This is a genomic window from Mycobacterium montefiorense (assembly GCF_003112775.1).
Lineage (GTDB): Bacteria > Actinomycetota > Actinomycetes > Mycobacteriales > Mycobacteriaceae > Mycobacterium > Mycobacterium montefiorense.
Map to the genome: position 1 here is coordinate 340,517 of NZ_BFCH01000018.1, position 57,671 is coordinate 398,187.

34 protein-coding genes, 3 pseudogenes and 1 riboswitch (2 of these 38 running past the window's edge) are annotated in these 57,671 nt (G+C 65.5%); of the genes and pseudogenes, 21 read left to right on the forward strand and 16 right to left on the reverse strand.

What is annotated here, in order from left to right:
- Together DB708_RS14275 and DB708_RS14280 are read right to left on the reverse strand one after the other, a co-directional pair.
- Window positions 1-1,490, reverse strand: a pseudogene (locus DB708_RS14275) (MMPL/RND family transporter); its annotated part reaches 1,276 nt to the left of the window's first position; the annotation flags it as partial.
- Window positions 1,487-1,906, reverse strand: coding sequence for an MmpS family transport accessory protein (locus DB708_RS14280; RefSeq protein ID WP_108924229.1), 420 nt, complete (start codon window positions 1,904-1,906; stop codon window positions 1,487-1,489). The pseudogene DB708_RS14275 and the gene DB708_RS14280, both read right to left, overlap by 4 nt.
- A 1,032-nt stretch (window positions 1,907-2,938) precedes the next feature.
- Here DB708_RS14280 and DB708_RS14285 point away from each other — a divergent pair.
- From DB708_RS14285 to ileS, 7 genes and pseudogenes are all read left to right on the forward strand, one after another.
- Window positions 2,939-3,160: pseudogene (locus DB708_RS14285) on the forward strand (MbtH family protein); the annotation flags it as partial.
- 44 nt (window positions 3,161-3,204) lie between these two features.
- On the forward strand, window positions 3,205-13,470 hold the full coding sequence (locus tag DB708_RS14290; RefSeq protein WP_108924231.1) for a non-ribosomal peptide synthetase: 10,266 nt from the start codon (window positions 3,205-3,207) through the stop codon (window positions 13,468-13,470).
- On the forward strand, window positions 13,470-21,140 hold the full coding sequence (locus DB708_RS14295; protein WP_108922815.1) for a non-ribosomal peptide synthetase: 7,671 nt from the start codon (window positions 13,470-13,472) through the stop codon (window positions 21,138-21,140). The genes DB708_RS14290 and DB708_RS14295 overlap by 1 nt, the downstream gene beginning before the upstream one ends.
- Window positions 21,141-21,244: 104 nt before the next feature.
- Entirely contained in the window at window positions 21,245-21,814 is a 570-nt protein-coding gene (locus tag DB708_RS14300) for a carboxymuconolactone decarboxylase family protein (protein ID WP_108924233.1), read from the forward strand.
- A gap of 35 nt (window positions 21,815-21,849) precedes the next feature.
- Entirely contained in the window at window positions 21,850-22,974 is a 1,125-nt protein-coding gene (locus tag DB708_RS14305; protein WP_108922817.1) for an NAD(P)H-dependent flavin oxidoreductase, read from the forward strand.
- A 209-nt stretch (window positions 22,975-23,183) separates the two neighbouring features.
- Window positions 23,184-23,353: riboswitch (M-box (ykoK) riboswitch) on the forward strand.
- 290 nt (window positions 23,354-23,643) lie between these two features.
- Window positions 23,644-23,886 carry an Rv1535 family protein gene (locus DB708_RS14310; protein ID WP_108922819.1) on the forward strand — a complete coding sequence of 81 codons (243 nt, stop codon included), beginning with the start codon at window positions 23,644-23,646 and terminating at the stop codon, window positions 23,884-23,886.
- A gap of 323 nt (window positions 23,887-24,209) precedes the next feature.
- Window positions 24,210-27,347 carry an isoleucine--tRNA ligase gene (gene ileS / locus DB708_RS14315; protein WP_108922821.1) on the forward strand — a complete coding sequence of 1,046 codons (3,138 nt, stop codon included), beginning with the start codon at window positions 24,210-24,212 and terminating at the stop codon, window positions 27,345-27,347.
- Here ileS and DB708_RS14320 read toward each other — a convergent pair.
- Together DB708_RS14320 and DB708_RS14325 are read right to left on the reverse strand one after the other, a co-directional pair.
- Window positions 27,344-28,069: a class I SAM-dependent methyltransferase gene (locus DB708_RS14320; RefSeq protein ID WP_235616766.1), complete on the reverse strand. Its 726-nt coding sequence runs from the start codon at window positions 28,067-28,069 to the stop codon at window positions 27,344-27,346. The two genes, ileS and DB708_RS14320, sit on opposite strands and share 4 nt — an antisense overlap.
- Window positions 28,070-28,384: 315 nt before the next feature.
- On the reverse strand, window positions 28,385-28,951 hold the full coding sequence (locus DB708_RS14325) for a class I SAM-dependent methyltransferase (protein WP_108922825.1): 567 nt from the start codon (window positions 28,949-28,951) through the stop codon (window positions 28,385-28,387).
- 32 nt (window positions 28,952-28,983) lie between these two features.
- Between DB708_RS14325 and DB708_RS14330 the strand changes: the two genes are divergently transcribed.
- Window positions 28,984-30,408 (forward strand): DNA polymerase IV, encoded by a 1,425-nt coding sequence (locus DB708_RS14330; protein WP_108922826.1) that lies wholly within the window; start codon window positions 28,984-28,986, stop codon window positions 30,406-30,408.
- Here DB708_RS14330 and DB708_RS14335 read toward each other — a convergent pair.
- Entirely contained in the window at window positions 30,373-31,299 is a 927-nt protein-coding gene (locus tag DB708_RS14335) for an asparaginase (RefSeq protein ID WP_108922828.1), read from the reverse strand. The two genes, DB708_RS14330 and DB708_RS14335, sit on opposite strands and share 36 nt — an antisense overlap.
- A 75-nt stretch (window positions 31,300-31,374) precedes the next feature.
- Here DB708_RS14335 and lspA point away from each other — a divergent pair, with 75 nt between their 5' ends.
- A complete protein-coding gene (gene lspA, locus DB708_RS14340; RefSeq protein ID WP_108922831.1) occupies window positions 31,375-32,007 on the forward strand; it encodes a signal peptidase II in 633 nt (210 codons plus the stop codon).
- A complete protein-coding gene (locus DB708_RS14345) occupies window positions 32,004-32,930 on the forward strand; it encodes an RluA family pseudouridine synthase (protein ID WP_108922833.1) in 927 nt (308 codons plus the stop codon). The genes lspA and DB708_RS14345 overlap by 4 nt, the downstream gene beginning before the upstream one ends.
- Here DB708_RS14345 and DB708_RS14350 read toward each other — a convergent pair whose 3' ends face one another.
- The 3 genes from DB708_RS14350 to DB708_RS14360 form a co-directional block, all read right to left on the reverse strand.
- Window positions 32,931-33,689, reverse strand: a complete 759-nt coding sequence (locus tag DB708_RS14350) for a class I SAM-dependent methyltransferase (RefSeq protein WP_108922835.1) — start codon at window positions 33,687-33,689, stop codon at window positions 32,931-32,933.
- An 18-nt stretch (window positions 33,690-33,707) separates the two neighbouring features.
- Window positions 33,708-34,334, reverse strand: coding sequence for a lysozyme inhibitor LprI family protein (locus tag DB708_RS14355; protein WP_108922837.1), 627 nt, complete (start codon window positions 34,332-34,334; stop codon window positions 33,708-33,710).
- Between the two features lie 77 nt (window positions 34,335-34,411).
- Entirely contained in the window at window positions 34,412-34,822 is a 411-nt protein-coding gene (locus tag DB708_RS14360; protein WP_108922839.1) for a group I truncated hemoglobin, read from the reverse strand.
- A gap of 222 nt (window positions 34,823-35,044) precedes the next feature.
- On the opposite strand from DB708_RS14360, the gene DB708_RS14365 reads away from it, so the two are divergent.
- The 4 genes from DB708_RS14365 (at window position 35,045) to dnaE (ending at window position 41,017) form a co-directional block, all read left to right on the forward strand.
- Complete coding sequence (locus DB708_RS14365) at window positions 35,045-36,061, forward strand: SDR family NAD(P)-dependent oxidoreductase (RefSeq protein WP_108924235.1); 1,017 nt, start codon at window positions 35,045-35,047, stop codon at window positions 36,059-36,061.
- Between the two features lie 4 nt (window positions 36,062-36,065).
- Window positions 36,066-36,869, forward strand: a complete 804-nt coding sequence (locus DB708_RS14370; RefSeq protein WP_108922841.1) for an SDR family NAD(P)-dependent oxidoreductase — start codon at window positions 36,066-36,068, stop codon at window positions 36,867-36,869.
- 115 nt (window positions 36,870-36,984) lie between these two features.
- A complete protein-coding gene (locus DB708_RS14375; protein ID WP_108922843.1) occupies window positions 36,985-37,416 on the forward strand; it encodes a type II toxin-antitoxin system Rv0910 family toxin in 432 nt (143 codons plus the stop codon).
- Between the two features lie 67 nt (window positions 37,417-37,483).
- On the forward strand, window positions 37,484-41,017 hold the full coding sequence (dnaE, locus tag DB708_RS14380; RefSeq protein WP_108922845.1) for a DNA polymerase III subunit alpha: 3,534 nt from the start codon (window positions 37,484-37,486) through the stop codon (window positions 41,015-41,017).
- Between the two features lie 5 nt (window positions 41,018-41,022).
- Here dnaE and DB708_RS14385 read toward each other — a convergent pair whose 3' ends face one another.
- Window positions 41,023-41,463 (reverse strand): PPOX class F420-dependent oxidoreductase, encoded by a 441-nt coding sequence (locus tag DB708_RS14385; protein WP_108922847.1) that lies wholly within the window; start codon window positions 41,461-41,463, stop codon window positions 41,023-41,025.
- 60 nt (window positions 41,464-41,523) lie between these two features.
- Here DB708_RS14385 and DB708_RS14390 point away from each other — a divergent pair, with 60 nt between their 5' ends.
- Window positions 41,524-41,898 (forward strand): MerR family transcriptional regulator, encoded by a 375-nt coding sequence (locus DB708_RS14390; protein ID WP_108922849.1) that lies wholly within the window; start codon window positions 41,524-41,526, stop codon window positions 41,896-41,898.
- On the opposite strand, the gene DB708_RS14395 is transcribed toward DB708_RS14390, so the two are convergent.
- Window positions 41,895-42,740, reverse strand: a complete 846-nt coding sequence (locus DB708_RS14395) for a class I SAM-dependent methyltransferase (RefSeq protein WP_108922851.1) — start codon at window positions 42,738-42,740, stop codon at window positions 41,895-41,897. The two genes, DB708_RS14390 and DB708_RS14395, sit on opposite strands and share 4 nt — an antisense overlap.
- 168 nt (window positions 42,741-42,908) lie before the next feature.
- Here DB708_RS14395 and DB708_RS14400 point away from each other — a divergent pair.
- The 4 genes and pseudogenes from DB708_RS14400 (at window position 42,909) to DB708_RS14415 (ending at window position 47,730) form a co-directional block, all read left to right on the forward strand.
- Window positions 42,909-44,784, forward strand: a pseudogene (locus tag DB708_RS14400) (lysophospholipid acyltransferase).
- A 75-nt stretch (window positions 44,785-44,859) separates the two neighbouring features.
- The gene (locus DB708_RS14405; RefSeq protein WP_108922853.1) at window positions 44,860-45,297 is read left to right on the forward strand and encodes a nitroreductase family deazaflavin-dependent oxidoreductase; all 438 of its coding nucleotides are present in this window, start codon (window positions 44,860-44,862) and stop codon (window positions 45,295-45,297) included.
- A 43-nt stretch (window positions 45,298-45,340) separates the two neighbouring features.
- A complete protein-coding gene (gene ilvA, locus DB708_RS14410) occupies window positions 45,341-46,636 on the forward strand; it encodes a threonine ammonia-lyase (protein ID WP_108922855.1) in 1,296 nt (431 codons plus the stop codon).
- Window positions 46,637-46,791: 155 nt separating this feature from the next.
- Complete coding sequence (locus DB708_RS14415) at window positions 46,792-47,730, forward strand: carbohydrate kinase family protein (RefSeq protein WP_108922857.1); 939 nt, start codon at window positions 46,792-46,794, stop codon at window positions 47,728-47,730.
- On the opposite strand, the gene DB708_RS14420 is transcribed toward DB708_RS14415, so the two are convergent.
- A complete protein-coding gene (locus DB708_RS14420) occupies window positions 47,727-49,199 on the reverse strand; it encodes a mannitol dehydrogenase family protein (protein ID WP_108922859.1) in 1,473 nt (490 codons plus the stop codon). The two genes, DB708_RS14415 and DB708_RS14420, sit on opposite strands and share 4 nt — an antisense overlap.
- Window positions 49,200-49,352: 153 nt before the next feature.
- On the opposite strand from DB708_RS14420, the gene DB708_RS14425 reads away from it, so the two are divergent.
- Window positions 49,353-50,951 carry a sugar porter family MFS transporter gene (locus DB708_RS14425; RefSeq protein ID WP_108922861.1) on the forward strand — a complete coding sequence of 533 codons (1,599 nt, stop codon included), beginning with the start codon at window positions 49,353-49,355 and terminating at the stop codon, window positions 50,949-50,951.
- A gap of 4 nt (window positions 50,952-50,955) precedes the next feature.
- Here the strand turns inward: DB708_RS14425 and DB708_RS14430 are convergent, their stop codons facing one another.
- Window positions 50,956-51,609, reverse strand: coding sequence for a pyridoxamine 5'-phosphate oxidase family protein (locus tag DB708_RS14430; RefSeq protein ID WP_108924237.1), 654 nt, complete (start codon window positions 51,607-51,609; stop codon window positions 50,956-50,958).
- Window positions 51,610-51,649: 40 nt separating this feature from the next.
- Here DB708_RS14430 and DB708_RS14435 point away from each other — a divergent pair, with 40 nt between their 5' ends.
- The gene (locus tag DB708_RS14435) at window positions 51,650-52,975 is read left to right on the forward strand and encodes an aminotransferase class I/II-fold pyridoxal phosphate-dependent enzyme (RefSeq protein WP_108922863.1); all 1,326 of its coding nucleotides are present in this window, start codon (window positions 51,650-51,652) and stop codon (window positions 52,973-52,975) included.
- A 2-nt stretch (window positions 52,976-52,977) separates the two neighbouring features.
- On the opposite strand, the gene DB708_RS14440 is transcribed toward DB708_RS14435, so the two are convergent.
- The 4 genes in view from DB708_RS14440 to treY are tightly spaced (at most 39 nt apart) and all read right to left on the reverse strand, a layout consistent with a single transcriptional unit that may run on beyond the window.
- Window positions 52,978-54,207: a serine hydrolase domain-containing protein gene (locus DB708_RS14440; protein ID WP_108922865.1), complete on the reverse strand. Its 1,230-nt coding sequence runs from the start codon at window positions 54,205-54,207 to the stop codon at window positions 52,978-52,980.
- 39 nt (window positions 54,208-54,246) lie between these two features.
- Window positions 54,247-54,903: a class I SAM-dependent methyltransferase gene (locus tag DB708_RS14445; RefSeq protein ID WP_108922867.1), complete on the reverse strand. Its 657-nt coding sequence runs from the start codon at window positions 54,901-54,903 to the stop codon at window positions 54,247-54,249.
- A 15-nt stretch (window positions 54,904-54,918) separates the two neighbouring features.
- A complete protein-coding gene (gene treZ, locus DB708_RS14450) occupies window positions 54,919-56,640 on the reverse strand; it encodes a malto-oligosyltrehalose trehalohydrolase (protein WP_108922869.1) in 1,722 nt (573 codons plus the stop codon).
- Window positions 56,633-57,671: the final stretch of a malto-oligosyltrehalose synthase gene (treY, locus tag DB708_RS14455; protein ID WP_108922871.1), read on the reverse strand. Its footprint extends 1,268 nt past the window's final position; the window shows 1,039 of its 2,307 coding nt (coding positions 1,269-2,307); its start codon lies beyond the right edge, outside the window — the gene reads right to left on this strand; it ends in the stop codon at window positions 56,633-56,635. Before treY ends, treZ begins: the two co-directional genes overlap by 8 nt.

Here is a 57,671-nt window from a genome sequence, read left to right on the forward strand (position 1 = left end):
TGCGACATGCTCATGATGTACGGAATGCTGGTGTGCGCGAGCGCTGTTCCCTCGGGCCGGGTAACGCTCTGAACCGTAGAAATTCCTGGCACTGCAAGAATGCCCTTAGCTAATTGATTCAATACCAGCATATCGGTAGAATTGCGTAGGTCATGATCGGCTTCTACTAAAAGAATTTCCGGCATCATCATTCGCGACTCAGGAAAGTGTCGCGCCGCTGCCGCATTTCCTACGCTGGCGGGGATATTCTCGGGGATAAACTTCTGATCGTCGTAGCTGGGATTGTATCCGGGTAGCGTCAGCAGGCCGATGAGGGCAACCGCTACCGTGGAGATGAGAATGGGTGTCGGCCAGCGAACTATCGCCGTACCAATTCGTCGCCAGCCGCGAACCTGGAGCTTCCGTTTCGGTTCGAAAAGGCCGAAACGGCCTCCAACAGCCAGAAGTGCGGGCGCGAGCGTGAGCGCCACCAGGACCGCGACTGCGATGCCCACGGCATTGGGAAGCCCGAGCGGTTGGAAATAAGGGAGCCGGGTAAAGCTCAGGCAAAGTACCGCCCCGGCAATCGTCAAACCGGACGCCAGGACAACCTTGGCAACGCTACTGAACGTGGTATAGAAAGCGGTTTCGCGATCTTCGCCAGCCTGTCGGGCTTCCTGATACCGCCCAACAAAAAATATTCCATAGTCAGTACCGGTGGCGATGACGGCGGCCACGAGCAGGTTAACGGCAAACGTGGTGAGCCCGAGGAGGCCGTGATAGCCCAGCAAGGCGACCATTCCGCGCGAGACTGTCAATTGCAGCCCGACCATCACCAACAAAAGAATGACGGTGAAAAGCGAGCGATAGACGAGCAGCAGCATAATGAAGATCACTGAAAGGCTGGCCAAGGTGACCGTTGTGACAGTCTCCTGACCTGCCTTATTCATGTCCGCGACGGTTGCTGCCGGGCCGGTCACGTAAACGTGAAGTCCGTTCGGCGCAGCCAATTCCGCGACGACGTTCCGGATGACCTGTACCGATTCGTCCCCCGCGGCCGCGCCCTGGCCGCCGTTGATGTTCAACTGCACATACGCGGCTTTGCCGTCAATGCTTTGCGCGGCGGCAGCCGTGACCGGGTCACCCCAAAAATTCTGGACGTGTTGAACGTGTTTGGTATCGGCTTCCAGCCGACGGACCAACTCGTCGTAATACTGGTGGTCCTGTTGGCCGAGGGGCCTGTCTGCCTCCAAGACGATCATCGCCAAAGCGCCCGAATTGGATTCCTTGAAATCCTGGCCGAGGCGCAGCATTGCTTTGAAAGATGGCGCGTCAATGGGGGTCAGCGATACAGAATGTTGTTGCTCGACGACCTCCAGCGGAGGGACACCTATCGTCACGAAGACGGCGAAACCCAGCCATCCCAGGATGATGAGTATCGAAAACCGGTGGATCGTCCGCGCCACGAAGGGCCGCGCGGGCCGCTCCGTGCCGATGTTTTCGTCGCTCATGCCGCCGTTAGCACGCAGTACGTGAAGGCGTTCACTTCGTGGGACACCTTCTCGGACTTGACGGTGCCATCGACGATGATGCGGCAGCCGATCGTATCGGTATCACCTTGCGCCACTACGTTTCCCACGATTGACGGAAGCGTCGTCGATAGATCCATCGACCACGGCAGAGTGACGGCGTTGATGTGCTGCGGGTCGGCATTGACATCGAAATAGCTGATATCGGCCACGGTCCCGGGCGCGCCGAAAACCTCGTACTTCAGATGCTTGGGGTTAAACGGCTTGCTGTCTTTGACCCTGGTGTCGGCGTACGACTGTCGCTTCTCAGAGCCGAATATCCCGTGCAGCCGGGAGACCGTGAATCCGCCGGCAGTCAGCACCGCAACGATGAGCAGTGGAATCCAGATTCGCCCCAGCAGCCTGAATGCTCCAGTTCCCGCGTTGCGGCCGCCTTTTCGCGGGCCGTCGGGCGGTTGAGAACCCGGCGACGACTGGCGACCAAACCGCCCGAAGCGACCGGAGGGCTGACCAACGTCATGGTTACCCCCGGCGGCGGCGTCGGACCGGGCTCGAACGTCGTGTTCGACCACCGCACCCCCTTCAACCCGTTCCTGGACTCGCTGTTTCAAGCGCTTAAACATGTACCCACACTTCGATCGCACCACGCCAGACCTGCGGCGGTCGTCTCATACGAGTGGCGTTCGGCGAGTGCGATCAGATCTTGATGAGTAAACCATGCCATTGGCTCCGACATCAGATCTTTCGTAACCCGGTATGTGATCGTTACTGGAACCGCCAGCGTAGTGGCACGCTACCAAATCTGCCGAATCCCCCGAACGGCAGGGGTTGTATGCGTCATTGTCCCGAGCAATGGTGATTGATATTACATTCCCGTGCGATCCCGTGTAGTAAGCGATCATCCGCTGAAGGCTAGGGCATGGCCAGCTAACGAAGTGTTGGTGGTGCGTAAGCGTGTGATTTGTGGTCTTAAGAACGATTCTGGCGATCCCATCTTGCCGCTAAGGCGAGGCTCGCCTAGGCGCTCGATGGAATGGGCGTGCGGGGGCCGATAGCTACCTTGCGGTCCTCGTGTCTACCCGGCACGGCATTCGGTCTGATCTGCGGAGCCCCGCGGTGGTCGGGTGTGGCGGGTTTGGCTCCCCGCAACTAACGAGCAGGGAGACCGTCGCTCGGTCGTCTGTTCGGCGCCGGTACCGTACTCTGGGCAGTCGACAGAAAGCCAATGCCGTCACTGCAGGTCACTGCACTCGAAGGCGTCAACGCCCGCGCGTTGCGTCGGCGCACCCAATTGCCAAGAGGTGTCACGAGTGCTTAACAGATCACATCGGGAACTTTGTCCAAACGCCCGACCGAGCCTGTTGGCCTCCAGTATGGTTTGGAACGACCCCACCTATATCGAGAGAACCCCTGGAGAACTGTGAGCACCAAGTCCGTTCGACGACGATAATGGCAGTTTTTTCGTCTTGGTCAATGACGAAGAGCAACACAGCCTGTGGCCTACCTTCGCCGATGTTCCCACGGGGTGGAGGGTGGTATACGGCGAAGCCGACCGTGCGGCGTGCCTTGACTACATCGAGCAGAACTGGCCCGATATCCGGCCGAAGAGTCTGCGCGAGCGGCTGGCAGCGGGTCGGAGTTTTGATAAGTAAACCGCCTGGGTATGGGGACTCGGGTGGAGCTCTGGGGGTCTCACATGGAACGTGGTGAGCAGACACACCCGCTGACGCGTGGGCAGCTGGACATTTGGCTGTCGCAGGAAACCGGCTTTGCCGGCACCGAGTGGCAGCTCGGCCTTTTGGTGCGCATCGAGGGTGACGTCGATCGCGATGTGCTGCAGCAGGCGATCCGCCAAGTGGTCGCCGAAGCCGAATCCGGCCGGGTCGCGTTCTTCGAAGCGGATGGCCACGTTTTGCAAAAGGCTGTCGATTATCCGGATACCGAGCTGGGTTTCTATGATTTAAGAGGCGCGGAGGATCCTGTTCGAAAAGCCCGCGAAACGGCATCGTCAATTCAACGTACGCCAATGCCATTCTCTGGTCCGCTTTTCATATTTGCGTTATTCCAAACACAAGACAGTGAATTCTATTTGTTTGCTTGCTGTCACCACATCGCGGTGGACGGCATGGGCATGGCCCTGGTGAGTCGCCGGGTTGCCACCATCTACTCAGCGCTGGTCGCCGGTGAGCCGGCGCCCGACGCGTATTTCAGCTCCTTGCAGGACTTGATCGACTGCGAGTCCGGCTACGAGGCGTCCCCCGACTATCAGGACGACCAGGCCTATTGGCAGGAACACCTGCCCTCGGAAAGCGGATTCCATCACCGGCTACCTCAGGCCACGGCCGAGCGCGACCCCTATCTGACTTCCGCGTCGGTTCAGGTGGACCCGGCGGTCGTGGGCCGAATGCAGCAATTGACGAAACAGCTTCGGGTACGCCGGTATTCGGCTATTACCGCCGCGTGTGCGCTGCTGGTACGCGGATGGTCTGGGAACGCTTCCGAGGTGGTGCTCGATTTCCCGGTCAGCCGCCGGGTGACCGAAGCATCGAGGAAACTGCCCGCGATGCTTGCCGGAGTTGTTCCGTTGGTCTTGACGACATCACCGGAGTCGACGGTTGCCGACTTCGTTGCCCATGTCGACACGCGAATTCGGGAGTTGTTGCAGCATCAGCGTTTCCCGGTGCACGCCCTCGAAGGTGAGGGTGGCGCCAGACAGGACGCGAATCGTGTGGGCGTCAACTTCATCCCGTCGCGCCTGACCCTGAACCTTGCCGGTGCTCCGGCGCATGCGTCGTACACCAACCACGGCCCGGTTGGCCACTTCGGATTTTTCTTCCTCGGTGCCGGCGATCAGCTCCACCTGAGCACGGCCGGTCCGGGGCAGCCGTTCGCGAATTTCGCCGTCCCCGATCTTGCCGCGCGGTTGCAGCGCGTCCTGTTGGCGATGGTCGAGAACCCCGACGCGCCGCTGTCGTCGATCGAGGCTCTGGACGCCGGTGACTCGGCCCGCCTTGACGAGATCGGTAACCGCGCGGTGCTGACCGAATCGGCCACGGCGAAGCTGTCGATTCCGGCGGTGTTCAGCGGACACGTCGAGCGCACCCCCGAGGCAGTGGCGGTCACTTTCGAGGGCCGATCCACCACCTATCGGGAACTCGACGAGGCGGCTAATCGATTGGCGCACTTGCTGGCCAGCGAAGGCGTGGGCCCCGGCCACTGTGTGGCCCTTCAGTTTTCCCGTTCGGCCGACGCGATCATCGCGATCCTGGCGGTGTTGAAGACCGGTGCTGCGTATCTGCCGATCGACCCGGCACTGCCTTCGGCGCGAACGGAGTTCATGGTCGCCGACGCCGCGCCGACCGCGGTGGTTACTACCGCCGATCTCCTGTCGCGGTTGAACGGCCGGGATCTGGTGGTCATCGACGTCGCTGATCCGCGTGTCGCGACGCAGCCCAGCACCGCATTGCCGCCGCCGGACCCGGACAATATCGCCCATATTATCTACACGTCCGGCACCACCGGCACTCCCAAAGGTGTTGCCGTCACGCATCACAACGTCACGCAGCTGTTCGCCAGCTTCGATGCCGGCCTGCCGCGGACCGGGGTGTGGTCGCAGTGCCACTCGCTGTCCTTCGACTTCTCGGTGTGGGAGATCTGGGCTGCCCTGCTCGGGGGCAGGCGCCTGGTTGTGGTGCCCGAGTCGGTGACTCGCTCACCGGAAGACTTCCACGCCTTGCTGGTTGGCGAACACGTCAGCGTGCTCACCCAGACACCCTCTGCGGTCGGGATGCTCTCGCCCGAGGGTTTGGAGACGGCGGCGTTGGTGGTCGCGGGCGAGGCCTGCCCACCCGAGGTCATGGACCAATGGGCACCCGGACGGGTGATGATCAATGGCTACGGCCCCACCGAGACCACGGTCTGTGTGGCGATCAGCGCTCCACTGGTGCCCGGATCCGGCGTGGTGCCGATCGGTTCGCCGGTCCCCGGTGCGGCGTTATTCGTGCTGGACCGATGGCTGAAGCCGGTGCCGCCGGGCGTCGTCGGTGAGTTGTATGTGGCGGGAGCCGGGGTGGCGTGTGGATACGTGCGCCGGGCCGGGCTGACCTCGTCGCGCTTCGTGGCGTGCCCGTTCGGGCAGCCGGGGGATCGGATGTATCGCACTGGAGACCTGGTCTCGTGGGGCGACGATGGACAGCTGCTCTACCTCGGTCGCGCAGACGAACAGGTCAAGATCCGCGGGTACCGCATCGAGTTGGGTGAGGTGCAAGCCGCGCTCGCCGCGCTGGACGACGTCAAGCAGGCGGCCGTCATCGCCCGCGAGGACCGTCCCGGCGACAAGCGCCTGGTCGGCTATGTCACCGGCACCATCGACCCCGCCGCGGCGCGGACGAGGCTGGCTGAGGGGCTGCCGGCCTATATGGTCCCGGCCGCGGTGGTCGTCCTGGACTCGTTGCCGCTGACCCCCAACGGCAAGCTCGACACTCGCGCCCTGCCGGCGCCCGAGTACCACAACGTCGGTGGCGCTTACCGTGCTCCGACAACCGCGGTCGAAGAGGTCCTGGCCGCCATCTACTCCGAAATTCTGGGTCTCGAGCGAGTCGGGATCGATGACTCATTCTTCGACCTGGGCGGCGACAGCATTCTGTCCATGCAGGTGGTGGCCCGGGCCCGGGCGGCGGGTGTGCTGCTGCGTCCGCGGGACGTTTATGTCGAGCAGAGCGTGGCCCGGCTGGCCCAGGTTGCCAGCGTCGCCACCGGTGAGATCGGTGCGACCGACGAGGGTCTCGGCGAGGTGGTGGCCACACCGATCATCCGTTGGCTACAGGACACCGACGGCCCGGTCGAACAGTTCAACCAGTCGATGGTGGTGCAGGCGCCCACAGGAGTGAGCGAAGCCGACGTTGCGGTGGTGTTGCAGGCGTTGGTCGATCGTCATGCCACGCTGCGGATGCGCGCCGATGATGACGGTGTCGGCGGCTGGTCGCTGTGGGTGCCCGACGTCGGGTCGGTGAACGCTTCCGGTCTGGTGCAGTCGGTCGAGGTGCTGTCCGACGAGGCGCTCGTCGAAGCGCGGTCGCGGCTGAACCCGTCCACCGGGACGATGCTCAGCGCGCTGTGGGTCACCTCGACGTCGCAGTTGGCCTTGATCATTCATCACCTGGCCGTCGATGGGGTGTCGTGGCGAATCCTGTTGGAGGACCTCAACATTGCGTGGGCCCAACATCACAGCGGGCAGGACGTGGAGCTGCCGGCACCGGGCACGTCCTTCGCCCGCTGGTCGGCACTGCTCGAAGAGCACGCCCGCTCCGAGGCCGTCGTGCGGCAAGCGGACGCCTGGCGGCAGGTGGCGTCGATCCCGGCCGTGTTGCCGGCGGTGCAGCCCGCGGTGGACACGCACGCCAGCGCCGGGCGGTTGTCAGTAGACCTGGATGTCGACACGACGCGTCAGATCCTGGGCGAGGTTCCGGCCGCGTTTCACGCTGGGGTGCAAGACATTCTGTTGATCGCGTTCGGGTTGGCCTGGGCGGAATTCCTGGGCTCCCCGGGCAAGCCGCTGGGTATCGACGTCGAAGGCCACGGGCGCAACGAAGAGCTGACTCCCTACGTCGACCTGTCGCGCACGCTCGGGTGGTTCACCACCAAGTACCCGGTGTCGTTGACCGTCGGCGGGCTGGACTGGGCCCGGGTCACCGCCGGCGACCCGGCACTCGGTGCCGTCATCAAGGAAGCCAAGGAACAGCTGCGCGCTCTGCCCGATGGGCTGACCTACGGTCTGCTGCGCTACCTGAACCCCGAGGTAGACCTGGCCGGATCCGACCCGGCGATCGGGTTCAACTACTTGGGCCGCATGGGCGCCTCGGCGGCCGAGCTCTCTGAAGATCTTTGGCGGGTCAGCCAGGAAAGCCTCGACCTGGCCGCCGCGGCCGCGGCGATACCCATGCCGCTGGCACACACCGTGGAGCTCAATGCCGGCACGATCGACAGCGACGCCGGGCCGCATTTGCACGCCAACTGGACCTGGGCCCCTTCAGCTCTCGACGAGACCCAGATCAACAGGCTCAGCCAACTCTGGTTCGACGCGCTTGTCGGCATCTGCGCGCATGTCCGTAGCGGTGGCGGCGGGCTGACACCGTCCGACGTTGCCCCGGCCCGTCTGAGCCAGCAGCAAATCGACGACCTGTCCCGGCAGATCCGCATCGCCGATGTGCTCCCGCTGACCCCCGTGCAGCAGGGACTGTTGTTCCACGCCGCGATCGCGGAAGGCTCCGGCGACGACCTGTATGCGGTGCAACTGGGTATCACCGTCACCGGCCCGCTCGACCAGAAGCGGCTGCGCGAGGCCGTGCAGTCGGTGGTCAATCGCCACCCCAACCTGGCGGCGCGGTTCAGCCAACAGTTCGACGAGCCGATCCAGATCATTCCGGCCGAGCCCGTCATGGCGTGGCAGTACGCCGAAATGAGCGGTGCCGACCCCGAAGTCGATCGGCGGGTCCAGCAGCTGTGCGCCGACGAACGCGCCGCCGTCTGCGACATCGCCGACGCGCCGGCGTTCCGGGTGGCGCTGATCCGTACCGGAGACAACCGGCACCGGTTTGTGCTGACCATTCACCACATCGTGATTGATGGCTGGTCGCTGCCGATCCTGCTGCAGGAGATCTTCACGCTTTACTACGGGCAGCGGTTGCCCGCGGCCCCGTCGTATCGAAGCTTTGTCACCTGGCTGGCCGAGCAGGATCGCGATGCGGCCCAAGCGGCGTGGGGCGAGCTGCTGGCCGGCTTCGACACGCCCACGTTGGTGAGCCCGCCGGGGCAGGCGGCTGAGCGCGGCGTCGAATCGTATCGGGTTGGTGCCGATACCACCGGAGCCCTGACCGAGCTGGCCCGCTCGCATCAGACCACCGTGAGTAACGTGCTGCAGGCGGCGTGGGCGCAGGTGCTGATGTGGCTGACGGGCCATCAGGATGTCGCCTTTGGCACTGCTGTTTCCGGCCGGCCGACCGAGTTGCCCGGCGCGGAAGCGCTGGTGGGTCTGTTGATCAACACGATTCCGGTGCGCGCCAACGCTTCAGCGACGACGACCGTTGCCGACCTGATGGGCCAGCTGCAGCGGGCGCGCAACGACACCCTCGAGTACGACCACCTGGCGTTGCGGGACATTCACCGCGTCACCGGTCACGACCAGCTGTTCGACACGCTTTTCCTCTACGAGAACTACCCTGTCGACGCCGGCGCTCTGTTGGGCGTCCACGAATTGGCCATCACCGACTTCAGCAGTCGCGAATTCAACCACTACCCGCTGTCGGTCGTGGTGACACCGGGCCACGAACTGAGCCTGCGCGTCGAGTTCGACACCCAGGTCTTCGATGTGGCCACCGTCGACGCACTGATCGAGCGGTTGCGGCGGGTGTTGGTCACCATGACCACCGATCCCACGCGACGCTTGTCGGCGATCGATCTTCTTGACAGCGAAGAGCATTCGCGACTTGAGGAGTGGGGCAACCGCGCGGTGCTGACGCAGCCCGCGAGTGCTCCGGTGTCGATTCCCGAGCTGTTCGCCGCACAGGTCGCCCGCGCCCCTGAGGCCGTCGCGGTCAACTGCGGGGATCGCTCCTGGACCTACCGCGAGCTCGACGAGGCCGTAAATCGGTTGGCGCACTTGCTATCCGACCGCGGCGCAGGCCCCGGCGAACGAGTGGCGGTGCTGCACAATCGATCCGCCGAGGCGATTGTGTCGCTGCTGGCGGTGTTGAAGACCGGGGCGGCTTATCTGCCGATGGACCCCGCGCACCCGACGGCGCGGATGGAGTTCATGCTTTCCGACGCCGCGCCGATCGCTGCCGTCACCACGGCGGACCTGCGGCCGCGGCTGGACGCGGCCGACGTGGCGGTCATCGATATCGACGACCCAGCCGTCAGCGCGGCGCCCGACACCGCATTGCCGACCCCTGCAGCCGACCACGTTGCCTACATCATCTACACCTCGGGAACCACTGGTAAGCCCAAGGGTGTGGCTGTCACGCATCGCAACGTGACGCAGTTGCTGGAGTCCCTCGACGCCGAGATGGAGCTGGGACAGGTTTGGACACAGTGCCATTCGCTGGCCTTCGACTACTCGGTGTGGGAGATCTGGGGTGCCTTGCTGCACGGCGGCCGGGTGGTCGTGGTGCCCGACTCGATCGTCCGCTCGCCGGAAGACCTGCACGCCTTGCTGGTCAGCGAACAGGTCAGCGTCTTGAGTCAGACACCGTCGGCGTTCTATGCGCTGCAAGCCGCCGATGCGCTGCAGCCGGAGCTCGGCCAGCAACTGAAACTTCAAACTGTGGTCTTCGGTGGCGAAGCGCTTGAGCCACAACGGCTTCAGACGTGGTTGCACAATCACCCGGGGCTGCCGCGCATGATCAACATGTACGGCATCACCGAGACCACCGTGCACGCGTCGTTCCGGGAGATCGTCGACGCCGACGTCGAGAGCAACAACAGCCCGATCGGGGTGCCGCTGGCGCATCTGGCCTTCTTCGTGCTGGACGGCTGGCTGCGGCCCGTCGCGCCCGGGGTGGTCGGCGAGTTGTATGTGGCCGGCGCCGGTGTGGCGGGCGGATATCTCGGCCGGCCGGACTTGACGACGACGCGGTTCGTCGCCTGCCCGTTCGGCAGACCCGGATCGCGGATGTATCGGACCGGAGACCTGGTGTCCTGGGGTACCGACGGGCAGCTGCGCTACCTGGGTCGCGCCGACAAGCAGGTCAAGATTCGCGGCTACCGCATCGAACTGGGCGAGATCCAGGCAGCGCTGGCCGGTTTGGACGGGGTAGGACAGGCGGCGGTGATCGCTCGCGAGGACCGCCCCGGCGACAAGCGCCTAGTCGGCTATATCACGGGAACCGCGGACCCGAACGAGATCCGCAGCCAGTTGGCCGAGCGGCTCCCGACGTACATGGTGCCGGTCGCGGTGGTGGTGCTGGACTCGCTGCCGCTGACGGTCAACGGAAAACTCGACACCCGCGCCCTGCCCGCGCCGGAATACCAAGGTGTCGACAGTTATCGCGCCCCGGCCGACGCGGTCGAAGAGATCTTGGCCGGGATTTACGCCCAGGTGCTCGGAGTTGAGCGGGTCGGAGTGGACGACTCCTTCTTCGATCTTGGCGGCGACAGCATCTTGTCGATGCAGGTGGTAGCCCGGGCCCGTGCGGCCGGTGTGGTGTGCCGTCCCCGTGACGTTTTCGTCGAGCAGACCGTGGCCCGGCTGGCCCGGGTGGCCAGCCGGGCCGGCGAAGGCGGCGGCGCGGCCGACGAGGGTCTGGGCGAGGTGGTGGCCACCCCGATCATTCGCTGGCTGCGTGACACCGATGGCCCGGTCGAGCAGTTCAACCAGACGATGGTGGTGCAGGCTCCCGACGGAGTGACCGAGGCCGACGTGGCCTTGGTGCTGCAGGCGTTGGTGGATCGCCACGCCATGTTGCGGCTGCGCGTCGACGACGACGGCGCCGGTGGTTGGTCGTTGTGGGTCCCCGAGGTGGGCTCGGTGGATGCAGGGTCACTGCTGCAGTCGGTCGACGTGTTGTTCGACGAGGCGCTTGTCCAAGCGCGGTCGCGGTTGAACCTGTCCGCCGGTGTGATGCTCAGTGCGGTGTGGGCCAACTCCACGTCGCAATTGGTGCTGATCGTTCATCACCTGGCCGTTGATGGTGTGTCATGGCGAATCTTGTTGGAAGACCTCAACATTGGCTGGGCTCAGCATCACAGCGGGCAAGAGGTGGCGTTGCCGGTACCGGGCACGTCGTTCGCCCGCTGGTCGTCGCTGATTGCCGAGCATGCGCGCGTTCCCGAGGTGGTAGCCCAGGCAGAGGCGTGGCGGCAGGTGGCTGCCGTGCCCGCCGCGCTGCCGGCAGTACAGCCGGCGGACACGTTTGACACGGCCGGACAACTGTCGGTCGGGCTGGACGTCGAGACGACCCGGCTGCTGTTGGGTGAGGTGCCGGCGGCGTTTCACGCTGGGGTGCAAGACATTCTGTTGATTGGGTTCGCGTTGGCCTGGACGGAGCTCCTGGGCAACGGCGGGGTGCCGATCGGTATCGATGTCGAGAGTCACGGCCGGCACGAGGAGTTGGCTGCTGATGTGGACCTGTCGCGCACGGTCGGGTGGTTCACTACCAAGTACCCGGTGTCGCTGGCCGTCGGCGGTCTGGACTGGGCGCAGGTGGTGGCCGGTGAGGCCGCGCTGGGTCCGGTGATCAAGGACGCCAAGGAGCAGCTGCGCGGCTTGCCCGATGCACTGACCTACGGTCTGCTGCGCTACTTGAACCCCGATGTCGACTTGGACGGAGCCGACCCGGCGATCGGCTTCAACTACCTGGGCCGGCTGGGCGCGGGCGCGGCCGACCTCTCCGGTGACCTGTGGGGCATCTCCCAGGACGACTTGGCGGCGGTGGCGGCGGCGACAGCTGTCGCCATGCCGCTGGCGCACACCGTCGAGCTCAACGCCGGCACCATGGACACCGAGAGTGGCCCGCAGTTGCAGGCCAACTGGACATGGGCATCGTCGGCGCTTGATGAGGCGCAGGTTAATCAATTGAGCCAGTTGTGGTTTGACGCGCTATCGGGCATCTGCGAGCACGTGCGTGGTGGTGGCGGCGGCCTGACGCCGTCCGACCTTGCGCCCGCCCGGATGAGCCAGCAGCAGATCGACGAACTGCAACAGCTCGACCAGATCGCCGACGTGCTGCCGTTGACCCCGCTGCAGCAGGGCCTGTTCTTCCACGCCAGTACCGCGGAGGACCTCGGCGTCAGCGGCGACGATCTGTATGCGGTGCAACTGGACATCAACATCAGCGGTGCCGTCGATTCCGACCGGCTGCGCGATGCGGTGCATGCCGTCGTCACCCGGCACCCGCACCTGGTGGCTCGCTTCAGCGGCGAGTTCGACGAGCCACTGCAGATTCTGCCGGCCGAGCCCGAGTTGACTTGGCAGTACCTCGAATTGGACGGTGACGTCGACGAGCAGGTTGAGCAGGTGGCCGCGGCCGAGCGTGCCGCCGTCTGCGATCTCGTCGATAAGCCGGCCTTCCGGGCGGCGTTGCTGCGCACCGCGGAAGACCAGTATCGGTTTGTGCTGACCAATCACCACATCGTGCTGGATGGCTGGTCGAAACCGCTTCTGCTGCAAGAGATTTTCGCCAGTTACTACGGCCATCGGCTGCCCGCGGCCGTGTCGTACCGCAGGTTTGTCACCTGGCTCGCTGATCAGGATCGCAGTGCGGCCCGTGCGGCGTGGCGCGAGGTGTTCAATGGCTTTGACACCCCGGCCCTGGTCGGGCCGCCGCAACGGATGGGACTTGGGCCGCGAGGCGTCGAGGAGTTCCAGTTGTCCGCGGACACCACCCGCGCCCTGAGCGAGCTGGCCCGTTCCTGCCGCACCACCGTAAGCACGGTGCTGCAGGCGGCGTGGGCGCAGCTACTGATGCGGATGACCGGGCAGCCGGACGTCGCGTTCGGCACCGCGGTTTCGGGACGCCCGACTGATCTGCCGGGCGCGGAATCCATTGTCGGCCTGATGATCAACACGGTGCCGATCCGCGCCAACCTCAACTCGGCGACTACTATCGGCGACTTGCTCGACCAACTGCAGAACTCCTACACCGACACACTCGAACACCAGTATTTGGGGTTGAACGAAATTCACCGAATCACCGGGCACGACCAGCTGTTTGACACCATGTTCGTCTACGAGAACTACCCGATCGACGCCGCTGCGTTGTCGGGTGTCCAGGATCTGACGATCACCAGGTTCACGAACCGCGAATACAACCACTACCCGCTTTCAGTGCAAGCCGTACCGGGCCACGAACTGGGCCTGCGCGTCGAGTACGACACCGACGTCTTCGACAAGGCCAGCATCGAGACGCTGCTCGAGCGGTTGCGGCGGGTGCTGGTGGCCATGACCGATGACGCAGGGGACGAGTAATGGCCGACGGAAAACGGCGGCTCTTATCGATTGACCTCCTGGACGGTGGTGAGGCCGCGCAGTTAGATGATTGGGGCAACCGCGCGGTGCTGACCCGGCCGGTGACGGCCGTGACGATTCCGGAGCTATTCGCCGCGCAGGTCGCAGCGGCTCCTGAGGCAGTGGCGCTGGTGTGCGGTGACCGGTCGTGGACCTACCGCGAGGTCGATGAAATCGCGGAGCGATTGGCACGGGTGCTAACCGGTCACGGCGCAAGCCCGGGTCAGACTGTGGCACTGCTATTTTCGCGGTCGGCCGAGGCGATCGTGTCGATGGTCGCGGTGCACAAGGCCGGAGCTGCCTACTTGCCGATCGACCCGGCATTGCCGGACGCGCGAGTGGAGTTCATGCTCGGCGATGCCGCACCGGTGGCCGCGGTCACGACGGCGGCACTGCGGTCGCGCTTGGATGGAGCCGATCTGGTCGTCGTCGACTTCGACGAACCGGGCGCCGACCCCGACACGAAGTTGTCGGCGCCGGCACCGGAGGATCTGGCGTACATGATTTACACCTCGGGTACGACCGGGGTGCCCAAGGGCGTGGCGATCACCCAACAGAACGCGACGTCGTTACTGGAAAAGCTGCACGCGGGTGTGTCGTCGGGCTCGGGACAGGTGTGGTCGCAATGGCATTCCTATAGCTTCGACGTCTCGGTGTGGGAGATTTTCGGCTGCCTGCTGCACGGCGGGCGGCTGGTGATCGTCCCCGAGACCGTGGCGAGTTCACCGGAGGACCTGCACTCCCTGCTGGTCGCCGAAAAGGTCAGCGTTCTATGCCAAACCCCTTCTGCGGCAGCGATGTTGTCGTCGGAGGGCTTGGAGTCCGCGGCGGTGTTCGTGGCTGGCGAGGCGCTGCCGTCCGAGGTGGTGGACCGATGGGCGCCGGGGCGGGTGCTTATCAACGCCTATGGCCCGACCGAGGGCACCATCTATGCGGCGATGAGCACATCGTTGACGCCCGATTCGGGCGCGCCGATCGGTTCGCCGGTGCCGGGTGCGGCGTTGTTCGTGTTGGACAAGTGGTTACGGCCGACACTTGAGGGCGTCACGGGTGAGTTGTACATCGCCGGTCGTGGTGTGGCGGTCGGCTACTTGCGTCGGTCTCCATTGACGGCGTCGCGGTTTGTGGCGTGTCCGTTCGGTGGGCCTGGGGCTCGGATGTATCGCACCGGTGACTTGGTGCGCTGGGGCTCCGATGGGCAGTTGCAGTACCTGGGCCGTGCCGACGAGCAGGTCAAGATCCGCGGCTACCGCATCGAATTGGGTGAGGTACAAGCAGCTTTGGCCGCCATCGATGGGGTGCAGGCCGCCGCGGTGATCGCTCGCGAGGACCGTCCGGGCGACAAGCGGCTGGTCGGCTACGTGACCGTCACCTCGGCGGCCGAGCCGGCCCAGATGCGCGCCGCACTGGCCGATCGGTTGCCGGCCTACATGGTCCCCACGGCCGTCGTGGTGCTCGACACGCTGCCGCTGACGGTCAACGGCAAACTCGACAAACGCGTCCTGCCTGCACCTGAATACGCTGGCGGCGGCGAATACCGCGCTCCATCCGACGCGGTCGAGGAGATCCTCGCCGAGATTTACGCCCAGGTGCTCGGAGTCGAGAAGGTCGGAGTCGACGACTCCTTCTTCGACCTGGGTGGCGACAGCATCCTGTCGATGCAGGTAGCGGCCCGGGCTCGGGCCGCCGGCGTGTTGTGCCGTCCCCGTGACATTTTCGTCGAGCAGACCGTGGCGCGAGTGGCCCGGGTGGCCACGATGACCGATGGCGCCGACGGCGTGGTCGATGAGGGGATCGGGGAGGTGGTGGCCACCCCGATCATCCGCTGGCTGCAAGGCGTGGTGGGCCCCGTCGAACAGTTCAACCAGACGATGGTGGTGCAGGCGCCGACCGGGGTGACCGAAGCCGACGTGGCACCGGTACTGCAGGCGTTGGTGGATCGGCATGCCACCTTGCGGTTGCGTGTCGAGGATGACGACGCGGGCGAGTGGTCGCTTGCGGTACCCGAAGTCGGGACTGAGGACGCCGCCGGTCTGGTGGCGTCGGTCGATGTGCTGTCCGACGAGGCTCTCGTCGAGGCGCGGTCGCGGTTGAACCCGGCCGCCGGAGTGATGTTGAGCGCGTTGTGGGTTGGCTCCACGTCCCAGTTGGTGTTGATCATTCATCACCTGGCCGTCGATGGCGTGTCATGGCGAATCTTGTTGGAAGACCTCAATATTGCGTGGGCTCAGCACCACAGCGGACAGCCGATGGCATTACCCCCGGGCGGGACGTCGTTTGCCCGGTGGTCGTCGCTGCTCGAAGATCACGCGCAGCTTCCCGCCGTCGTGGAGCAGGCCGAGGCGTGGCGGCGAGTGGCATCGGTCCCGGCCGCGTTGCCGGCGGTGCGCCCCGAGGTGGACACCTACGTCACCGCTGAACAGATGTCGGCGGAGCTCGATGTCGAGACGACCCGGCTGCTGCTGGGTGAGGTGCCGGCGGCGTTTCACGCTGGGGTGCAAGACATTCTGTTGATTGCGTTCGGGTTGGCCTGGACGGAGTTCCTGGACAACGGCGGGGCGCCGATCGGCATCGGGGTCGAGGGACACGGGCGCCACGAGGAACTGGCGCCCAACGTCGACCTGTCGCGCACGGTCGGCTGGTTCACCACCAAGTACCCGGTCTCGCTGGCCGTCGGTGGCCTGGACTGGGCGCAGGTGATGGCCGGTGACACGGCGCTGGGCCCGTTGATCAAGGACGCCAAGGAGCAGCTGCGCGGCCTGCCCGATCCGCTGACCTACGGTCTGCTGCGCTACGCGAACAAGGACGTGGACCTGCAGGGGAATGACCCGGCGATCGGGTTCAACTACCTGGGCCGGCTGGGCGCGGGTACCGCGGCCGAACTCACCGGCGATTTGTGGCGGATCTCCGAAGAAGGCTTGTCGGTCGCCGGCGCGGCGACCGCGGTACCGCTGCCACTCATGCACACCGTTGACCTCAACGCCGGGACCATGGATACCGAAGCGGGCCCGCATCTGCACGCCAGCTGGACATGGGCGCCCTCGGCGCTGGACGGCGAACAGATCAGCCGCCTGAGCCAGCTGTGGTTTGAGGCGCTGACCGGTATCTGCGCGCACGTGCGCAATGGCGGGGGAGGCTTGACCCCGTCCGACCTTGCGCCCGCACGCCTGAGCCAGCAGCAGCTCAACGAACTCGAGCAGCAGTACAGTCTCGCCGACGTATTGCCGCTGACCCCCGTGCAGCAGGGGCTGCTGTTCCACGCCAGTATCGCCCAGGGCGGTGACAACGGCGACGACGTATATGCGGTGCAGTTGGGCATCACTGTGGCCGGCGCCATCGACCCACACCGGCTGCGCGACGCGGTCCAGACCGTGGTCAACCGGCACCCCAACCTGGCCGCGCGATTCTGCGCTCAATTCGACGAGCCGTTGCAGGTCATTCCCGCCGAACCGGTCATGGCCTGGCGGTACATCCAGCTGGACAGCGACGAAATCGGCCATGACGAGCAGGTCGACCGGCTGTGCGCCGCGGAACGGGACGCCGTCAGCGACCTGGCCGCCCGGCCGGCCTTCCGCGCCGCGTTGATCCGGATCGCTGACAACAAGCATCGATTTGTGCTCACCAACCATCACATCGTGATGGACGGGTGGTCGCTGCCGATCCTGCTGCGCGAAATCTTCGCCAGCTACTACGGTGAACGCTTGCCGGCGCCCGCGTCGTACCGCAGCATTCTCACCTGGCTCGCGGCCCAGGACCGCGGTGCGGCCCAGGCAGCGTGGCGTCAGATGCTCGACGGCTTCGACAACCCGACCCTGGTAGGCCCCGCAACCCGGCTGGGACTCGGCCGCCGGCGCGTCGATTCGTATCGGGTGTCCGTCGAGACCACCAGGGAGTTGAGCACGCTGGCCCGCTCCTGCCACACCACCGTCAACACGGTGCTGCAGGCCGCGTGGGCACAGCTGCTGATGTGGCTGACCGGCCAGCGTGACGTCGCATTCGGCACCGCGGTTTCGGGCCGGCCTCCCGAAGTGGTGGGCTCGGAATCGATTGTGGGCCTTCTGATTAACACGGTTCCGGTGCGGGCGAACACCACCGTGGCCACCACCATCGCCGACTTGCTGAAGCAGCTGCAGGACGCTCACAACAACAGGCTTGAGCACGAGCACCTGGGGCTTACCGACATTCACCGCGCGACCGGTCACGACCAGTTGTTCGACACCTTGTTCCTGTACGAGAACTACCCGATCGACACGAACGTGCCGGTGGGTGTCCACGAGCTGGCCATCACCGATGTCACCAACCGCGAGTACAACCACTACCCGCTGTCCGTAATGGCTTTGCCGGGCCACGAATTGGGCATTCGCGTCGAATACGACACCGATGTGTTCGACCCGGCCAGCATCGAGACGCTGGTCGAGCGGTTCCAGCGGGTCCTGGCCGCCATGACCGCCGACCCGACCCAGCGGTTGTCGTCGATGGATGTGCTGGATGCCGGTGAGCATGCCCGCCTGGACGAGTGGGGCAACCGTGCGGTGTTGACCCAGCCGGTGGTCGGGGCCACGACGATTCCGGAAATGTTTGCCGCGCAGATCTCGCGCACCCCGGACGGGGTAGCGCTGGTCGACGGTGAGCGGTCATGGACCTACCGCGAGCTCGACGAGGCGGCCGAGCGATTGGCGCGGGTGCTGGTCGACCGCGGTGCACGCCCGGGTGAGTGTGTGGCACTGCTGTTTTCGCGCTCGGCCGAGGCGATCATGGCGATGATCGCGGTGCTCAAGTCCGGAGCCGCCTACCTACCGATCGATCCGGTCATGCCCGATGCGCGACTGGAGTTCATGCTCGGCGATGCCACTCCCGTCGCGGCGGTCACCAACGCGGCCATGCGGTCCCGATTCGAGGGAGCCGACCTGCCGGTCATCGACGTCGACGACCCGGACCTGGCCGTCCCTTCGGACGTGACCTTGCCGGTGGCGGCGCCGGAGGATCTGGCCTACACGATCTACACCTCCGGTACGACCGGGGTGCCCAAGGGCGTCGCGATCACGCACGCGAATGCGACGTCGCTGCTGGAATCGCCCGACCCTAATGCGCCCACCGGGCCGGATCAGGTGTGGTCCCAGTGGCACTCCTACAGCTTCGACGTCTCGGTGTGGGAGATCTTCAATGCCCTGCTCCACGGCGCGCGGCTGGTCGTGGTGCCCGAGTCGGCAGTGGCTTCTGCCCACGAACTGCGCGACCTGCTGATCGCCGAACAGGTCACCGTGGTGGGCCAAACCCCGTCGGCGCTGGCGATGATGCCGGGCGAGGGGCTGGAGTCCGCGACGCTGGTGATGGCGGGGGAGGCCACCCCGAACGAAGTAGTGGATCGTTGGGCGTCGGGGCGGGTGATGATCAACGCCTACGGTCCGACCGAGGCCACGATCTATGCCGCGATCAGTGCGCCGTTCGCGGTCGGCGGGGGCGCGCCGATCGGTGTGCCGATCCCGGGTGCGGCGTTGTTTGTGCTGGACAAATGGCTGCGGCCGGCGCCCGAGGGTGTGGTCGGTGAGTTGTACATCGCGGGTCGCGGTGTAGCCGTCGGCTATCTGCGCCGGCCCGGCTTGACCTCGTCGCGGTTTGTGGCGTGTCCGTTCGGTGGGCCTGGGGCTCGGATGTATCGCACGGGTGACTTGGTGCGCTGGGGCTCCGATGGGCAGTTGCAGTACCTCGGTCGTGCCGACGAGCAGGTCAAGATCCGTGGCTACCGCATCGAATTGGGTGAGGTACAAGCAGCTTTGGCCGCCCTCGATGGGGTGCAGGCCGCCGCGGTGATCGCTCGCGAGGATCGTCCGGGCGACAAGCGGCTGGTCGGGTATGTGACCGTCACCGGGGACGTCGACCCGGCGCAGATGCGCGCCGCGCTGGCTGAGCGGTTGCCGCCTTACATGGTCCCCACGGCCGTCGTGGTGCTCGACACGTTGCCGCGAACGGTCAACGGAAAACTCGACAAACGCGCGCTTCCCGCACCCGAATACCAGAATGTTCTCCGTTACACGCCGCCCGCTACGCCCACCGAGGAGATCGTGGCCGGGATCTACGGCCAGGTGCTGGGCCTGGAGCGGGTTGGCGTCGAGAACTCCTTCTTCGACCTGGGCGGCGATTCGCTGTCGGCTATGCGCGTCGTCGCCGCGATCAACACGGCGTTCGATGCCAACCTGTCGGTGCGCACTCTGTTCGAGGGGCCGTCGGTCCGAAGCGTGAGTGGGCGTTTGGACAGCAACGTCGACTCGGACGAGGAATCCGACCGGCACGGACCGAGTTATGTTGCCGTGCATGGCCGCGACACCGAGGGGCTTCGCGCCAGCGACCTGATGCTGGACAAGTTCATCGACGACACGACGCTCAACGATGCACCGACACTGCCCGGCCCGAGTGCCGAGGCGCGCACGGTGTTGTTGACCGGGTCGACCGGTTTCTTGGGCCGCTATCTGGCCCTGGAGTGGCTCAAGCAACTGAAACGCGTTGACGGCAAGCTGATCTGCCTGGTGCGAGCCAGCTCTGATCAAGAGGCGTGGAATCGGCTGGAGAAGACCTTTGACAGCGGGGACCCGCAGCTGGTGGAGCACTTCCATCAGCTGGCCGCCGACCATCTCGAGGTCGTCGCCGGCGACAAGGGCGAGGCCAACCTCGGCCTGGACGAGCAGACCTGGCAGCGGCTGGCCGACACCGTCGATCTGATCGTCGACTCGGCCGCTGTGGTCAACGGTGTGTTGCCCTATCGGGAGTTGTTCGGGCCCAACGTTGTCGGCACCGCCGAGCTGCTCAAGTTCGCGCTGACCACGCGGATGAAGCCCTACGCGTACGTGTCGACGTCGGACCTGGGTCGCCAGGTTGAGCCGGCGCTGTTCACCGAGGATGCCGACATCCGGGTCGTAAGTCCTACCCGCGTCCTCGACGGCAGTTACGCCAACGGCTACGGCAACAGCAAGTGGGCGGGTGAGGTACTGCTGCGAGAGGCCAATGAGCAGTTCGGGCTTCCGGTTTCGGTATTCCGCAGCGACATGATCCTGTCCGACGTCAGCTATGCGGGCCAGTTCAACGTGACCGATATCGTCACCCGAATGATTCTGAGCCTGGTGTCCACCGGCGTCGCTCCCGGCTCGTTCTACCAGCTCGACGAGAACGGCAACCGGCAACGGGCCCACTTCGACGGGCTGCCGGTCGAGTTCGTCGCCGAGGCGATCGCAACCCTGGGTGCCCAGGTGGTCGACGGGTTCGAGACCTATCACGTGATGAATCCGCACGACGACGGCATCGGAATCGACACGTACGTCGACTGGCTGATCGATGCCGGCTATCCGATCCAGCGCATCGACGATTTCGGGGAGTGGGTGCGTCAGTTCGAGGCCGGCTTGCGTGCTCTGCCGGATCGGCAGCGTCAGCACTCGGTGCTGCAGATGCTGCAGTTGATGCTGCACAATCCCGACCAGATACAGGCGCTCGAGCCGACCCGTGGGTCGTTTGCGCCGACCGACCGTTTCCGTGCCGCGGTGCAGGAAGCGAAAATCGGCCCGGACAATGACACCCCGCACATCTCGGCACCGGTCATCATCAAGTACGTCACCGACCTACAGCTGGTGGGATTGCTGTAGTCGAACCCGGCACGCACCGCGCCCGCAAGGCGCCTGGCGTGCAGCTGGCTACCATTGCCGGTGAACGCGAAGATGTTGCGCCAGTAGACCGGAGTGTTCACACGATGAAATCAGCCCGCGTGCCCGGATTGCCGATCGGTGAGGCCAAGGCCGCCGCCGACGAGGCGGCCGTTCCCGATTACATGGCCGAACTCAGCATCTTCCAGGTGTTACTCAACCATCCGCAGCTCGCGCGTGCGGTCAACGACCTGCTCGCCACCATGCTGTGGCACGGTTCCCTCGACGCGCGGTTGCGGGAACTGATAATCATGCGGATCGGGTGGCTCACCGCATGCGAATACGAATGGACCCAGCACTGGCGCGTCGCGACCCGGTTGGGCGTGACGGCCGAAGACCTGGTCGGCGTGCGCGACTGGCAACAGCACGACGCATTCGGCCCCACCGAGCGTGCGGTGCTGGCGGCCACCGACGACGTGGTGCGCCACGGCGTGGTTAGCGCCGAAAGCTGGGCGGCTTGCGAACGTGAATTGCACAGCGATAAAACGATTCTCGTGGAGCTCGTCACCGCGATCAGCGCGTGGCGAATGGTCTCGTCGATTCTGCAGAGCCTCGAAGTCCCGTTGGAGGACGGGGTGTCGGGCTGGCCGCCCGACGGGTGTGCACCCGCGAGTTGATTGCCATGTCAGGCAATAACTCATAGCGTCGTGACATGCGGACCAGAGTCGCCGAGCTGCTCGGTGTGGAGTTCCCGATATGCGCCTTCAGCCACTGTCGCGATGTCGTCGCCGCGGTCACCAACGCGGGCGGATTCGGCGTCCTCGGGGCGGTCGCGCACAGCCCGCAGCGGCTGCGCAGCGAGCTGGCCTGGATCGAGGAGCAGACCGGCGGCAAGCCCTACGGGGTCGACCTGCTGCTGCCGCCCAAATACGTCGGCGCCGAGCAAGGCGGCATCGACGCGAAACAGGTCAGGGACCTGCTTCCGGAGGAGCACCGCGCGTTCGTCGAAGACTTGCTCGCCCGGTACGGCATCAGCGCGCCGGCCGAACCGCCGCGTGCATCCGCCGGCGGCCTCAACATCTCGCCCAAGGGGTATGAGCCGCTGCTCGAAGTCGCCTTTGCCCATGACATCCGGTTGATCGCCAGCGCGCTCGGGCCGCCGCCTGCCGACCTCGTCGAACGCGCGCACGGCCACGACGTGTTGGTGGCGGCGCTGGCCGGCACCACCGCGCACGCGCGACGACACGCCGCGGCCGGAGTCGATCTGATCGTTGCGCAGGGCACCGAGGCGGGCGGTCATACCGGCGAGGTGGCGACCATGGTCCTGGTTCCCGAAGTCGTCGACGCGGTCGCACCGGTCCCGGTGCTGGCCGCGGGCGGGATCGCCCGCGGCCGCCAGATCGCCGCGGCGCTGGCGCTGGGTGCCGAGGGCGTGTGGTGCGGCTCGGTCTGGCTGACCACCGAGGAGGCCGAGACGGATCCGGTGGTCAAGGAGAAGTTCCTGGCCGCCAGTTCGTCGGACACGGTGCGATCGCGGTCGATGACCGGCAAACCGGCGCGGATGCTGCGAACGGCCTGGACCGAGGAATGGGAGCGGCCCGAAAACCCGGCGCCTCTTGGTATGCCGCTGCAGACCACCCTCGTGACCGAACCTCAGGTGCGTATCAACCAGGCGGCCGCTCATCCCGGCGCCAAGGCTCGTGAGCTGGCAACCTATTTCGTCGGCCAGGTGGTCGGTTCGCTCGACCGGGTCCGGCCGACCCGAAAGGTCATGCTCGACATGATCGAGGAGTTCGCCGAAACCATCGGACGGCTGGAAAACTTGGCCGACGATTGACCAGGCGACCGGGTGTTCCGGAATGGATGTAGCTTCGCGTGCGGCGACCAAGCGTGCCGCGGGTGTGAACCATGCCACAGCCGCTCAGGTCATAGCATTTGCGCAGTTCAGCACCGGAAGAGCTGATGGAAACCTGTGAAGACGCCCAGAACTTGCCCGACACGCGCCGGAACGGATTGACCCGATTGGGCCCCTCGTGGAGGATGGCAGCAGCACCTCGTTAGGTGAGGCGGCTACACGAACACAGGCCACTGACCCCGAACGTCGAAAGACGCCCCGGGTCAGGACAGCTCCTCCCGGCTTAAGGGTTGAGCCAAAGTGGCTTCCGAAGTTCCGGACACGTCGTGTGGTGCCAAAGCTCTGACGAGAGGGGTGCGGATTTCTGGCGGTCGCCGGATTCTGAACTCCTTTTGGTGCGCGCACTAGACGTGGGTAAACCGCACGCGTCGCGGCCGTAGAGGAGGTGAGGGACTCGTGAGTTCCAGTGGCAGTCCGGAGCGAAATCCGGGCTCCGTTCCGTCCCGATCCGGCCTCCGGCTCGACGCCCTCGGCTGAGTCACCGCATAACGTTAATCGGCTTGCCGCTCAAGCGTTCTCGGATCGGAACTACTACGGGACGGACACCTCAGTCCAGTCAGTACCCGTCTGCGATTCCGTCAGGAGACGATCATGACCGCAGCACTGTTCGACGAAGTAGTAGCCGCAGCACCCGCCCGCAACCTGCACGTGGTGCCCGACATGACCCCCACGCAGGCTGCCGCACCCAAGAAGGCCGCGCGGCGCGCCGACGCGCTGCCGTTCGGCATCGGCCACGACCCGGTGGTGGACGGCGTGGCGCTGTTGCTGACCGTTCCGGTGCGTCACGTGTACGCGGCCCTGCTGCGTGTTGGGCTGCTCGAAGTCCGGGCTTGATCGGATGGATGCACCCAGTCCGATGGCTCCAAGGGGCTAGTCGACCGCAGGCCGGTTGGCCGGCCAGCTTGCCCCTTGGAGCCGGAAGTTCTTGATTTGCAGTGGTCCGTAGAATCTTCCTAACGGCACCGATCCGGCCATCACCGGGGAGCCTTCGGAAGAACAGCCGCCAGGCCCAGTAGACCCGAACGGGTAGGCCCGTCACAGCCACTATCGAGCGGCCGTGCGTGAGCGCGGCAAGCGGGGTGGTACCGCGGTGCTCGCGCAGGTAGCGCGTCGTCGTCCCCGGCCTGACCGTAGGCACGCAGGAGACGACGCGCACCGTGACCGAAAACGCTGACGCCAGGGCTTATCCCAAGCTGGCCGGTGGGGCCCCCGACTTCCCCGCACTCGAAGTCGATGTTCTCGACTACTGGGCTCGCGACGACACCTTTAGGGCCAGCGTCGCACGGCGTGACGGCGCCGAAGAGTATGTGTTCTATGACGGGCCGCCGTTCGCCAACGGGTTGCCGCATTATGGGCACCTGCTCACCGGCTATGTGAAAGACATTGTCCCGCGGTACGGCACGATGCGCGGATACAAGGTGGACCGCCGCTTCGGCTGGGATACCCACGGGCTGCCCGCCGAACTCGAAGTCGAACGCCAACTCGGCATCACCGACAAGTCCCAGATCGACGACATGGGCATCGCGGCGTTCAACGAAGCCTGCCAGGAATCAGTGTTGCGCTACACCGGCGAATGGCAGGCTTACGTCACGCGTCAGGCCCGCTGGGTCGACTTCGACAACGACTACAAGACGCTTGATCTGCCGTACATGGAGTCGGTGCTCTGGGCGTTCAGACAGCTGTGGGACAAGGGCCTGGCCTACGAGGGCTACCGGGTGCTGCCGTACTGCTGGCGCGACGAAACCCCGTTGTCCAATCACGAATTGCGGATGGACGACGACGTGTACCAGAGCCGCCAGGACCCGGCCCTAACCGTGGGCTTCAAGGTGACCGGTGGCGAGCTGGACGGCGCCTACCTGCTGGTGTGGACCACGACACCGTGGACCCTGCCGTCGAACCTGGCTGTTGCCGTCAACCCGGACGTGGCCTACGCGCAGGTGAAGGTAGGGGATCGGCGGTTCGTGCTGGCCGAGGCGCGGCTGGCCGCCTATGCCCGCGAAATCGGCGAAGAACCCGAAATCCTCGGCACCCATCTCGGCGTCGACCTGCTGGGCACCCGCTACCTGCCCCCGTTCCCGTATTTCATGGCCGGGGACCCGGGGAGAGAAGAAGCGTTTCAGGTGCTGCCGGGCGACTTCGTGACTACCGAGGACGGCACCGGAATCGTGCACATGGCGCCGGCCTACGGTGAGGACGACATGGCGACCACCGACAAGGTGGGCATCGTGCCGGTCACCCCGGTCGACTCCAAGGGCCGCTTCGACGTTACGGTTCCGGATTACCAGCGGCAGCACGTCTTTGACGCGAACCCGAACATCATCCGCGACCTGAAGAACCAGAGCGGGCCGGTCGCGGTGAACCAGCCGGTACTGGTTCGTCACGAAACCTACGAGCACCCCTATCCGCACTGCTGGCGATGCCGCAATCCGCTCATCTACCGGGCGGTGTCGTCGTGGTTCGTCGCGGTCACCGAATTCCGGGATCGCATGGTGGAACTGAACCAGGAGATCACCTGGTACCCAGAGCACGTCAAGGATGGCCAGTTCGGCAAGTGGCTGCAGGGCGCCCGCGACTGGTCGATTTCGCGAAATCGTTACTGGGGCACCCCTATTCCGGTTTGGAAGTCCGACGACCCGGCCTATCCACGCATCGACGTCTACGGCAGCCTCGACGAACTCGAGCGCGACTTCGGGGTGCGGCCCACCAATTTGCACCGCCCTTATATCGACGAGCTCACCCGGCCCAACCCCGACGATCCGACCGGAAACAGCACGATGCGGCGCATCCCCGACGTGCTCGACGTGTGGTTCGACTCGGGCTCGATGCCGTACGCCCAGGTGCACTTCCCGTTCGAGAACGCGAACTGGTTCGACACTCACTACCCGGGTGATTTCATCGTGGAATACATCGGGCAGACCCGAGGCTGGTTCTACACCCTGCATGTATTGGCCACCGCGCTGTTCGACCGGCCCGCATTCAAAACCTGTGTGGCACACGGTATTGTGCTCGGCTCCGACGGCCAGAAGATGAGCAAGTCGCTGCGTAACTATCCGGACGTCTCCGAGGTGTTCGACCGCGACGGCTCCGACGCGATGCGGTGGTTCCTGATGGCCTCGCCGATCCTGCGCGGCGGGAACCTGATCGTCACCGAGCAGGGCATCCGCGAAGGCGTGCGACAGGTACTGCTGCCGCTGTGGAACACTTACAGCTTCCTGGCCCTCTACGCGCCGAAAGTTGGTACCTGGCGCACCGATTCGGCACACGTACTGGATCGTTACATTCTGGCGAAGCTCGCGGTGCTGCGCGACGAGCTCACCGAGTCGCTGGAGGTCTGCGACATCTCCGGGGCGTGCGAACAGTTGCGCCAGTTCACCGAGGCCCTGACGAATTGGTATGTGCGACGGTCTCGTTCGCGGTTCTGGGAAGAGGACAACGACGCGATCGACACCCTGCACACCGTGCTCGAGGTCACCTCGCGGCTGAGCGCGCCGCTGCTTCCGTTGATCACCGAGATCATCTGGCGCGGTCTGAGCGGTGAACGGTCGGTCCATCTGACCGACTGGCCGCAAGCCGGCATGGTGCCTTCCGACCCCGGCCTGGTCGCCGCGATGGACCAGGTCCGCGAGGTGTGCTCGGCCGCGTCGTCGCTGCGCAAGGCCAAGAAGCTGCGGGTTCGCCTGCCGCTGCTGAAACTGACGGTGGCAGTGGAGGATCCGCAGCAGCTTGCCCCGTTCACTGATCTGATCGCCGACGAGCTCAACGTCAAGAGCGTGGAGTTGACTGACGCGATCGACAGCTACGGCCGCTTCGAGCTCACCGTCAACGCCCGGGTGGCCGGGCCGCGGCTGGGCAAGGACGTGCAAGCCGCCATCAAGGCGGTCAAGGCCGGTCAGGGCGTCGTCAACCCGGATGGCACCCTGACCGCCGGTCCGGCCGTGCTGAAACCCGAGGAGTACAGCTCGCGGCTGGTGGCCGCCGATCCGGAATTCACCGCGGCACTGCCCGCCGGCGCCGGCCTGGTGGTGCTGGACGGCACGGTGACCCCGGAGCTGGAGGCCGAGGGTTGGGCCAAGGACCGGATCCGCGAGCTGCAGGAGTTGCGTAAGTCGACGGGCCTGGACGTCTCGGATCGCATCCGGGTGGTGATGGCCGTACCCGCCGAACGGTCCGAGTGGGCGCGCGCTCACCGCGACCTGATCGCCGGTGAAATCCTGGCCACCAGCTTCGAATTCGGCGATCCCGCAGACCCAGCCGAGATCGGCGACGGCGTGCGGGTGGCGATCGTTAAGGCTTAGGCGAGCGTCGCCGCGACTGCCAGGGTGACGTATTGCATCGTGAAGCCGCCGCCGAGCGAGTCGATTGCGGTTCCGACGGCATCTCGCACCGCTGCCACCTGGTCGTGCCCGAGCAGGGTGAGCTGGCCGGTGGTGGCCAGATGGTCCAGCCATTCATCGTGCGTGTACCCCCGTTGCCAGTCGAAACGCCAATGCTCGGGTTCGGCGAAACCGCCGGCAGTTCGGATGCCGTCGGTAGCCCTGTTCAGGTTCGCCTCTTGAAGTTCCACACCAGGGGTCTGCGGTGGCGCGTCGGGGGCCACCCGCCGAAATGCATCGTCGAAGGCGCCGCCGACCTCGCTGGGTGGGTCGAAGACATGCCAGTACGCCGCCAACAAGCCGTGTGGCCGCAGCACCTGTGCGGCCTTGCCGGCGCCGCGCACCGGGTCCACCCAGTGCCAGGCCTGCCCGGCGACGACCGCGTCGAAGGACCGGCCGCCCGCGTCCCAGGTTTCGAAGTTGCCGATCTCGACTTCGATCCCGGTCCGCCTGGCCACCTCGGCCATCCGGGTGTCCGGGTCGACGCCGAGTACCGTGATGCCGGCTGCCGTGTACTGCCGCGCTCCGATGCCGGTACCGCAGCCCACATCCAGGAATTCGGCGCCGGGGCTTGCGGCGATGATGCGTTGTATCAGGGCATCGGGATACCGGGGCCTGACCCGGTCGTAGCGATCGGCGTCCACTCCGAAGGACTCTGCGATATCGCGGAGGAGGTGCGGCTGCCGGTCGGAAGAGGGCGAGGGTTCAGTCGACACAGGGGGCATGTCTTCAGTTGTACTCCTGGACAGCGTGCCGGCCATGCCTGCCGTTGCCAGCTTCAGTACGAAAACCCGCTGACTGCAAGCGATCCGGCAGCTTCTCCGGCCAAAGATCGTGTCGTTCGGATCACGAAAAGCGGTAGGGTCCGGTAGCTGAGGAAGCATCGTTGCGGATCCCGGACTGTCTGCATGTCAGCGGTACGAATGCCCGCGTGCGCGATATCGGGGAATACATCGCCACTAGGCTTTGACCGCGCGCCAGCGCAGCCTGCCATCGCGAACCTCGACCTCGACATCGCTAAATCCAGCCGCGCGCAAGCGATCCGGCAGGGTGTCCGGCGAAACGGTGTTACAGGTGTCGCGGAAATGCAGAATCCGGAAGCGAAGCGATGTCACGCTGTCGCTGCCGGCGAAGACCCCGCCGGGACGCAGCACGCGGAAGGCTTCGGCGAACAACCGGTCCTGCAGTTCGACGGTCGGGACGTGGTGCAGCATCGTGAACGACACCACCGAGCTGAACTCGTCGGCGGGCAATCCGGTGTTGGTGGCGTCGCCGTTGATGATTCGCGCCCGGTCGCCGTACAGCCGCTGCAGTCGCTGCGCCATCGGGGTATCGATCTCGACCGAGGTCAGCTTCGGCGTCTTGTCGACCAACACCCTTAGGATCGCGCCGTAGCCGGGCCCGATTTCCAGAGTGTTGTCGCCGAGGTCTACCTCGGCCAGCGCCCACGGCAGCAGGTCGTCTTCGACTGCTTTAGCCCAGCGGTCCGAGCTGCAGATCCGTCGGTGCGCGAGGTTCATGGCCATGTGGAAAACGTTAGCCCCATAGCATCGGTCTTGTGGAGTCCCGTTGGGTGCTGCACCTGGATATGGACGCGTTCTTCGCCTCCGTTGAGCAGCTGACCCGGCCGACCCTGCGAGGCCGGCCGGTGCTGGTCGGCGGGCTGGGCGGCCGCGGGGTGGTGGCCGGGGCGAGCTATGAGGCGCGTGTGTTCGGGGCGCGGTCGGCCATGCCGATGCATCAGGCCCGCCGGATGATCGGCGTGACTGCGGTGGTGTTGCCGCCGCGCGGCGTGGTGTACGGGATCGCCAGCCGGCGGGTGTTCGATGCCGTGCGCGGCGTGGTGCCCGTCGTCGAGCAGTTGTCCTTCGACGAGGCGTTCGGGGAGCCCTCGCAGCTCGCCGGGGCGTCGGCGCACGATGTCGAGGAGTTCTGCGAAGGGTTGCGGCGACGGGTGCGCGACGAGACCGGGTTGGTCGCGTCCGTGGGGGCGGGCTCGGGCAAGCAGATCGCCAAGATCGCGTCGGGGCTGGCCAAGCCCGACGGTATCCGGGTGGTGCGGCGCGCCGAGGAACGGTTGCTGCTCGACGGGCTGGCGGTGCGGCGGCTGTGGGGAATCGGCCCGGTGGCCGAGGAGAAGCTGAACCGGCTTGGCATCGAGACGATCGGGCAGCTGGCCGCGCTGACCGATGCGGAGGTGGCCAATATCCTGGGTGCGACGGTCGGGCCGGCGCTGCACCGGTTGGCGCGCGGCATCGACGATCGCCCCGTCGCCGAGCGTGCCGAAGCCAAGCAGATCAGCGCCGAATCCACCTTCGCCGTCGACCTGACCAGCCTGGAGCAGCTGCACAACGCGATCGATCCGATCGCCGAGCATGCGCACCAACGCCTGGTGCGCGACGGCCGCGGCGCGCGCACCGTCACGGTGAAGCTGAAGAAGTCCGACATGAGCACGCTGACCCGCTCGGCGACCTTGCCCTACGCGACAGCCGAGGCCGCCTCGCTGATCGCGGTGGCGCGGCGACTGCTGCTCGATCCGCGCGAGATCGGGCCCATTCGTCTACTCGGCGTCGGGTTTTCCGGCTTGAGCGACGTCCGCCAGGAGTCGCTGTTTCCGGATCTGGAGCTGGCGGCGCCGGAGACGGAGGCTGCGCACTCCTTCGAAGCGGCAACAGAAACCGCGACCGAGGCCGTGTTCGCGCCGGCTGCCGAAGCCTCGCCGTGGCGGGTGGGCGACGATGTCGAGCACCGCGAGCTTGGGCACGGCTGGGTGCAGGGCGCCGGTCACGGCGTGGTCACCGTGCGATTCGAAACCCGAAGCAGCGGGCCGGGCCAGGCCAAGACATTCCCCGCCGGCACCGCCGGCCTGGTCGGCGCCAATCCGGTCGACTCCCTGGACTGGCCGGACTACCTGGGCGCGCTGCGCGCCGAGGAGCCCGCCGACGCGTCAGCCCCAGCGGGCGATGACATCGCCGACCGGTAACCGCGCGGCGAGCGCGGCCATCAGCAGCACCCGGGCCTGCGGCGGGCGCAGCCGCGGCACCATCACGGCGCCGGCTTCGACCAGGTCGTGACCGGGACCATAGCCCGCGCTGACCCCGCCGCCGGGAACCCGGGTGGACACCCCGACGACGATGCCGTCGGCGCAATGCCGGCGGACGCCGTCGACCACCGCGGCCCCGGCATTGCCTGAGCCCAACGCCTCTAGCACTACGGCTCGCGCCCCGGCGGCCACACAGGCGTCCAGGGCCACCGAATCACTGCCCAGGTAGGCCGCGACGATGTCGACCCGCGGTGCGTCGCCAGCCCGCAGCTCGCCCAGGTAGGGGCGGATCTTGGCGCTGGTCAGCGCCACGCCGCCGGTCGTCGTGCCGACCAACTCGCCGGCGAAGCCGCTCAGATCCTGGGTAGCTGCCTTGTGCACGCCCAATGGTTGCAGCACCCGGCCGGCGAACAACACCAGCACGCCGAGGCCAGCTGCGGCCGGGCTGTTCGCCACCGCCACCGCGTCACGCAGATTGGCCGGGCCGTCGGCGTCGGGCGCATCGGCGCTGCGCATGGCACCGGTCAGCACGACCGGGGCGTTGCCCGCATAGGTGAGGTCGAGCCACAGGGCGCTTTCCTCCATGGTGTCGGTGCCGTGCGCAACGACCACGCCCTGAGCGCCGTCGTCGACGGCGGCCCGCACGGCGCCGCTGATCCGGTCCCAGTCGGGGACCGTCAGCTCCGAGCTGTCCACCGCCATCAGGTCGACGACGTCGACACCGAGACCGGAGGTCAGGTCTGTTCCGCTGCGGCTGGGACGGCGCACGCCGTCGGCGCCGGTGTTGGTCGAAATCGTGCCACCGGTGGTGATGACGGTAATGCGACCCATAGTCGAATCATTGCGCATGGGCCGTGGCGACCAGGCCGCACCCGAGCAAGCCGAGCGCTAGGGGATGATAGGGAAGTGCCCGAAGAACCAACAGGATCGGCTGAGCCGGTGACGTCAGCGGGGGAGGCTGCAACGTCCGGGGAAGTGAAAGAGCCCGAAACCCCTGCGCCGCAGCCAGCTCCGAGGCGGTTACGCCTGCTGCTGTCGGTCGCGGCCGTCGTGCTGGCGCTCGACGTCGTGACCAAGGTGCTCGCCGTCAGACTGCTGCCGCCCGGGCAGCCGGTGTCGATCGTCGGCGACACCGTGACCTGGACTTTGGTGCGCAATTCGGGGGCCGCCTTCTCGATGGCGACCGGATACACCTGGATGCTGACGCTGATCGCGACCTGTGTGGTGATTGGCATCTTCTGGATGGGACGGCGGCTGGTGTCACCGTGGTGGGCGGTGGGCCTCGGCATGATCCTCGGTGGCGCCATGGGCAACCTCGTCGATCGCTTCTTCCGCGCGCCGGGGCCGTTGCGCGGCCATGTCGTGGACTTTTTGTCGGTCGGCTGGTGGCCGGTGTTCAACGTTGCCGACCCGTCGGTGGTTGGCGGTGCGATCCTGCTCGTCGTGCTCTCCGTTTTCGGCTTCGACTTCGACAATGTGGGTCGGCGTAAGGCCGACGCGACATCCGGGGGCCGGGGCAAGGCCGACCAAACCGAATGACCGACCGCTCGATGCCCGTTCCGGAGGGACTGGCGGGCATGCGTGTTGATGCCGGACTGTCCCGCCTGCTGGGCCTGTCACGCAGCGCCGTGGCGGCGATCGCCGAAGATGGCGGCGTCGAGCTGGACGGTGTGCAGGCCGGAAAGTCCGACCGGCTGACACCAGGCGCCTGGCTGGAGGTGCGGTTGCCCGAGGCGCCGGCGCCGCCGGAGAACACCCCGGTCGAAATCGAGGGCATGACAATCCTGTACTCCGACGACGACATCGTCGTGGTCGACAAGCCGCCGGCGGTAGCCGCGCACGCCTCGGTGGGCTGGAGCGGGCCCACGGTGCTCGGCGGCCTGGCCGCCGCGGGTTACCGGATCACCACATCGGGTGTGCACGAGCGCCAAGGCATCGTGCATCGCCTCGACGTCGGTACCTCGGGGGTGATGGTGGTCGCGATCTCCGAGCGCGCCTACACCCTGCTCAAGCGGGCGTTCAAACAGCGCACCGTCGACAAGCGCTATCACGCTCTGGTGCAAGGACATCCGGACCCGTCCAGCGGGACGATCGACGCGCCGATCGGGCGGCACCGGGGCGGGGAGTGGAAGTTCGCGGTCACCCAGGGTGGCCGCCACAGCATCACCCACTACGACGCGGTGGAGGCGTTCGTCGCCGCTAGCCTGCTCGATGTACATCTGGAAACCGGTCGCACCCACCAGATTCGGGTGCATTTCGCCGCATTGCACCATCCGTGCTGTGGGGACCTGGTCTACGGGGCCGACCCGAAGCTCGCGAAAAGGCTTGGCCTGGAACGTCAATGGCTGCACGCACGGTCGCTGGGGTTCGCCCATCCGGCCGACGGACGCTGGGTGGAGTTCGTCAGCCCGTACCCGGCCGACCTGGAGCACGCGTTGGGTGTGTTGCGCGACGAGGGGTGATCAGCCGGGCTTGCGGGCTTCGACGAGAACCCGAGCGGCGTGTGCGACGAAGGGCCCGTCGGATTCGATGCGGTCGTGCAGCTCCCGCAGCCGATCGCGATAGCGCTGAACCGTGAAGTCCGGCACCGTCCAGATCACCTTGCGCAGGAAGTAGACAACGGCGCCGATGTCGAAATACTCCTGGCGCAGCCGCTCGAGACGCATACCGACGACCTCCAGTCCGGCTGCCCGCGCCGCCGCGCTTTCGTTGTCCGGGTGCCGGAGAGCCCATGCCTCGGGCTGCGGTCCGATGAAGTACTCGACTAACTCCGCCGCCGTCGCGGGTCCGATGTGTTGGCCCACGTAGGTGCCGCCGGGGCGCAACACCCGGGCGATCTCGGACCACCACACGGTGTGCGGATGCCGGCTGGTCACCAGGTCGAAGGCCTCGTCAGCGAACGGCAGCAGCGACTCGTCCGGCGTGGCCACCACAACCACACCGCGGGGATGTAGCAGCTTGGTCGCCAGCGAGACGTTCGGTGGCCACGACTCGACCGCCGCCATGGTGGGCGGGAAAGGTCCGGCGCCGGCCAGCACCTCTCCGCCACCGGTCTGCAGATCCACCGCGGCCGAAGCTGCCGCGAAATGTCGGCTGATCAGCTGTTGGTAGCCCCATGACGGTCGCTGCTCGGTGGCCCGGCCATCCAGCCAGGAGAAGTCCCAGCCGTCCACGGATGCCGAATCAGCTTCTGCGATCAGATCTTCAAATGTGCGGCCCACGCTAAGCATTGTCGGGCATCAGGACGTCGAGCAGACGAACTTGGTGCCGTTGAAATCAAGTGTGACCGCGCCCTGATGTTCCCAGTATTCCGAACCCTGCCGCCCATATCTGGCGCCGCTGCCCGACGGCAGCAGGAACAGGATCTGCTGCGCCCCTTTCCAGTTGAGCACCGCTGTCTGCGGATCGAGCTGGTTGTAGAACTGAGCGGTCAGCGGGCCGGCGTCGGCGGGGCAGTGGTAGGTGACGACCGGCGGGGCCACTGTGGCGGGATCGGCGATCGCCAACTGAACCAGCCGGGTCTGATAGGCCTCCAGCACACAGGTGTGGACGTCGGCGTTGCGGGCACAGTTATCGCGGGATGTCGCCCAGCTGGTCTGCGCGGTCGTCAGCGCGGATTGATGCGCGCCGGGGCGGGCCTGCGCCTGCTGGTAAGCCGTCTGCAGCCGGTGGTCGAGGTCGGTCAGGTGCGGGTCGCTGCAGACCAGCTGTTGCGCGGCGTTCGCCGGTTTGGTGCAGTCCAGGGCCCCGGCGATCGGAGCGGGACTGGAGCTGGTGGGCCCGGGCGAACTGGACACCGGGTGGTTGGTCGTGGAGCTGCACGCGCCCACAAGCAGTGCCGCGGCGATGACTGCGATCGGCCTCATACCTGCTGATTACCGGCTGCACCGCGGCAATCACGCGCGACACGCCCGGATGCCGGAAAATTCGCCGGTGGCCCGGCTCAGACCTTGGCGGTGCTGGCCTCGCCGGAGACGATCTGGGGAGCCAGTGGTGCGATGGCGCTGATGATTTCCACCACCGTCTTCGGCGAGACCCCGGCGGCGGCCAGTGCGTCGGATAAATGCCCGGTCACCAGGTTGAAGTGGTGCATGGTGATGCCGCGTCCCTGATGCACCGGCTTCATCGGGGCGCCGGTATAGGGCTCCGGGCCGCCGAGTGCGGCCGCGAAGAACTCGACCTGTTTGCCTTTGAGGCGGTTCATGTTCGTTCCGGTGAAGAAGCCGGACAGTTGATCGTCGGCAAGCACCCGCACGTAGAAGTCTTCGACGACGACTTCGAGCGCCTCATGCCCGCCGATCCGGGCGTAGATGGTTGCCGGCTCCGAGTTGCTGAACTGTGCCCGTAGTTTCATGCCACCATCCGAACATCGCGGCGTTGCCCGTCAGTTAGTCCGCGATCACGCTCGGATTGCCTTAAGTAACAAGCCGATTGCCGACGGGTGGCTAGATCATCGGACACCGCGTGAGAGCCGTGCCGCCGTTCGCGGGTGGGCGATTTGCGGTCCTGGTCGGCCGATGCCCTAGGTTGGCTGTATGACCCACGTCACACCACTTACCGTCAGGAGCGACAACCGATGAACCTTGGCGACTTAACGAACTTGGTGGAAAAGCCATTTGCGGTGGTCTCCAACATCATCAACACCCCCAACTCGGCCGGCCGATATCGGCCGTTCTATCTGCGGAATCTGCTTGACGCGGTGCAAGGGCGCTCGCTCAGCGATGCCGTCCAAGGTAGGACCGTGCTGATCACCGGGGGCTCGTCGGGCATCGGGGAGGCCGCCGCGAAGAGAATCGCGCAAGCCGGCGGAATCGTGCTGTTGGTGGCTCGCACACCGGAAAACCTCGAGAAGGTCGCCGACGAGATCCGCAGCGACGGCGGCGTTGCCCACGTCTACCCGTGCGACCTGTCGGACATGGACGCCATCGCCGCGATGGCGGACAAGGCGCTCGACGAGGTTGGCGGCGTCGACATCCTGATCAACAATGCGGGTCGGTCCATTCGACGGTCGTTGGAGCTTTCCTACGATCGGATTCACGACTATCAGCGGACCATGCAGCTGAACTACCTGGGCGCGGTCCAGCTGATCCTCAAGTTCATCCCGGGGATGCGCGAGCGTGGTTTCGGGCAGGTGATCAACGTCTCGTCCGTCGGCGTGCAGACCCGCGCACCGCGTTTCGGCGCCTACATCGCCAGCAAGGCCGCGCTGGATAGTCTTTGCGACGCACTGCAAGCCGAAGTCGTGACCGACGATGTTCGATTCACCACGGTGCACATGGCGCTGGTGCGGACCCCGATGATCAGCCCGACCAAGATGTACGACAAGTTCCCAGCGCTGACGCCGGATCAGGCGGCGGGGGTGATTACCGACGCGATCGTGCACCGGCCGCGGCGGGCCAGTTCACCGTTCGGGCAATTCGCCGCCGTCGCCGATGCCGTCAACCCGAATGTGATGGATCGCGTGCGTAACCGGGCCTTCGGCATGTTCGACGACTCCCATGCTGCCAAGGGCAGTGAATCCTCTACTGACCCATCGCAATTCGACAGACGAAGTGAGACGTTCGTGCAGGCAACTCGCGGAATTCATTGGTGACGTCATGAGCCTTCCTAAAGCCGGTAATCAGACGACGGTTGTCATCACTGGGGCCTCCTCGGGCATCGGTGCCGAGCTGGCCAGCGGCCTGGCCCGGCGCGGCTTCCCGCTACTGCTGGTCGCGCGGCGGCGCGAGCGTCTCGACGAGATCGCCAACCAGGTGAGCGAGGAACACTCGGTCGCCGTTGAGGTCATGCCGCTGGACCTCAGCGACACCAAGGCGCGCGCGAAATTGGCCGATCGGCTGCGCACCGAACCGATGGCCGGCCTGTGCAACAGCGCCGGCTTCGGCACCAGCGGGGTCTTTCACGAGTTGCCGGTCGAGCGCGAGAGCGAAGAGGTCACGCTCAACGCGCTGGTGTTGATGGAACTCACCCACGCGGCACTGCCCGGCATGGTCGAGCGGGGCGCGGGGGCGGTGATGAACATCGCGTCGATCGCCGCGTTTCAGCCGCTTCCGTTCATGGCGGTGTACTCGGCGACCAAGGCGTTTGTGCAGACATTCTCCGAAGCCGTGCACGAGGAGCTACACGGGACGGGGGTGTCGGTAACCGCGCTGTGCCCGGGCCCGGTACCCACCGAGTGGGCCGAGATCGCCAACGCCAAGCGGTTCAGCGTGCCCATGGCGCAAGTCTCGCCCGCAGACGTCGCCGAAGCCGCCATCGGCGGGATGCTGGGCGGCAAGCGCACCGTCGTTCCCGGCGTCGTGCCCAAGGTCGTCAGCAACGGCGGCAGGTACACACCACGTAGCCTGCTGCTGCCGGCGATCCGCATCGGCAACCGATTCCGTGGCGGCCCCAGCCACTAGCGGTGTCTCGCTCGGCGGCACCCTGGCCGGCGAGTGTGCATCCAGGGCGACGAGTGTGCATCCATGGCGCCCCGAATGCACACTCAAGCAGCCGGCCGCGGGCTAGGTTTGCCTGATGGCCGCTGTGGAGCTCAACGCCGACGTTCCGATGTCCCCGCAGGACATGTGGGACCACGTCGCCGATCTGGCGGACCTGGGGGACTGGCTGACGATGCACGAGGGGTGGCGCAGCGACCTGCCCGACGAGATCGCCGAGGGCACCCAGATCATCGGCGTGGCGCGCGCCAAGGGCATGCGCAACCGGGTGACCTGGACGGTGACCAAATGGGACCCGCCGCGCGAGGTCGCGATGTCGGGCTCGGGCAAGGGCGGAGCCAAATACGGCGTCACCCTGACGGTGCAGCCCACCGGCGACGGGTCGACCCTCGGTTTGCGCCTTGAACTGGGCGGTCGGGCGTTGTTCGGGCCCGTCGGATCGGCGGCGGCGCGCGCCGTCAAAGGCGATGTCGAGAAGTCGCTGAAGAACTTCGTCGAGCTGTACGGGTAAACGGCTCGAGACTCGCCCTGCGACACGCCGAGGAAGCGTCGGCACTCAGTCATAGACTGGCGTCCCTATGAATCAATCCTCCTTCGTGCACCTGCATAACCACACCGAGTACTCGATGTTGGATGGTGCCGCGAAGATCACGCCGATGCTCGCCGAGGTGCAGCGGCTGGAGATGCCCGCGGTCGGGATGACCGACCACGGAAACATGTTCGGCGCCAGCGAGTTCTACAACGAGGCGACCAAGATCGGGATCAAGCCGATCATCGGCGTCGAGGCCTACATCGCGCCGGCCTCGCGCTTCGACACCAAGCGAATCCTGTGGGGCGACCCGGGCCAGAAGTCCGACGATGTGTCGGGCAGCGGGTCCTACACGCACATGACGATGGTGGCCGAGAACGCCGCTGGGCTGCGCAACCTGTTCAAGCTGTCCTCCTTCGCGTCGTTCGAAGGCCAGCTCGGCAAGTGGTCGCGGATGGACGCCGAGCTTATCGCCGAAAACTCCGAGGGCATCATCGCCACCACCGGCTGCCCGTCGGGTGAGGTGCAGACCCGGCTTCGGCTGGGGCATGAGCGCGAGGCGCTGGAGGCGGCCGCGAAGTGGCGTGAGATCTTCGGCGCCGACAACTTTTTCCTGGAGCTGATGGACCACGGCCTGTCCATCGAGACGCGGGTCCGCGAGGGCCTGCTCGAGATCGGCCGCAAGCTCGGCATCCCGCCGCTGGCCACCAACGACTGCCACTACGTCACCCGCGACGCCTCCCACAACCACGAGGCGCTGCTGTGCGTGCAGACCGGTAAGACGCTGTCGGATCCGAACCGGTTCAAATTCGACGGCGACGGCTACTACCTGAAGTCGGCCGCCGACATGCGCAAGATCTGGGACGACGAGGTGCCCGGCGCCTGCGATTCCACCCTGCTGATTGCCGAGCGGGTGCAGTCCTACGCCGACGTATGGGCGCCGCGCGACCGGATGCCGGTGTTCCCGGTGCCCGAAGGGCACGACCAGGGAACCTGGCTGCACCACGAGGTGATGGCGGGGCTACAGCGACGGTTTCCCTCCGGTGTCGGACAGGATTACCTCGACCGGGCCGAATACGAGATCAAGGTCATCTGCGACAAGGGCTTCCCGGCGTACTTCTTGATCGTCGCCGACCTGATCAACTACGCGCGCTCGGTCGACATCCGGGTCGGGCCGGGGCGTGGTTCGGCGGCGGGCTCGCTGGTGGCCTACGCGATGGGTATCACCAACATCGATCCCATTCCGCACGGTCTGCTGTTCGAGCGCTTCCTCAACCCCGAGCGTCCGTCGGCACCCGATATCGATATCGACTTCGACGACCGTCGCCGCGGCGAGATGGTGCGCTACGCCGCCGACAAATGGGGCTCCGATCGCGTTGCTCAGGTCATTACCTTCGGCACGATTAAAACGAAAGCGGCCCTTAAGGATTCAGCGCGGATCCACTACGGGCAGCCCGGGTTCGCGATCGCCGACCGGATCACCAAAGCGCTGCCGCCGGCGATCATGGCCAAGGACATCCCGCTGTCTGGCATCACCGATCCCAATCATGAGCGGTTCAAGGAAGCGTCCGAGGTTCGCAGCCTGATCGAAACCGACCCGGACGTGCGCACCATCTACCAGACGGCGCGCGGCCTGGAAGGCCTGATCCGCAACGCCGGCGTGCACGCGTGCGCGGTGATCATGAGCAGCGAGCCACTGACCGAGGCCATCCCACTGTGGAAGCGGCCGCAGGACGGCGCCATCATCACCGGCTGGGATTACCCTTCGTGTGAGGCCATCGGCCTGCTGAAGATGGACTTCCTGGGCCTGCGCAACCTGACGATCATCGGTGACGCGCTGGAAAACATCAAGGCCAACAGGGGAATTGACCTCGACCTCGAATCCGTGGCGCTTGATGACAAGCTCACCTACGAGCTGCTGGGTCGCGGCGAGACTCTGGGTGTGTTCCAGCTCGACGGCGGGCCGATGCGCGATCTGCTGCGCCGGATGCAGCCCACCGAGTTCAACGACATCGTCGCCGTGCTGGCGCTGTACCGGCCGGGGCCGATGGGCATGAACGCCCACAACGACTATGCCGACCGCAAAAACGCCCGCCAGCCGGTCAAGCCGATTCACCCGGAGCTCGAGGAACCGCTGCGCGAAATCCTCGCCGAGACTCACGGTCTGATCGTCTACCAAGAACAGATCATGTTCATCGCCCAGAAGGTGGCCTCGTACACGATGGGCAAGGCCGATGCGCTGCGTAAGGCGATGGGCAAGAAGAAGCTCGAGGTGCTGGAGGCGGAGTACAAGGGCTTCTACGACGGCATGACCGCCAACGGTTTCTCGGAGCGCGCGGTGAAAGCGTTGTGGGACACCATTCTTCCGTTCGCCGGGTATGCGTTCAACAAGTCGCATGCCGCCGGCTACGGCCTGGTCTCCTACTGGACCGCGTACTTGAAGGCCAACTATCCGGCCGAGTACATGGCCGGGCTGTTGACGTCGGTGGGCGACGACAAGGACAAGGCCGCGGTCTACCTGGCGGACTGCCGCAAGCTCGGCATCACGGTGCTGCCGCCGGACGTCAACGAGTCTCTGGTGAACTTCGCGTCGGTCGGCAAGGACATCCGCTTTGGCCTGGGCGCGGTGCGCAACGTCGGCGCTAACGTGGTGGGCTCGCTGATCAAAACCCGCAGCGAGAAAAGCAAATTCACCGATTTCTCGGACTACCTGAACAAGATCGACATCTCGGCGTGCAACAAGAAGGTCACTGAATCGCTGATTAAGGCGGGCGCGTTCGATTCACTGGGGCATCCCCGCAAGGGCCTGTTCCTGGTGCACACCGACGCGGTCGACTCGGTGCTGGGCACCAAGAAGGCCGAGGCGATAGGACAATTCGACCTGTTCGGTGGCGGTGACGCCGGTGCCGAGGACGTGTTCACCATCCGGGTGCCCGAGGATGAGTGGGAAGACAAACACAAGCTCGCCCTGGAGCGGGAGATGCTGGGGCTCTACGTGTCCGGGCATCCACTCAATGGTGTGGCGCACCTGTTGTCCGCACAGGTCGACACTCAGATACCCGCGATCCTCGACGGCGACGTCGCCAACGAGACCCAGGTGCGGGTCGGCGGCATTCTGGCCTCGGTGAACCGGCGGGTCAACAAGAACGGAATGCCTTGGGCATCAGCCCAACTGGAAGACCTCACCGGTGGTATCGAGGTGATGTTCTTCCCGCATGCGTACACGGCCTTCGGTGCCGACATCGCCGACGACGCGGTGGTGCTGGTCAATGCCAAGGTTGCGATCCGTGACGACCGAATCTCGCTGATCGCCAATGAGCTTGTGGTGCCGGACTTTTCCAACGCTCAGCCGAACCGGCCGCTGGCGGTCAGCCTGCCCACCCGGCAGTGCACGATCGACAAGGTGAGTGCGCTCAAGCAGGTGTTGGCGCGCCATCCGGGAACCTCGCAGGTGCACCTGCGGCTGATCAGCGGCGACCGGATCACCACGCTGGAGCTGGATCAGTCGCTGCGGGTGACACCGTCGCCGGCGTTGATGGGGGACCTCAAGGAACTGCTCGGCCCGGGCTGCCTTGGCAGTTAAGATCGCTAAGCAAGGTCGACCCGCACGATTGCGCTGTCGGCCCACACCCCGCGGTCACGCGCCCGGCGCAGCTTCTCCCGCAGTGCGAGATCGCGGTGGACGTTGGTCACACCAGGAATCTTCAGTAGCGGCACGATGTTCCACTGCCAGCCGTAGCGTTCGTGCAGCAGGCGGTTGCCGCGTTCGGCGTCGGCGCCCGACAGCAACGCGGCACGCCCGGCCATCGGCGCGGCATCCTTTCGCACCCGGCCCCGGTAATCGCACGCCCGCAGTTCGATGTCGGGCCGGGCGGCCAGCCGCTTGGTCTTGGGGCCGATCTTGGTCCGGAACACCAACGCGTCGCCGTCCATCGCGAACCAGATCGGGGTGTCGGCGGGTGTGCCGTCGCGCCGAAACGATCGGAGCAGGGCGTAGCGGGCATCGGTGAGCTGCTGGAGAGTGTGCATGTTCCCAGTAGACGACTTAGAGTTGACTCTAAGTCAAGCATCGAAACGCTGGGAGGACCGATGCCGCTCACGATCGGAGAGGTCGCGCGCGAAGCCGGAGTGGCCGCGACCACGCTGCGCTATTACGAGCAGATCGGGCTGTTGCCGCCGCCCGCGCGCCTGGGCGGCCGGCGCCGCTACGACAGCTCGGTCCTGGCCCGCCTCGAGGTGATCCAGCTGTGCAAATCCGCGGGATTCGCGCTGGAAGAAATCCAGCTGCTGTTCGCCGACGAGGCGCCGGGCCGTCCCGCCAGCCGCGCGCTCGCCGAGGCCAAACTCGCCGAGATCGACACCCAGATGGCGGCACTGGCCCGGGCGCGGGCCGTCATCGAGTGGGGGATGAGCTGCACCTGCCCGTCCATCGACGCCTGCACGTGCGGCATCCACCCGGCCTAGAACTGGTAGCGCAAGATCCGGGCTTTGCGGGCGGACGCCTCGAACATCCCGGAAACCTTGGTAGCGAGGCGAATCCAGCCCGGAAACAGCTCAACCTCGGGAGCGTGTGCCAGGCTGGCCTCTTCGACCAGCTTCAACAGCGGATTCCATTTTTCGGGCACTCGGGGATCGTCGAACCCCAGGTAGCCCCATTGGGCGCCGACACTGCTGAACATCCGCTGCGGGGCCAGCTTGACCGTGAGCCGGGTGAACCGGCCGATCCGGCCGTAGTCGTTGAAGGCCAGTTCACCGGATGTGAAATACGTGGTGACGCGTCGAAAGACGCCGATCAGCACCGGTTCGGACAAAAACGCGAAGAGTCCGTCGGCGATCACCATCACGGGCCGATTGGCGGGAATGGTGTTGGGCCAGCTCTGATCGGCCATCGATGCGGTCACCACATGGGCTCGCGGGCTGGTCGGCATCAGCTGGCGGCGCAGAGCGCTGACACCCGGCAGGTCGACGCTGTACCAGTCGACGGTGTCGGGCGGGCACACCCGAAATGGACCCGAATCCAGGCCGGCGCCCAGGTCGACGACGACGGCGTCCGGATGCTCGGCGGTGAATGCGCGCACCCTTTCGTCCAGCATCTTGGCGCGCAGCGCGGTCTGGCACACCACGCTCGCGGGAACGCCGAGACCTGCGAAGTCGTAGTCGATCTTTGCGACGATTTCGGCGGCGAGCGTGTCGCCGAGAATCGGCTGGGCCCATTGACTGTCCAGCGCTCGGGCGTATTGGGTCAGCAACGCGGTCTCTTCGAGCGGCGTGAGGCCACTCGCGTTCCTACCGGGTCGGGGACGCATGATCCGAACGTACTAGGCGCACACCGGCCGGCTTGTCGGAGAGGTGCGCGAATACGCGAATTGTGTTCCGTGGCCACCGACAACGGACGTACGCTCACCGAGGGGATGTGGACCACGCGCAGCTGGTGACATGCCGGTTCCGCCACCCGGCGACACCTGAAGGAGAACATGAATGACGAGAACGGTGCGAGCGGCGTGACCGGGGGGCGGCTCGCGACAGCGCGTGAACTCGGCGGCGTTGGGGTGCGAAAGATGTTGCAGCGCGGCGGAATTATCGAAGAATCAGTGACACCACTATCGACCGACCCGCCCGCCGTAGCTCAATTGCTGGGTGCACCGTGGTACGACGAGCGGCTGGCCAAGCTGGCCGACGAGCTGGGCCGCGACGCCGGCGACGTGCGCGCCGAGGCGGCGGGGTATCTGCGCGAGATGGCGGCCTCGCTGGACGAGCGGGCGGTGCACGGCTGGCGCGGGTTCAGCCGCTGGCTGATGCGGGCCTACGACGTGCTGGTCGACGAGGACCAGATTGCGCAGCTGCGCACGCTGGATCGCAAAGCGACGCTGGCTTTCGCCTTTTCGCACCGGTCGTACTTGGACGGCATGCTGCTGCCGGAGATGATCTTGGCCAACCGGCTTTCGGCGGCGTTTACGTTCGGCGGGGCCAACTTGAACTTCTTCCCGATGGGCGGCTTTGCCAAGCGCACCGGGACGATCTTCATTCGGCGTCAGACCAAGGACATTCCCGTGTACCGGTTCGTGTTGCGCGCCTACACTGCCGCGCTGGTACAAGACCACACCAACCTCACCTGGTCGATCGAAGGTGGCCGGACCCGAACCGGCAAGCTGAGACCTCCGGTGTTCGGCATCTTGTGCTACCTCACCGACGCCGTCGACGAAATCGACGGCCCCGAAGTGTATTTGGTGCCGACCTCGATCGTGTACGACCAGCTGCACGAGGTCGAGGCGATGACCACCGAAGCCTACGGCGCGGTGAAACGGCCCGAAGACCTTCGCTTCCTGGTCGGCCTGGCCCGCCAGCAGGGCAAGCGGCTCGGTCGGGCTTACCTCGACTTCGGCGAGCCGCTGCCGCTGCGCAAACGTCTCGAGGAGATGCGCGGCGACGAAGTGGGGACCGGGACCGAGATCGAACGCATCGCCTTGGACGTCGAACACCGGATCAACCGCGCGACAGCGGTCACTCCCACCGCGGTGGTGAATCTGGCGTTGCTGGGTGCGGATCGGTCGTTGTCGATCAGCGAGGTGCTGGCCACCGTGCAACCGTTGGCCAGCTACATCACGGCGCGAAACTGGGCGGTCGCCGGTGCCGCGGACCTGACCAATCGCTCCACGATTCGGTGGACGTTGCACCAGCTCGTGGCCTCCGGCGTGGTCAGCGTGTACGAAGCCGGCACCGAAGCGGTGTGGGGGATCGGCGAGGATCAGCACCTGGTCGCGGCGTTCTACCGCAATACCGCGATCCACATCTTGGTCGATCGCGCCATCGCCGAAACGGCCTTGCTGGCCGCCGTCGAAGGCGCGGAGAAGTCCGCCGACGGCATGGTTTCGCCGGTGACGGTGCGCGACGAGGCGTTGAGCTTGCGTGAGTTGCTGAAGTTCGAGTTCCTGTTCTCCGGCCGTGCCCAGTTCGAGAAGGAGCTGGCCGACGAAGTGCGGCTGATCGGACCGGTGGAGGACACCAGCAAGCCCGCTGCCGCCGCTGACGTGCGGGGGCTGCTGAAGTCGGCCGATCTACTGCTGGCGCACCTGGTGCTGCGGCCGTTCCTGGACGCCTACCACATCGTCGCCGACCGGCTGGCCGCCCTTGAAGAGGAGTCGCTCGACGAAAACGCGTTCCTCGCCGAATGTCTCGACGTGGGCAAGCAGTGAGCTCTTCAAGACCGCGCTGCGGCTGGCGCGCCATCGCGAGCTGGTCGACGGCGCCGACCGGGAGAACATCGCCAAGCGCCGCAAGGAGTTCGCGGACGAGATCGCGACCGCGACTCGACGCGTCAACGCGATCGCCGAGCTCGCCCGGACGCAGTGATTCGCGCCGCGGTCGCTGGCCCAAACAGCTTGCGCGCCATGCATGGGATGGTCAATCGAGCCTAAAGTGGTGGACATGCCGCTTACCGGAGAGTACGAACCGTCACCGTGGGATTGGTCCCGCGAACAAGCCGACAAATACGCCGAATCCGGCGGAGCCGAGGCCGCGGATATGAAGGGCAAGCCCATCATTCTGCTGATCACGATCGGAGCCAAGACCGGCAAGCTCCGCAAGACGCCGCTGATGCGGGTCGAGCACGACGGTGAGTACGCCGTGGTCGCCTCGCTCGGCGGTGCCCCGAAGAACCCGGTCTGGTACTACAACATCGACAAGAACCCACGGGTCGAGTTGCAAGACGGGTCGGTCACCCGCGACTACGACGCCCGTGAGGTGTTCGGAGACGAGAAAGCCGTCTGGTGGGAGCGCGCCGTGGCGGCGTGGCCGGACTACGCGGACTACCAGACGAAGACCGATCGCCAGATTCCGGTGTTCGTGCTGACCCCGGTGAGCTGAGCCGATTAGGCAGCTGACCGGGGGTGCGTGGCACCATTAATCGGTGTCCGCTGAACTGAACGGTCCCCCGAGCACGTCTCCGCTGTGCGCGGCCGACATTGACAGTGCCGCTGAGCGGATCGCTGCGGTAGTCACGCCGACCCCGCTGCAGTTCAGCGATCGGCTGTCGGCGATCACCGGTGCGCAGGTCTACCTCAAGCGTGAGGACCTGCAGATTGTGCGTTCCTACAAGCTACGAGGCGCCTACAACCTGCTGGTGCAACTGTCCGATGAAGAGATCGGCGCCGGCGTGGTGTGCTCCTCGGCGGGCAACCACGCGCAGGGGTTTGCCTACGCGTGCCGCGTCCTGGGCGTGCATGGCCGCGTCTATGTGCCGGCCAAAACGCCCAAACAGAAGCGCGACCGAATCCGCTATCACGGGGGCAGCTCCATCGAGCTGATCGTGGGGGGATCGACCTATGATCTGGCCGCCGACGCGGCACTCGAGGACACCGCGCGCACCGGCGCGACGCTGGTGCCACCGTATGACGACCCGCGCACGATTGCCGGCCAGGGCACCATCGCCGTCGAGGTGCTGGACCAGCTCAACAAACTTGGTATCGGGGAGCCCGGCTTGGTGGTGGTTCCCGTGGGCGGCGGTGGCTGCATCGCCGGCATTACGACCTATCTGGCCGAGCGGACCGACAACACGGCGGTGCTCGGTATCGAGCCGGCCGGCGCCGCGGCGATGATGGCTGCACTGGCGGCCGGCGAGCCGGTGACGCTGAGCCATGTGGACCAGTTCGTCGACGGCGCCGCGGTAAACCGGGCGGGCACCTTGACGCATGCCGCGCTGGCCGCCGCGGGGGACATGGTGTCGATCACGGCGGTCGACGAGGGCGCGGTGTGCACCGCGATGCTGGACCTGTACCAGAACGAAGGCATCATCGCCGAGCCGGCGGGCGCGCTGTCCGTCGCCGGACTGCTGGAAGCCGAAGTCGAGCCCGGATCCACCGTCGTGTGCCTCATTTCGGGCGGCAACAACGACGTATCGCGCTACGGCGAGGTGCTGGAGCGCTCACTGGTCCACCTCGGCCTCAAGCACTACTTCCTGGTGGATTTCCCGCAGGAGCCCGGTTCGCTGCGCCGATTCCTCGACCACGTGCTGGGCCCGAACGACGACGTCACCCTGTTCGAGTACGTCAAGCGCAACAACCGGGAGACCGGTGAGGCGCTGGTCGGTATTCAGCTGGGGTCGTCGGCGGACCTGGACGATCTACTAGTCCGGATGTGCGAGACCGAGATTCACATCGAGAAGCTGCAACCGGGCTCGCCGGCCTACCGGTATCTGCTGCTGTAGTCCGCCACCGCGGGTCGTGCGTGAGGTAGTCCGGCGCTGGGATCGCGGCCTCCAGGTCGTCGGCTGCTAGACGAAACATATTCTTGCATAGTCGAATACACGGATCAGATGGACTGTGCAGCGGTTCCGTCGCCTAACTTCGGTAGCATCCAACTGTGGGTGCAGGAGGCAGAGACGGTGTTCTCGTCTGTGGTGAGACGCTGGTCGACATGGTCCCGGTCGTTGATCAGTCGGCGTTATGGCGATCAGTTCCCGGGGGTGGCCCATACAACACGGCGATCGCCGCGGCCAAGCTTGGTACACGCACGGCCTTGCTCACCCATGTCTCCAACGATGCGTTTGGCCGGCAGTGCGTCGCGAACCTCATCAAAGCGGGTGTCGATGAATCGTTGGTGATGACGCACGACGCCCCAACGACATTGGCCATCGCCCAAGTTGATGAGTTCGGCGTCGCGCAGTACAGCTTTTACTGGCAGGGCACCGCCAACGACGTGGTGTGCTCACCACTTCCTGATGCCGTGCTCGCTCCCACGGTGATCTGGGTCGGCTCGCTCGCGAGTGTGCTCTGGCCGAGCCGTGAGGCGATGCGTAGCTGGATCGTCGAACGGTATCCCGACACCCCCGTCACGTTCGATGTGAACATCCGCCCGACGCTTATCGATGACCGGGAAACTTATGCTCAGCGCATTGCGCCGTGGTTATCCATCGCCGAGGTTGCCCGCGCCAGCGCCGAAGACCTCGAGTTTCTTTATCCGGGAGAATCGATCGAGGATGTGATCGCACGCTGGTTTCACGACCATCCGGGCATTCAGATTGCCCTTGTTACGTGCGGGATTTCGGGATCATTGGCGTTCCAGCGGGGTAGCGATATCCCCCTGAAAACTCCGCCCCTGAAGGTGAGGGTCGCCGATACCGTCGGCGCGGGAGATACCTACACTGGGGCCTTTCTAGAGGGCTTCTACCAGCGGCAGCTTGATCTTCCCCAAGCGTTGTGGCGCGCGGCGGTGGCATCGGCGATCACTTGTACGCGCCCGGGCGCACAGCCCCCCACCGCGTCCGAGCTCGCCGAAGAGTTGCGCCGGCATCCCATCTAGCCAGCCAGGCCTGCCACGGTCGCGCGGGCTCCCCGGGTATACAGGCTGTGCAGTGCGCATTGGTAGGCGTCGACGAAGCGTGACGAGTCGATGAGATCACCGAACACGGTCCGGTTGCCAAGGAAGGCGGTCGGGTCATCGCGCTGACGCCGCGCCATCGGGATCAGCTGCTGTGCCAAGCGATCGGCAATGTCGATGGGATCTCCGTTTTCGTCTATGCCCTCGCAATAGCGGGCCCAGCTCGCGATGATGGCGGCTGCGCATGCAATATCACCGCCAGCGCGGAGCTGGTCCCAGACCACGGGCAGCACGAACTTGGGAATGCGATTGGATGCGTTAGCACACAGACGGGTGATCGTGTCGCCGACGGCCGCATTGGTGAATCGGTCGATCAAAGTGCGCTTGTAGTCGCTCAGATCGATCCCCGGTACAGCTGGCAGCGTGCGGGTGGCCTCGGTATCCATGTAGCGGCACAAGAACTTTGCAAATACCGGATCCTGTGCCACGTCATGCACCCAGCGGTAGCCGGCGAGATATCCGAAATAACAGAGTGCCTGATGGCCGCCATTGAGCAGCCGTAGTTTCATCACCTCGTACGGAGTCACGTCCCCGACCAGTTGCGCTCCTACGTCTTCCAGGCGTGGACGGCCCGAGACGAAGCGGTCTTCGATCACCCACTGCGCGAATGGTTCGGCCACGACTGGCCAGGCATCGTCGATACCGAATTGGTTACGTACAAAGGCGATATCCTCGTCAGTGGTCGCCGGGGTAATGCGATCGACCATAGAGTTCGGGAACGCTCCATGCTGTTCGAGCCACGCTCCAAGCGCGGGGTCGTATGACTGCGCGAATGCGGTGAATGCGGTACGAGTGACAGCACCGTTGTCCGGGATGTTGTCGCACGACAAGATGGTGAAGGGTGCCAGTCCCTGCTCCTTTCGGCACGCCAGTGCAGCGATGACTAACCCGAAAGTGGTTGACGGTATGGCATCTGGCTGAAGGTCTGCCGTGATGGCAGGGTTTGACATGTCGAATTCCCCGGTGAGATCCGAAGTGTTGTAGCCGCCCTCGGTGACGGTCAACGTGACGATTTGGGTTGCCGGATCGGACATTCTCGAGATGACGTCATCGGGGCGGCGCGGCGCATGCAGATATTCAACGATTGACCCGATGACCCTTGGCTCCGAGGTCCCATCAGCGCCGCGAATGTTCAACGTGTACAAACAATCCTGCGCGGCCATCACCTCATCCATGCGCCGATCCGCGGGCAATACACCGACGCCACAGATGCCCCAGTTCCGCTGATCTGGGAGCTCCAGGAGTTGATCAAGGTACCACGCTTGATGTGCACGATGGAATCCTCCGACACCGATATGCACTATTGCGGGCGTAACGTCGGTACGCGAATAGGCTGGAACGTGTACCGGCAGAATGATTCTCGGCAGAGAAATGTCGTTTAGCGCCAGCATCACAGGCCGTGCCATCCTTTTCGTTTCGTTGTTGATCTTGTTTGCGCGAACGGCTTTCCTTGGCGCGCAACACACTATAGAGTCCCAAGCTGTTCTGGTGGCGTCGCTACGCCGTCGTTAATCAATGATGATTGGACGGGAGTTTTTCGACAAATGACGGTGTCAAAGCCCGCCGGCAGGGTTTGGTCAGACGTGAATGATTCACGCGTGGATGTGAATCATTCAAACGAGAATGATTCAGCCGAGAATGATTCACACGTAGGCGAGAACGATTCAAACGGGAATCAGTTAGACGAGAATTCCGGGCGATTCGCATACCCGCTCACGGCGACAATTGAGGAGACTAGCGAGGGTAAGTTCACCTCGATATTGATGGTCGGTGCCTTGGTTTCGGTGATCTCGTCGCTGCTCTACGGCTACGATACCGGCATCATTTCTGGTGCGTTACTGCAGATCCGCGCTCAATTCCAGATGGACGACCAGACCACCGAGATGGTGACCTCCGCGATTTTGGCCGGAGCGATCATCGGTGCGCTGGCGGGCAGTAAGCTCAGTGAGAGATTCGGCCGCCGCAGGACCGTAATGATGCTGTCGCTGGTCTTCGTCGTGGGCTCGCTTGCCTCGGCGCTCGCGCCCGCTGCGCTGGAACTTGCCATCGCCCGGGTCATCCTGGGATTCGCCGTAGGCGGTGCAACCCAGACGGTACCCATGTACATAGCCGAGCTTGCGCCGTCTAATCACCGCGGACGCCTCGTGTTGACGTTCCAGATCGGAATCGGCGCCGGAATTGTCATTGCCACCATTGTCGGTGCTGCGCAATCAATATCGTGGCGTATCGCTATCGGCTGTGCCGCACTGCCAGCGCTTCTCATGCTGGCGATGGCGTGGCGATTGCCGGAGAGTCCCCGCTGGCTGGTAGAGCAGGGACGTCATGTCGAGGTTGCACGCGCTGTCCTGCAACGACTTCGAGGGCAGTCTGCGAGCGTTGACTCGGAGTTGGCGGGCATAGTCGCAATCGACGACGAACAACGTCAGGCAGCCCGTCATGAGAGCGGATGGCGGGGCCTGCGGCGGCCATGGGTTCGTCCCGCGTTGGTTGTCGGCTGCGGAATAGCCATATTCACTCAGCTCAGCGGAATCGAAATGATCGTCTACTATGCGCCAACTATCCTGACCAGCAACGGGTTCAATCACTCGACGGCGCTTCAAGTCAGTGTTGGCCTGGGTGTCACCTACCTGATCATGATGATCGCCGGGTTATCCGTCGTCGATGTCGTCGGTCGCCGGCGCCTCACGCTGATGATGGTCCCCGGGGCGGCGATATCTCTGTTCGTACTGGGCGGGTTGTTCGTCACCGGTCACAGTGATCGCGACGATGTTCCGTTCATTGTGACCTGCCTGATCGTATTCATGTTCTTCAACGCAGGTGGCTTGCAGCTCATGGCATGGCTCACTGGTTCGGAGATCTATCCGCTCTCGGTCCGCGGTGCGGGGACCAGCGCCCAGGCTGTGACGCTGTGGACAACCAACTTGTTCATCACACTGACCCTGCTGACGTTGATCAACGCGGTAGGGGTCGGCCAGACGATGTGGCTCTACGGGCTGTTCAACGTCTTGGCGTGGATATTCGTATTGGTGAAGATGCCTGACCTCACCGGCCGCAGTCTCGAAGACATCGAACAGAAGTTGCGTAGCGGTCATTTTTGCCCAGCGGACTTTCAGCGCCCTAGCCATTCTGAGCCGACGGCCTAGCCCGTCACCGCGAGTAGTGGATTAGATAGTCCGGCACCGGGATAGCGGGATCCAGGTCGTCGGACGGTATCGGTGCGCCGGCCGTCAGGGTCAGCGGAACCACACCGGCCCAGTACGGCAGCGATAAATCCTCCGGCTCATCGGTGGGCCCGAACGGGGCCACCTTCGCCGAAACCTCGACCAGATCCAGGGCGAGCACCGCGGTCGCGGCGAGCTCCCGAGCATTCGGCGCCCTGCAGTCGGTGGAGCGTCCGGGTGCGATGTGGTCGAGCAGCCCCGCCAGCGCCGGCAACTTCTCCGCCGGGTCATCGACCAGGCGTGCGTCGCCGACGACGATCACCGAGCGATAGACGAACGAATGTTCCAGCCCCGAACGGGCCAGCACCAGCCCGTCGATCAGGGTGGCGGTAACGCAGACGGGCAGGGCCTCCCTCGCGTTCAGCATGGGCCGGCTGCCGGTGGAACCGTGCAGGTAGAGGGTCTCGCCGAGGCGGGCGTGCGTGGTCGGCAGCACCACCGGACGGCCTTCGTTGAGGTAGCCCAGGTGACAGATCAGGGCCTCGTCAAGGATGCGATGGACGGTCTCGCGGTCGTAGCTGGCACGGTCGGAGTAACGCGTGGGCGTCGTTCGAGACGTGCGGCGGTACGCGGTTTCCATCGAGTTGCCCTTCTTTTTGTAATAGTACATACTGTCGTATGTGCCAGTGCAATACAGCATAGCCGGGACGGGCGCGGAGTCGATAGCCGCCAACATCGAAGAGGGAATCTCGACGGGCGCGCTGGCGCCCGGCGACGCCTTACCCCCGGTGCGGGACCTGGCGGCGCGACTCGGCGTCAATGCCAACACCGCCGCCGCGGCCTACCGGCTGCTGCGCGATCGCGGGGCTGTCGAAACCTCGGGGCGACGGGGCACCCGGGTGCGTCACCGGCCCGCGACCACACCGCGCTCGCTACTCGGTCTGGACATCCCGGTGGGCGTCCGCGACCTGTCCACCGGCAATCCAGACTCCACGCTGCTACCTATTGCTGCTGTGCCACAACGTTATTCGGATCTAGCGCCGGTGCTGTACGGAGACCCCGCCATGTCGCCGGAGTTGGTCGACTACGCACGTACAACGCTGGCCGCCGACGGTATTCCGGCCGATCATCTGGCGATCACGAGCGGGGCGCTGGACGGCACTGAACGGGTGCTCACCGCGCACCTGCGCCCCGGCGAGCGGGTGGCTGTCGAGGATCCGGGCTGGGCGAACCTGCTGGATTTACTCGCCGCACTCGGCTTTTCGGTCGAGCCGGTGCGTGTGGACGATGATGGCCCACTGGTTTCCGACGTCGCGGGGGCGCTGGACCGTGGCGTGCGCGCGCTGATCGTCACCACCCGCGCGCAAAACCCGACCGGCGCGGCGCTGTCTGCGCAACGCGCCGAGCAGCTGCGGGAATTGTTGGCGGGCCGCGACAACGACGTGCTGCTCGTCGAGGACGATCACTGCGCCGGCATTTCCGGTGTGCCGATACATTCGTTAGCGGGATCGAGCAGCCACTGGGCGTTCGTCCGATCGGTATCGAAAGCCTACGGCCCCGACCTGCGGGTAGCGGTGCTCGCCGGAGATCAGCGCACCGTCGAGCGGGTGCACGGACGATTGCGGCTCGGGCCGGGATGGGTGAGCCACCTGCTGCAAGACCTGGCGGTGAGCCTGTGGTCCGACGAGGCCGCGTCGCGTCTCATCGGCCAGGCGGAGCGGCGCTACACGGCCAACCGGACCCGGCTACGCGCGGCGTTGGCCGACCGCGGTATCACCGCTTACGGCCGCTCGGGGCTCAACGTCTGGATCCCGGTGCCCGACGAGACGGTCGCGATCACCCGGCTGCTCAACGCGGGTTGGGCGGCGGCACCGGGATCCCGGTTCCGGATCGGCACGTCCGCCGGAATCCGGTTGACCATCGCCGATTTGAGCGACGGCGAGATCGATCCGCTGGCCGAAGCGATCGCAGACGCGATGCGCGCCGCCGACCGTTCCAGCGTGTGACCTCAGACTTGCGGCCGGGCGCCCAGGGCGTCGTGAAATAGCGCGTTACGCAGGGCGAGCTCGCGGGGGTCGCTGACCAGGTGAAAGCCCAGCTTGTTCATCACGTAGCCGTATCCGATGCCGGTGTCTGGATCGGCGAACCCGAACGAGCCGCCCGCGCCCGGCGTTCCGAAGGCATTGTCGGACGACCCGAAGATGCACCAGGGAATGGGCTTGTTGAAGCCCAGGGAGAACGTGGTGTCGACATGTAACACCTTGTCGCGCAGTCCTTTTGTCGGCGGGAGCGCAGACTTGTGCAGAGCTTCGAGAGTGCCGCCGGTCAAACCGAGCTCCGCACCGCCGGTGGCGGCGCTGCCGTACAGCTTGGCGATCGACCGTGCGGTGCCGGTGCCATTCACGGCGGGCATCTCGACGACGCGCAGCTCGTCGCGGTTGAAGTCGGCGAGGTCTTTGATTCCTTTGGCGACGGTGAGCGCGGGCATTGCGAGGTCGAACGGGTTGAACAATCCCAGCACCAGGCGGCGCGGCATGGTGTTCAGATGAAAGAGTGCCTGGGGCAAGGACCAGGCGTCCAAGTGCGCGACGCGATCGCGGTCGATGCAGGCCGGCAGCCCGATGTACAAGTCCAGCTCCAGCGGCCCGGCGATTTCTTCGGCGAAGAACCGGCCCAGTGAACGCCCGGCGGGGTCGGTGCGGCGGATCAGTTCGCCTTCGTACCAGCCAAGCGTGATGCCGTGGTAGCCGTGTCGCGTCCCGGGCCGCCACGCCGGCACCTGCGCCGCGAGCTTCGCCGACATCCCCGGCGGGTCGGCCAATTCCGGCAATGTCAGCGGCGGTTTCACGACGGGCAACCCGGCCTGGTGTGACAGCAGCTGGCGCACCGTGACCGCCTCTTTGCCGGCCTGGCCGAATTCGGGCCAGTAGTCGGTGACTTTGCCGTCATACGACAGATAGCCCCTGGAGGCGGCCACCGCAACAGCAAGGGAGGCAATTCCTTTGGTGGTCGAGAAGACATTGACGAGGGTGTCCTGCTGCCACGGTGTGCGGCTGCCCCCGTTGCGATAGCCGCCCCATAAGTCGACGACCTTGCGGCCGTCCCGATAGACCGCGATCGCCGCGCCGATCTCCTTGCCGCTGCTCAGGTTGCGGCGGAAGGCGTCGGCAACCTTGCCGTAGCCCTCGTCGACGTCGCCCCCGACGAGATCGGGTGGTATCTGAACCTTTTGCGCCATATTTGCTCCGTCGCAGTTATCGGTGCGGTGATGGTAGCGCTAGCGGACCAGGGCGTGGTAGATCGAAATGGATCCGCTGACTGTGTCGAATACCTGCGCTTCCGTGACGCGGTCGAAACCTACCTCTGCCATCAGTTCCGGTAGCACTCCTTGGGCGTTCGGCTCGGTGTTGTCGAACCCGTCACCCTTCTGCACGAGACGAAACCGCTTGCGCATCTTCGCGGTGCGCTGCAGTCCGTAGTCGGCGACGTGCAGGCTGCCGCCGGGTCGCAGGGTCTCGCGCATAGCGGCCAGACCGGCGCGCTTCTCCTCAACCGGCACCTGATGAAAGACTAGTGACGACAACACCTTCGTGACCCCGCGGCCACCCAACAGCTTCGCGGCGTCGCGCGCGTATCCGGCCAGCAGCTCGACCGGTGGCGACACCCCGGCAAGTTTCGCCCGCGCTCGCTCGCGAATCGCCGCGTCCGGGTCGATGCCGATCAGTGTCGCCGACGGGCAGTCGCGTGCCAGCAGTCGCAGCTGTGTACCCGTGCCGCAGCCGATGTCGGCGATCACGTCGCCGGGCACGGGGGCCAGTTGCGCGAGGAGTGCCGGGCGCCAGCGCCGAGTATTCGTCAGTAGGAAGCTCAGCGCGTCGTAGGTCCACAACTGCGGAGCTGCCGGCACGAAATTTTTGGCAGGGGGCTCGGCCATGCGCCGAGTTTACGGCTATCCGTGACGCAGGATCGCGACCGAATAGCCGTCCAGCGTCGTGCCCTCGCCGCTGCCGGTCGGTTCGCCCCACGTGAGGACGACGTCTCCAGCGACCGGTACCGTCACCGGTTCGGCGCCGAGGTTGCACACGATGCGTAACTGCCCGCGGGACAAGGTGATCCAGCGCAGTTCCTCGTCGTAGTCGACGGTGAGGTGTGCCAGCCAGGGGTCGGCGATGTCCGGGTGGTTGCGCCGCAAGGCGATCAGGCCCCGGTAGAAAGCCAGCAGCCGCGCATGTTCGCCAGCGTCGACCTCGTCCCAGTTCAGCTTGGAGCGCGCAAATGTCTGCGGATCCTGCGGATCGGGGATTTCGTCGGCATCCCAGCCGTGCTCGGCGAACTCGGCTTTACGCCCCTGAGCGGTGGCTTGGGCCAGCTCGGGTTCGGGGTGCGAACTGAAGAACTGGAATGGCGTCGAGGCTCCCCACTCCTCGCCCATGAAAAGCATTGCGGTGTAAGGCGATAGGAGAACCAGAGCGGCCTTGATCGCCAACTGTCCACCGGTCAGGTACTGCGACGGCCGGTCCCCGATCGCGCGGTTGCCGACCTGGTCGTGTGTGCAGGTGTAGGCGACTAATCGACTGGCCGGGATGGCTTTGGTGTCCAGCGGGCGACCGTGCCGGCGCCGCCGGAACGACGAATAGGTGCCGGCGTGGAAGAAGCCGCGGCGCAGTGTGTCCGCCAGCGTGGCCAGCGACCCGAAGTCGGCGTAATACCCCTGCCGCTCGCCGGACACCGCGGTGTGGATGGCGTGGTGAATATCGTCATCCCACTGCGCGGTGATCCCGTAGCCGTACCGATCCCGCGGGGTGATCAGCCGCGGGTCGTTGAGGTCGCTTTCGGCGACCAGGGACAGCGGCCGGCCCACCTGTTGTGACAGCCAATCGGTTTCGCCTGCCATCTCTTCGAGGATATGCACGGCCGTGGTGTCCACCAGCGCGTGCACGGCGTCCAGCCGCAGACCGTCGGCATGGAAGTCGCGCATCCAGCGCAGTGCACAGCCGATGATGTAACGCCGTACCTCGTCGGAGTAGGCGTCGGCGATGTTGACACCTTCCCCCCACGGGTTGCTCGCCGACGACAGGTACGGGCCGAACCGCGGTAAATAGTTTCCCGATGGGCCGAAGTGGTTGAACACCGCGTCGATCAAGACGCCCAAACCACGCGCATGGCACGCGTCGACGAACCGGACCAGGCCGTCCGGTCCGCCGTAGGGCTCGTGCACGCTGTACCAGAGCACGCCGTCGTATCCCCAGCCGTGAGTTCCGGCAAAGGAATTGACCGGCATCAGCTCGACGAAATCGATTCCGAGATGGACCAGATGGTCGAGTTTCTCGATCGCGGCATCGAAAGTACCTGCGCCGGTGAATGTCCCGATGTGCAATTCGTAGATCACCGCGCCTTCGACCGACCGGCCGGCCCACTCGCTGTCCGTCCAGCTGTCGCTGGCGTGCCATAACTGTGAGCGGGCGTGCACCCCGTCGGGTTGACGGGCTGATCGCGGGTCGGGCAGCACCGTGGGGTCGTCGTCGAGAAGGAACCCGTAGCGGGCGTCGCCCGGCGCGTCGACTACTGCGTGCCACCAGCCGTCCTGCGTGCGGGTCATCGCGTGCACCGCTGCGTCGATATCGAGGCGTACCAACGCGGGTTTGGGAGCCCAGACCCGGAACTCAGCCATTGTTTCGCTCCAAGAGCACGGCGGGCAGGTTCGCGAACAATTCCCCGGTCGACGTGGGCCCGTTGGCCATCGCGCCGGTGAGGGTGTCGGTCCAGGACCCCTCGGGTAGCGGCAGCACGGTGTTGCCCCAACCTATTTCGGCCAGTCGCACCGTCCAGCGACTGACCGCGACCAGGATGTCGGCACCGCGCCGGAAAGCCACGACATGATCGCTGGCGTCGCCGCTGGCCAGCACCGGAAGGTAGTCGCCATATCGGAAGGTGTCCGGGTGTGAGCGACGTAGCCGCAGCGCCGTGGTGACGACCCGCAGTTTCGGGTGTTCCAGGTCTGCGAGAGCGGCTGTGCGAGAGGCATAATCGACGGGTCGGCGGTTGTCCGGGTCGACCAGGCTGTCGTCCCACAGCTCGGTGCCTTGGTAGACGTCGGGAATGCCGGGCACGGTGAGCGCGAGCAGTTTCTGGCCCAGCGCATCACTGGCGGCGTGCGGATTGAGTTGGGCGACAAGCTCGGTCAGCTGGCCGGCCACCGGCCCGTCCAGCACCGTGTCCAGCCAGCGATGGGTCGCGTCCTCGAACCCGGTGTCCGGGTCGTTCCACGAGGTATGCACTGCCGCTTCCCGGATCGCTTTCTGGGCGTATCCGTGCAGCCGATCGCGCAACTGGTCGGTGATCTCACCGCTGCGCGGCCATACTCCGAAGATGTTCTGCCACAAGAACTGTCCGGTCGCGGGATCGGGGGAGGGCACCTCGATTTCCCAGCGGGCGAGGAACTCCGTCCACAGTGCGGGCACCTGCGACAGCACCGCGATGCGGGCGCGTACATCCTCGCCGCGTTTGGTGTCATGGGTGGACAGCGCGGTCATCGCGTGTGGCCACAGCCGGGCCCGGGCGGCGGCGCTGTGGTGAAATTCGGCGGCGCCAACGCCGAAGCGATGTGGTTCGCCGCCCACCTCGTTGAGCGAGACGAGCCGGGCGTCGCGGTAGAAGAGGCAGTCCTCCACGGCTTTGGCCGTCACCGCGCCGCACAGTTGT

What these genes read in the sequence shown, in the direction of transcription:
- DB708_RS14290 (WP_108924231.1), top strand. Translation starts at nt 3,205, where the DNA reads ATGGAACGTGGTGAGCAGACACACCCGCTGACGCGTGGGCAGCTGGAC.
- DB708_RS14295 (WP_108922815.1), top strand. Translation starts at nt 13,470, where the DNA reads ATGGCCGACGGAAAACGGCGGCTCTTATCGATTGACCTCCTGGACGGT.
- DB708_RS14300 (WP_108924233.1), top strand. Translation starts at nt 21,245, where the DNA reads ATGAAATCAGCCCGCGTGCCCGGATTGCCGATCGGTGAGGCCAAGGCC.
- DB708_RS14305 (WP_108922817.1), top strand. Translation starts at nt 21,850, where the DNA reads ATGCGGACCAGAGTCGCCGAGCTGCTCGGTGTGGAGTTCCCGATATGC.
- DB708_RS14310 (WP_108922819.1), top strand. Translation starts at nt 23,644, where the DNA reads ATGACCGCAGCACTGTTCGACGAAGTAGTAGCCGCAGCACCCGCCCGC.
- DB708_RS14325 (WP_108922825.1), bottom strand. Translation starts at nt 28,951, where the DNA reads ATGGCCATGAACCTCGCGCACCGACGGATCTGCAGCTCGGACCGCTGG.
- DB708_RS14335 (WP_108922828.1), bottom strand. Translation starts at nt 31,299, where the DNA reads ATGGGTCGCATTACCGTCATCACCACCGGTGGCACGATTTCGACCAAC.
- DB708_RS14345 (WP_108922833.1), top strand. Translation starts at nt 32,004, where the DNA reads ATGACCGACCGCTCGATGCCCGTTCCGGAGGGACTGGCGGGCATGCGT.
- DB708_RS14355 (WP_108922837.1), bottom strand. Translation starts at nt 34,334, where the DNA reads ATGAGGCCGATCGCAGTCATCGCCGCGGCACTGCTTGTGGGCGCGTGC.
- DB708_RS14360 (WP_108922839.1), bottom strand. Translation starts at nt 34,822, where the DNA reads ATGAAACTACGGGCACAGTTCAGCAACTCGGAGCCGGCAACCATCTAC.
- DB708_RS14365 (WP_108924235.1), top strand. Translation starts at nt 35,045, where the DNA reads ATGAACCTTGGCGACTTAACGAACTTGGTGGAAAAGCCATTTGCGGTG.
- DB708_RS14370 (WP_108922841.1), top strand. Translation starts at nt 36,066, where the DNA reads ATGAGCCTTCCTAAAGCCGGTAATCAGACGACGGTTGTCATCACTGGG.
- DB708_RS14375 (WP_108922843.1), top strand. Translation starts at nt 36,985, where the DNA reads ATGGCCGCTGTGGAGCTCAACGCCGACGTTCCGATGTCCCCGCAGGAC.
- dnaE (WP_108922845.1), top strand. Translation starts at nt 37,484, where the DNA reads ATGAATCAATCCTCCTTCGTGCACCTGCATAACCACACCGAGTACTCG.
- DB708_RS14385 (WP_108922847.1), bottom strand. Translation starts at nt 41,463, where the DNA reads ATGCACACTCTCCAGCAGCTCACCGATGCCCGCTACGCCCTGCTCCGA.
- DB708_RS14390 (WP_108922849.1), top strand. Translation starts at nt 41,524, where the DNA reads ATGCCGCTCACGATCGGAGAGGTCGCGCGCGAAGCCGGAGTGGCCGCG.
- DB708_RS14395 (WP_108922851.1), bottom strand. Translation starts at nt 42,740, where the DNA reads ATGCGTCCCCGACCCGGTAGGAACGCGAGTGGCCTCACGCCGCTCGAA.
- DB708_RS14405 (WP_108922853.1), top strand. Translation starts at nt 44,860, where the DNA reads ATGCCGCTTACCGGAGAGTACGAACCGTCACCGTGGGATTGGTCCCGC.
- DB708_RS14420 (WP_108922859.1), bottom strand. Translation starts at nt 49,199, where the DNA reads ATGCTGGCGCTAAACGACATTTCTCTGCCGAGAATCATTCTGCCGGTA.
- DB708_RS14425 (WP_108922861.1), top strand. Translation starts at nt 49,353, where the DNA reads ATGACGGTGTCAAAGCCCGCCGGCAGGGTTTGGTCAGACGTGAATGAT.
- DB708_RS14430 (WP_108924237.1), bottom strand. Translation starts at nt 51,609, where the DNA reads ATGGAAACCGCGTACCGCCGCACGTCTCGAACGACGCCCACGCGTTAC.
- DB708_RS14440 (WP_108922865.1), bottom strand. Translation starts at nt 54,207, where the DNA reads ATGGCGCAAAAGGTTCAGATACCACCCGATCTCGTCGGGGGCGACGTC.
- DB708_RS14445 (WP_108922867.1), bottom strand. Translation starts at nt 54,903, where the DNA reads ATGGCCGAGCCCCCTGCCAAAAATTTCGTGCCGGCAGCTCCGCAGTTG.
- treZ (WP_108922869.1), bottom strand. Translation starts at nt 56,640, where the DNA reads ATGGCTGAGTTCCGGGTCTGGGCTCCCAAACCCGCGTTGGTACGCCTC.